The organism is Kitasatospora sp. NPDC059646 (genome assembly GCF_042734615.1).
Lineage (GTDB): Bacteria > Actinomycetota > Actinomycetes > Streptomycetales > Streptomycetaceae > Kitasatospora.
The window spans coordinates 110,910-168,580 of record NZ_JBHWDS010000005.1; the positions used below are offsets into that span (position 1 = coordinate 110,910).

Below are 57,671 nucleotides of genomic sequence, written 5' to 3' on the forward strand. Positions count from 1 at the left end.
AGGACGAGGAGGTGGACCTCGACCCCGAAGGTCTCGACGGCGTACGCCGCCTCCTCGGCGAGATCCGCGATGGTGCCGGGGCAGGCCCGCATGGTGGGCAGGGCGAGGCAGACTCGTTGCATGGTGGTGGGAATCTCCGTCTGATCGTCAGATGCGGTGCGGCGGCGGCCGATCGGGCGGGGAGCCGGAGCCCCGGCCGGCCCGTCGTGCCGTCCCGGACGGGCTCGCCGGCGGGTGCGGAAGGCCGCGGCGGCACCGTGGATGACCTGGCTCGCCCCACAGTGGCGTGGACCGGAGCGGGGTGTCAACGCTCTGCCGCCGGGCCGCCCGCGCCGCCCGCCGACACTGCCCGATGGGGCAGGCGGCCCTGCCCCCGGCCCGGCCGGGGCGGCCCCTCGGACGGGGCCCGGAACGGAATGGTTCGCGTGCGCTCCGGGGGCCGCCGGGTGAACGGAGAACGGTCCCGCGGAATCCGGCCGGGAATCGCCGACGGCTGCTGCCGGCCGACTTCCGTACCCGAAAGTCCGGGGAACCCCGCCCGCCCCGCCGACAGAACTCCGGAACGCCTATTCGCCGTCCGGCCGTCCGCGCCGATATTGATCCGTGATGATCGTTGCGCACCCTGCGGCGAATATCTCGGGAAGATCACGGAGATGCGGGGGAGATGTTCCGGAGACGGCGAAGGCCGTCGAATTCGGAGCCGCGCCGGGGGGTGCGGGGCAGGCGGCGGGGAGGGCCTAGGCCAGGCAGGCCCGGCCGCGGTCGTGCTCGCCGAGGTCCAGCAGCGCCCGCCCGATGGCGTCCAGCGCGTTCGCCCGCCGGTGCTCCAGGCCGACCTTCCGGGCGATCGCCAGCGCCTGCTCGGCCGCCTCCAGTGCCCGGTCCGGCAGCCCGGCGGCCCGGCAGGACTCGGCCAGGCCCACCAGCACCCCCGGCATCCGGTCCCAGGCGCCGAGCGCGCGCAGCGCCCCCAGGCACTCCCGGTAGTCCTCGCACGCCGCCTCCGGCCGGCCCAGCCCGTGCAGCGCCGTCGCCCGGGCGAACAGCATGTGCACCTGGCCGACGAAGTCACCGAGCTCCCGGAACGCCACCAGACTGCGCTCGGCCCGCAACCGCGCCGACTCCGGCCGGCCCACGGCGAGGTCGGCCAGCGCCGCCATCCCCTCGACGAAGGCGTGCGCCGACGGGCTGCCCAGCTCGGCGCTCAGCGCGATCGCCTCGTCGCACCAGGCCGCCACCTCCTCGTCCGTGCAGTGCGGGAGGCCGGTCAGCGCCAGCACGACCAGCGCGCCCGGCAGCAGCGCCGCCTGATCGGTCCGCCGGGCCAGCGTCACCACCCGGAGCGCCTCGGCCCGGGACTGCCGGGTGCGCTGGAACTCCCGCTGCGCCCACATCAGCGTGTACCGGGCCCGCGCCTCGCTCTCCGGCAGGCCCGCCGCCGCGGTGGCCTCCGCGACCCGTCCGGCCAGCTCGCACAGCTCGGGCACGGCCATGCCCAGGTCGATCAGCTGGATCAGCACCAGCGTTAGGTCCGCGACCACCGCCAGCGGGCCGTCCGGGTCACGGGTGGCCTGCTCGGCGACCGCCAGCACCGCGGCGATCTCCTGCCGGGCCCAGCTCAGCCCCTCGGCCGGCCCGTCGAACGCCGGCCCGGCGGGCTCCGCCGCCACCAGGTCCGGGAACGGGTAGCCGGGCCGGACCACCCGGTACAGGCCCGCCACCGTCACCAGGTAGTGCCGCAGCAGCCGCTCCACGGCGGCCCGCCCGGCGGCGTCCCCGTCCACCTCCCGGACCAGCTCGCGGGCGAACAGCCGCAGCAGGTCGTGGTACTGGTAGCGGCCGGGGTACGGGCAGGACAGCAGCCCCAGGTCGGTCAGCGACTCGGCCAGCCGCTCCGCCTCCGGCTCCGGCAGGCCCAGCAGCACGGCGGCCGCCGCCGAGGACACCCCCGGGCCGTCCGCCAGCGACAGCAGCCGGAACGCGCGGGCGGTCTCCGCGTCGAGCTGGTCGTAGCTGAGCCGGAACGACGCCGCGACCGCCAACTCCCCGGCCTCCAGCTCGGCCAGCCGCCGCCGCTCCGACGCCAGCCGGTCCGCCATGTGCGACAACTGCCAGGCGGGGCGGGCCGCCAGCCGGGACGCCGCCGTCCGCACCGCCAGCGGCAGGAACCCGCAGGCCGCCGCCAGCCGCCGGGCCGCCGCCGGCTCGGCCGTCACCCGCGGCTCCCCGGCGATCGCCGTGAGCAGCCGCACCGACTCCTCCGGCGTCAGCGGCTCCAGGCCGACCTGACGGGTCATCGGCACTCCCGACAGCCAGGCCCGGCTGGTCACCAGCACCGCGCAGGAGCGGCTGCCGGGCAGCAGCGGCCCGACCTGCTGGGTGTCGCGGGCGTCGTCCAGCACGAGCAGCACGCGCAGGCCCGCCACCCGGGACCGGAACATCGCGGCCCGCTCCGCCGTCCCCTGCGGGATCGCCGCGTCGGCCACGCCCAGCGCGCCCAGTAAACCGGCCAGCACCTCGCCCGGATCGGCCGGGAACGCCCCCGCCCCCTGCAGGTTCACGTACAGCTGGCCGTCCGGGTACTGCCCGCCCACGGCGTGCGCGACGTGCACCGCCAGCGTCGACTTGCCGACCCCGCCCAGGCCGGAGATCCCCACCACCGGCATCGTCGGACCGCCGGGCGCCAGGTCCGCGCAGAGCGCCGCGCACAGCTCGTCCCGGCCGGTCCAGTCGGAGACGTCGGCGGGCAGCTGGGCCGGCGCGGACGGTGCGGCCGGGGAACCGGCGGGCTCGGAGGCCGGCCCGCCGCCCGGTTCGAACACCGGTGCCGGCACCGCGGCGGGCGCCGCCAGCTTCGGATCGCCCGACAGGACGCCCAGGTGCAGCTCGCGCAGCCGGGGCCCCGGATCGACCCCCAGCTGCTCCAGCAGCGTGCGGCGGGCGTCCGCGTACACGCCCAGCGCCTCGGCCTGCCGCCCGCTGCGGTACAGCGCCAGCATCAGCAGCTCCCGCATCGGCTCCAGCAGCGGGTACTGGCTGACCCACACGGTCAGCTCGCCGATCACGTCCGCGTGCCGCCCGGCCGCCAACTCGGTCTCCAGCCAAGCCTGGACGGCGTTCAGCCGGCGCTCGGCCAGCCGGGCCCGGTGCGCCTGGGCGAACGGCCCGGGCAGCCCGGCCAGCGGCTCGCCGTGCCACAGCCCGCACGCCTCCCGCAGCAGCCCGAGCGCCCCGGCCGTGTCGCCCAGCGCGCGGGCCCGGCCCGCCGCCGCGACCCGGTTCTCGAACACCTCGGCGTCCGTGCAGTCGGCCGGCAGCCGCAGCACGTAGCCGCTGCCCGAGGACACCAGCACCGCCGGGTGCACCCGGTCCGGCTCCAGCACCCGCCGCAGCCGCGACACGTACGTGCGCACGACGGCGGCGGCGCGGGCCGGCGGCTCCTCCCACAGCGCGTCGAGCAGCTCGTCGACGGACACGATCCGGCGGGCCCGCAGTGCCAGCGCGGTCAGCAGCGCCCGCTGCTGCGGCGGGCCGAGCTCCAACTCGCGCTCCCCGCGCCAGGCCTGCACCGGCCCGAGCAGGCACAGGCGCAGCCGCTCCCCGCCGTCCGGCACCGGGGCCGAGGTGCCGTGGGGCTCTCCGATTTCCGTCATTGTCAGAAGGTAGCGGTTGGGCCCGGCGGACCGCGGGGCCGGGGCGGGTGCAATTCCGCCGCCGCGGGCGGGACTTGCCGGTCGCCCGGGCCCGCGCATTCGAATCCGCCGGGCCGGCGGCCGCGCGCGGAAACGGCCGCGCGGCGGACCGTCCTCCCGGCGGGGCCGAAATTGCCGAAACTTCTCCCGCGGAACGGGAACCGCCGGCGCAGATGCGCATCCGTCAATCTTTTATTGACCGGCGGCGGTTAGCGTGGCCCGAGTCCGCGGAACCGCCGGCGGACACGGGGACTCCCGCGGTGCCGGCCGGGCCGCGGGAGGAGGGACGGCGTCGCGTGCGGACGGCGCCGGCCGACCGGTTCTGACGGTGCGCCGCCGCCTGTGGGGGGCGGTGGGCGCACCGCCGAGCACAACGAAAGGAATCCAGCGCCGTGCTCCAGTACGCCGACGACGTCCGTACGACGACCCGCCCGATCCCGACGCAGACCACCCGGACGATCCCGGTGGCCGTCCACGCCCCGGACCCGCTCTCCCGGGCCGGGGTCGTCAGCTTCCTCCGGCAGTGCCCGGAGGTGTCGCTGGTGGACGACAACCACCCGGGCGGGACGGGCGTGGCCCTGCTGGTCTCCGACGTCTTCGACGAGGCGGCCCTGGCCGGCCTGTCCCGGCTCGTCCGGACCGAACGCACCCGCGTGGTGCTGGTCGTGGACCGGATCCAGGAACCGGAACTGCTCAACGTCGTCTCGCTCGGGGTGACCACCATCCTGTGGCGCCGCGAGGTGACCAGGGAACGCCTGCGCCAGGCCGTCCTCACCGCCGATCGGGGCCACGGCGACCTCCCGCCCGACCTGCTGGGCAAACTCATCGGCTGCATGGGCCGCCGGCGCGGCGGCGACGGCCAGGCGCACGACAACGGCCCCACCGGCTTCGGCCTGCTGCCGCGCGAGGTGGACGTGCTGCGCCTGGTCGCCGACGGCATGGACACCGGGGAGATCGCCGTCAAGCTGCTCTACTCGGAGCGGACGATCAAGAACATCATCCACACCGTCACCACCCGCTTCCAGCTCCGCAACCGCGCCCACGCGGTGGCCTACGCCCTGCGCGAGGGCTACATCTAGGCCGGAGCCGGGCGGCTCGGTTGCGGTGCGCGGGGGGCGTGTGGATCCGGCCCGGGTCGGGCAGACGTCCGGCCGGGAGTCCGCCGTGGCCGAGGACGCGACCGGGACGGCCGCCGTCCGACCGACCGAGGTCCCCGCGCCGCCACCCGATCCGCGCACTCCCTCGGGCCGCCCGCTGCCGTACTGAAGGGGAACCGGCCGATGGACCCGCGATGTCACCCGCCGGGCCCCGACGGACGGGCGCTGCCCGTGCGGCGGGTCCTGCTGACCGGCTGGTTCAGCTTCCTGCACGGCGAGGCCACGGCAGGCGACGTGCTGGCGGTGGAGGCGGTCGCCCGGGCCCTGGCGGAACGGGGCACACCGCACGACATCGCCTGGTCGCCCCGTTTCCGCCCCGGCGGGCCCACGCTCGACTCGGTCGCACCGGAGCGCTACAGCCACCTGGTGTTCGTCTGCGGTCCGCTGCACTCGCGCCCGCCCGCCCCCGGGACGCCCGCACCGGTCGCCGAGATCCACCGGCGGTTCGGCCACTGCCGCCGGATCGCCGTCGGGGTGTCGGTACCGGACGGCGAGGACCCGGCGGTCGCCGGCTTCCACCAGGTCCTCGCCCGGGACGGGGCCGGTCCGCCGGTCCCCGACCTGTCGTGGTTCGCCGGCCGTCAGCGGCCGGTGCCGGTGGTCGGCGTCCTGCTCAACGCGGGGCAGGGGGAGTACGGGCCGGCTCGGCGGCACGAGGAGCTGGCCGTCACCCTGGGCAGCTGGCTCCGCGAGCTGGACGCCGCCCGGATCGAGCTGGACACCCGGCTGTCGAGCGAGGACTGGCGCCTGCCGGCCACCCCGGCCCAACTGCACTCCCAGCTGAGCCGACTCGACGTCGTCCTGACGACCCGCCTGCACGGCCTGGTGCTCGGCCTGGCGGCGGGTGTCCCCGCGCTGGCGGTCGACCCCGTCCGCGGCGGCGCGAAGGTGACGGCCCAGGCCCGGGCGCTGGACTGGCCCGCCGTACTGCCCAGTTCGGCCACCCCGGCGCAACTCGACCGGTGGTGGCAGTGGTGCCTGGGAGCACAGGCCCTGCAGTCGGCGGACCGTGCGGCGGCGCGGGCCCGCGGCGGGAGCACACTGCTCAGCGGGCTGCTGGCCGAGCTGCTGCCGCCGCACTGACCGGGCGGGGACCGGCCGGCCGCGCGCGGCAGGAGCGCTGCGGGCCCGGCAGCCGCGGACCGCGCCCGACGCGGCCCGGCCACCCGGCGGGGCCCCGCGCAGCGGCGGCGCCGCACGGCTCGTGGCTCGCCGTCGCCGCCGCCCGTCCGGCGGAAGCGTGCGGGCAGGCGTCACATGTTCAGCGTGACCAGCATCGCGATCATCATCGTGGCGATCAGCAGGGCGATCAGCACGATCGGGACGACCGGCCAGGTGCTGGTGGCGCGCCCGAGTTCGGGCGGCTCCGGGTGGGAGATCCCCGACGTACCGCCCTCGGCCGGCGGGGTGTCACCGGGCAGTGGGTTGCCGCCCCGGTCCAGGCCTGGCGTGACTTCCGGATCCGGATCGGGTGTGGTCATGACGCACTCCTCAGATCGTGAGCACCGGACCCCGGAGCGGGGACCCGGCCGGGCCCGGTTCACGCGGCGACGACCGTCCGGTGGGCCTCGACCCGTGCCGCGCCTGCCCGACGCATCGGCCGGTGAAACGGGAACCCCGGGGTACCACGCCGTGGTCCGGGCCGGTGCGGTCCGAAGGGCCGGGCGCGGCCGGCCGGGCGCACCCGCGCCGCGGTCCTGGCGAACGGCGGCGCATGCGGGCCGGTCGGGCGTGGCCCGCGCCCCGCGAGGTATCCGCGAGGGAGCCGGACGAACCGGCGGACACGGGGACCGGAAGGAGACCGCCATGACCGACCCCGATCGGACGCCCAGGACACCCGACCTGCCGCCCCCGGACGGAGCCCGGGCACCCGACATCGCCGAGGTCGCCGCCGAGGAGGGCCGCGACCCGACCGAAGGCCCCGCCTCCGACCAGAACCGCTCGGCCGCACGGACCGCCAAGGCCGAGGGCGAGGGCGACGGCGAGGAGGAGCCGCCCGACTGACCACCTGAGCCCTGCGCCGAACAGGTCCGCGGAGCCGCCGCCCGGCCGCGGGTCCAGTCTCGCCGCCCGGCCAACTCAACCTCGGCGCAGAGTGGTTGACGGCGAGACCGGTCCTCCGGTCCGATGGCTTCGGACAGTGGCCGGCCTTGGAGGGCGGTCATCCGCTCGGGCAGTGGCGGGCCCACGGGCGATTCCGGTCAGCCGAGCGGTGCCGCAGGCTCCAGTCCGGTCCAGCGTCCTGATCCGCCGCGGGCGTTGAGGCGTTGGGCGATGCGGACGGTCTCCACCACCATCACCCGGTTCTCGCTCGCGGAGGCCGTCGCAAGCAGGAAGGCGGCAGGGTCGTCCATCCGTCGGCTGATGCTGGAGCGGATCAGGGCGCGCTGCAGACGGGCCGGGCCGAGCCGACTCGACCGGACGAGTTCCTCCCATTGCCGGCGGTCCGTCCGGGCGGCCAGGTCGGCGATGGGACGGTGCCAGCGCTGGATGACGCCGTCGGTCGAACCGCTCAGTGACGAGAGGCGTTCGGCGGCGGTGCCGAAGAGTGCGACCGCCTCGTCGGGGGCTTCGACGGCGAGGCGTTCCAGCAGTCGGCCGACCACCGTGACGTCGGAGGCCTTGGCCGCCGTCAGGACGTGGCGTTGGGCCGCGCGGCAGGCCTCGCGCGCGCCGGCCGGTGAAGCGACGGGGTGGTGCCGGCAGACGAGGACGATCCGGCACTGGCGGGCGACCGCCTGGCACCGCTCCTGCCACTTCAGGCTCGGGCCCCGGCGTTCCGGCTCGCCCTCGCCCTCGGCCGTGCGCCGGAACTCGACGTCCAGCTCCCGGCAGCGGGCCGGGGTCAGGGCGCCCGAGGGGGTGTGCTCCAGGACCGTCTGGGCGAGCAGCAGCGTCGCCTTCCTGGCGTGGAGGTCGCCGCGGCGGCGGAGCGCCTCGATCAGCAGGTCGTGTGAGGGCGGGTCGGTGATTCCCCGTTCGAGGAGCCGGCCCCACAGGGCCGGTGCGCTCTGCCGGGCTGCCTCGCCCTGCCGGCCGAACCAGCCGTCCAGGCACATCGTGGTGAGGGCCCCGCTGTGCCGCCGGAGGGCTGCCGTCAGGCGCGCGTCCTCGATGGTGATCTCGTTCTGGTCCTTGCCGTCGGCTTTCCGCAGCGACGTGCCGAGCCACTTCGGGTCGAGCCGATGGTCGAAGGTTCCCCCGGCGAAGAGGTGGTCGACGAGTCCCGGGTGCCGCGGCAGCAGCCTTTGCAGGCAGGTGGTGACCGGCCGGTCCACCGATCGCCCGGCCTTCCCCCGGCCGCCGGCGGCCCGCTGCTCGCGCCACAGCCGCAGCGCCGCGATCGCGTGCGCGTGCCCGGCGGCGGTGCCGGCCACGAGGAGCGACCCGGCGGCCTGGTCGGTCAGCCAGACGCGTTCGAGGACGTCGGCCGTGGGCGGGTCCGCTGACACGGACGAGCCGCGGGCCCCGTCCGGCCACGCCTCGGCGAGCAGCGCGGAGACGGTGTCCACCGGGAGGGCCCGGCCCCAGGTGTGCACGGCCAGGGGCGCGGGGCGGACCGCGGGCGACGGGTCGGCGAGCGTGCGGAGCTGGGTCGCCAGCCAGCCGCGGATCACCGCCGCGCCGCCGCCCCGGCCGTCCGCCCGGGACGGTGCGGGCGGGGCGCCGCCCACCAGGTCGGTCCGGACCTTCCCGTCCGTGAGCAGGGGCGCCAGCAGGCCGTCGGTGAGCAGCGCCTTGTTCTCGTCGGTGGAGCAGTCGATCGCGGCGGCGAGCAGCGCTTCGGCCTGCTCGGGCGTTGCCCGGAGCGCGCACTCGCCGACGGCCCGCATCTGGGCGTGCGAGAGCAGGGCGTTCGGCCGCCGGGCCGCGGCCCTGAGGACGCGTTCGAGCGGAGGCTGCCGATCAGCCGGACGGGCCCGCCAGGCCGCGGCGGTGATACGGCCGAGGGCGGCCTGGAGTCCGATCGCGTCGTCGTTCCTGGTGCTGTCGCCGGACCAACGGCGCCGCAGCATGCCACGGACCAGGGGGTACGGGGCTTCGGGCCAGGCGTAGGGCCGGGCGGCCAGGCGCAGGGAGCGGGCGAGGGGGCGCAGGTCCTGGCGGAAGTCGGTGAAGAAGCTGCGCAGTCGCGGCCAGACCCAGGCCGGGTCCTTCTCGGCGAGTGCCTCCAGCAGGTGGAGGGCCGGGCCGGGGTTCGTCCCGCGGCCGGCGATCTTGGCGATCAGCCATGCCCAGAGACACCGGTCCGGGTCGCAGGTGGTGGGGCCGCAGACTCCGGGCTTGCGCCGCGCCGTGCGCCGCGGGCAGGTCAGGTCGACGGCAGCGACGGCGGCCTCGGGGAAGCTCTCCGCGAACCGGCCCAGGACCTCCACCACCGCCCAGCGCACCGTGGCGTCCCGGTCGTGCCAGATCTGGTCGAGTTCCTCCGACAGGCGGGTCGGGTCGCGGTGGCAGACGCCCGGCAGCGCTTCCAGGTAGACGTGGGCGTGTTCGACGGAGAGTCCGGGCAGCACGCGGGCCATCGCGGCGCGCAGGGCGGGGCCGGGCTGGGGAAGCCGGGCGTACACCCGCAGGAGGAGAGCCAGGTGGTTGTGCTCCGGTGCGGTTGCGCCCGCCAGGTCTTCCAGGAGCGCCTCCGCCCGGGTGCCCGCGCTGCCGCCCGCCCGGCCCGCCTGGACCAGCGCCTGTTCGAGGACCGCCAGGCGGAACTGGTCGTTGGGGTTCTCGCGGAGCCAGTCGAGCAGTCTCCCGACGGGGCGGTCGTCACCGTGCTCCTCCAGGCTGCACAGGCCGTGGCCCGCCGCGTACTCGAAGAGTGTCTGGTGGACGAAGGAGTAGCGGAGCAGTGAGCCCTCGCCCTGTCGTTCCACCACCCCGCGGGACAGGAGTGCGTCCAGGCCCGGCGTTGCCTCGTTCCGCGCCCGGAGGACGGCCATCCGGACCGGCAGCCGGCTGGTCACCGTGGCAGCGGGCAGTTCGGGCCGACCTTCCGTGAGCATCAGCTCGGCCAGCGCCTCGGCGGTGCGGGAGACGTCGGCCGACTCCGTGGGCGCGGTGCGGGCGCCGGCCCGGAGGTCGCGGTGGACGCGGTGCTGCCAGTAGCGGTCGTACAAGTTGGTCGAGTCCACCTCCGCGACGTCCGGCAGTCCCGGAGCGGAGACCTCGAACAGGAGCCGCAGGGTCAGCGGGACCCGGCAGACCTCGCGCAGCGGGAGGCCCTTCACGGCGGCCGCGGTGACGGCGCGGTAGACCTCGTCCACGGAGACCTCGGTGTTGCCCGTGTAGAAGTACTCGGCGTGCCTGCGGACCGCGTCGTCCTGCTCTCGGTCGCTGTACGCGGAGAGGTGCTTCCAGTCGAGGCCTTCGTGCTGGACGAGGGCGCGCAGCTGCCGCGACTCGGCCTCCCGGCTCGTCAGCAGCAGCGGGATGGAGTGGTCCGCGGTGAAGGCGAGAAGGTCCTGCAGCAGTTCGGCCCCGTCGGGGCGGGAGAGCAGGACATCGGCCGTGTCGACCAGGAAGATCGCGCGTCCGTTCAACAGGGGCGCGGCTGCACGCAGTTGTTCGACGGAGACGGAGGACCCGTCCCGCCGGTCGGCCTCGCGGTCGCAGAGGTCCCCGGCGCGCAGCAGGTAGGGCTGCCGCGCGCCCCCGGCCTCGCTCAGCAGGGCGTGCAGCCGCCACAGCAGGGTGGTCTTGCCCGCGCCGGGCGCTCCCACCACGCAGGCCGACTCGCCCTCGCCGAGCAGGTGGAGCAGCGGCTGTTCGAGGTCGCGCTCCACGTACAGCGTGCTGAGGTCGAGCGGCGTGTCCCCGAGGGACACCCCCTCGTGGTGCTGGGCGGCCCGGAGCGCCGCCCGGCTGTGTCGCTCGAGGTTGCGCAGGGCGGCCTCGGACGCTTCGTCGGCCCGGCGCTGCGGCGGTACGGGACTCGGCGGCGCGGGCGGGTCCGGGGGCGTTCGCGCGGCAGGCGTCGTCGGCGGGGTCGGGGCGGGCAGTTCGAACACCTCCGTCGGCGCCCAGCCCGGGTCGTGGTCCTCCAGGACGGCGCCCGCGGCTTCGGCGGCGAGGCGCAGGTACCACCACTGCCGTTCCGGGTCCTTGGACCACCCGACGAAGAGGAGCGCGTTGGCGGCGATCGCCAGCCGGGTGGCCGTCTGCCACTCGTCCACCCAGTTGCCGGGTTCGGCCCAGGCGATCCCCGCCCGGTGGACCCGCTGGACGGTCTCCCGCAGGTCGGTGGGCAGGAGACTGCCGTCCGAGGCCTCGGCGTCGACGGCGAGGAGCAGGCGCACCAGTGCGTCGCGCTGTTGCGTGCCCGCGGGGAGATGGCCGTCGGCGACCGACAGCAGCAAGGTCATCGGATCGTGCGCGAGGGGCAGTTCGTTGCCGTAGGAGGCGAGGTCGATCAACTTGAACTCGACCTTCCGCCGGTCGAGTCCGGAGGTGTGGAGCAGGATGTTGCCGGGATGCAGGTCGCCGTGGGCCCGGCCGAGGTGGACGGCGAAGAGCTTGCGGTCGAAGGCCCGATGGCCCCTGGCCATGGCCAGGGGATTGGGGAGGATCCTGCCGTCCGGAAAGCGCAGTCCCGGACTCTCGCTCTCCCACAGGCCCGGGACGGACCTGGCCCAGCGGGCCAGCTTGCTCCCCTCGGCCAGGCGCGGAGCCAGTTGGAACGCCAGCACCTCCCCGACCTTCAGCCTGCTCAGCTTCGGTTCGGTGTTCCACTTGCCGAGCACGGCCGTCACGACGGTCTCGCAGATCTTCGGGACCAGCGGCGAGTTGACGTGGCGTTCGAACAGGGTCGTGCGGCGCAAGCCGCCGAAGGCGACGTCCTGGAACACCAGGCAGCCGTCGTCCGGCAGCGGGACGGGCCCGCACGGCTGGTCCAGCAGGTGCGCCTGCCGGAAGCCCTTCGGGGCGTGCGCGTGGGCACTGATGTGCGCCTCCGACTCCCGCTGCGGCCGCCGTCCGGGAGGGCAGCGCTTGAGCAGCGCCTTGTACGCGGCGCGATTGACCTGCTGGACGCCGACGCTGAGAACTGCGGCATCGGTACCGCCGCCGTCGATCCGCCCCGGATCCTCCAGCCACACGGCGCAGTTGGTCCGCTTCATCCAGTCCCGAAGCGCCGCCCACGCCTGCTCGTCGAGGAACTCCGACAGCTCGGGGCTCTCCACATCGCCCGGCACGCATACCCCCTGATGACCGATCAGGAATACTCTACGGCGGGTCGGAGGGGGTGCACATGGCAACAGTGCGGGGTGGGAACGGTGCGGCTGCCGGATGGCCGGGACGCCGCTGGCTCGCCGTCGGGATCGGGGCGCTGGCAGGGTGCGGACTGCTCAGCCTCGTGCTGTACGCGACCCAGTGCGGGGAGCCGCTGGCCGTCCTCGGCTCGGGCCTGGCGATCGTGGCCGCCGCCGCTCTCTCGGGCGGTTCCCTGGGGTTCCTCTTCGGCATCCCCCGGGCCGTGGCGGCCGACAGTCGGGATGCCGCCCCCGGCGCCGGCGGGACCGGGCGCGTCCCGTACGCCGCCAACACCAACCTCGAGCAGGTGTCCGACTGGCTGACCAAGCTCCTCATCGGAGCGGGCCTCACCCAGCTCGGCACCATCGACCGGACCGTCCGCAGCCTGCTCGACGCCCTGAGCCCGTCCCTCGGCGGACGTCCGGACAGCAAGGCGTTCGCCGCGGCGATGATCCTGGCGTTCCTCGTGCTCGGCTTCCTCGTCGGCTGGCTGCTGACCCGGCTGCTGCTGGCCTCCGCCCTCTCGAACGCCGACCACCAGGCCCTGCAGGCCTTCGTGAACGCCGAGGGCCTGTCGGGTGTCGGTGATGTCGAGGCGGCCGACCAGCTCCGGGCGCGAGCCATGGAGACCCTGGGGCTGCCGACGGCCGAAGCCGCGCGTTACGACAGCATCCGGCAGTCGCAGCCCAGGAGCATCGCACGGACGGCCAGGATGCAGGCGATGGTCGACGCCGCACGCGAATCCGCTCCGAGCACCGGGCTGACGGCACATCAGATCGCGGAATTCTTCGGCGGGGGCGGCGAAGGGCAGCGGACCTACGCGCTGGCGCTCATGCAGGGCGACCCCGCCCTGGTGACCTGGCACTGCGTGCTCGACGCCATCGAGCATTCGCGGTCGGCGTTCGAACAGTTCCAGGCCCTGGAGGCGGCCCGGTCGGCGTTGAACCGGCTCCCCGTCGAGCACCGCACCGGACTGCGCCGGGTGCTGGAGGCCCAGCTGCGCGACGGACGGATATCCCGGTCCACCCAGCGCCGACAGGTGGCCGAGGAGATCCTGGCCGCACTCGACCGCCCGACCGCGCGAGCCGGTACGGAGCCGCGCTGAACGACCTGGGAGTGCCGACTACGAGCAATGCGGCAGCAGTTGGCGGCACAACGAACGTAGCGGTCTTCGTCGGGAAGCTCTGACCGGCGAGGAGTGGCCGGGGGAGCGGCGGGACAGGGATCGGGTCGACCCGATCGTTCCGGTGATCCGTGGAGGACCGCGTGCGCAAGAGGTTGACCGTCGCTGCCGCCTTCGGGCTGAGCCTGCTGCTGGCCGCTCCCGTCTCGGCCTCCGGCTCCCATCCGGGCGCGGACGGGCTGGGCGACCCGTACTACCCGACCCTCGGCAACGGCGGGTACCGGGTCTCGCACTACGACGTCCGGCTGAAGTACCAGCCCGCGACGGACGAGTTGGAGGGCACGACGACCATCCTGGCCACGGCCACCGAGGACCTCTCCCGGTTCAACCTGGACTTCGCGCTGAAGGTCACCGAGGTCCGGGTCGACGGGCGGCTCGCGGCCTTCGCCACCAGCGGGGACCAGGAGTTGGAGGTCACCCCGGCCCGGCCGCTGGCCAAGGGCTCCTCGGCGACCGTGGTGGTGCGCTACCGGGACGTGCCGTCGACCGTGCAGAAGTACGGCGGCTACACGGCCTGGCGGCGCACCCCGGACGGCGCGGTGGTGGCGGGGGAGCCGGTGTCGGCCGGCTGGTGGTTCCCGAGCAACGACCACCCGAGCGACAAGGCGACCTTCGACGTCTCGGTGCTGGTGCCGGACGGCACCCAGGTGATCAGCAACGGGGTGCTCGCCGGCACCGGTTCGCGGGCGGGCTGGACCCGGTACGACTGGCGGGAGAACAAGCCGCAGGCCACCTACCTGGCGACGCTGGCGATCGGGAAGTTCGACGTCACCCGGGGCACCACGGCCTCCGGCGTGCCGGTGTACAACGCCTACAGCAAGGACCTCGGGGAGAACGCGGCCGCGGCCCGGGCCAGTGTGGAGCGCACCGGCGAGCTGGTGGACTGGCTGAGCGGCTACTTCGGCGCGTACCCGTTCAGCTCGGTGGGCGGTTACGTGCCCAACGTCCGCACCGGCGGCGGCCTGGAGACCCAGACCCGGGTCTGCTACGGCCCCGGACTGTTCGCCCGGGGCTCCAACACCTCGGTCGTCGTGCACGAGCTGGCCCACCAGTGGTACGGCGACAGCGTCTCGCTCTCGCGGTGGAGCGACATCTGGCTGAACGAGGGCTTCGCCCAGTACGCGCAGTTCCTCTGGTCCGAGCACGAGAACGAGGGCACCGCGCAGGAACTGGCCGACTACGTCTACGCCTCCTACCCGGCCGACGACCCGTTCTGGTCCGTCAGGCCGGGCGACCCCGGGGAGGAGAACCAGCTCGCCGACGCCGTCTACGAGCGCGGCGCGCTCGCCGTCCAGGCGCTGCGCAACGCCGTCGGGGACGAGACCTTCTTCCGGATCCTGAAGGGCTGGCCCACCGAGCGGCGCTACGGCAACGCCACCATCCCGGAGTTCCGGGCCTACGCGGAGCGGGTCTCCGGCCGGGACCTCGGCGAGCTGCTGAACACCTGGCTGTTCACCCCGGGCAAGCCCGCCGTCGGGCCGGTGCCGAACGCGGCCGGGGCCGCCGCCGTCCCGCCGGCGGAACCGAAGTCGTGGAAGGAGATCCGGGCGGCCGACGCCGTTCACGCGGACCGGAGGTGACGGTGCGCCAGGTCGACGCCGGCGGTGGGCGTGGGCGCGGCACCGGTCGCGCCGCCCCCGGCCGTGGCACGGCGCCCCCCGGCCGTGGCACGGCGACCGCGGAGCGCGGCGGAGGGCGGCCGCCGGTGGAGACCGGTCCGATCCGCCCGTCCCGGGGCGGGGCGTCAGCCCCGGCCGCGCGGGTATGCGCGGCCTAGGATGCCCGTCAGACACCAGAGCCGGAGGGCGGTGAACACGGGTGGACCTCACCCACGTCGTGCGGGTCATGAGCGCCGCGGCCCGGGACGACTGCCCGGATCTGCCCGGCCGGCTGTGTGCCGCGTTCAACCGGGCGGCCGACGGCCGCGGCGCGGCCCTGGCGCTGATGGCCGACCTCACCCACCACCACACCCTCCTCCGGGCGTCCCACCCGGACGCCGCCGCGCTGTGCGAGCTGGAGTTCGACCTCGGCGTCGGACCGGGGCTGGAGGCGTTCCGGCGCGGCCGGCCGGTCCTGGTCGGCGATCTGCGCGGCGCCGAGGGCCAGCAGTGGCCGGTCTGGTCCGACACCGTGCAGGCCAGGAACCTGCCCGCCCGGGCCGTGTTCGGCTTCCCGCTCCAGATCGCCGGCTCACCGTTCGGGCTGATCCAGCTGCACCGCGACCGCCCCGGGATCCCGAACCAGACCGACATCGCCGCCGCGGCCCTCGCGGCCGACCTGGTCGCCCTCGCCCTCGCCCGCTCCTTCGACCGTCCCGCCCTGGGCGGCGCCCCCGCCTGGCTCCCGGAACCCGGCGTGGACAGCGTCGAGGTCGACCAGGCCATCGGCATGGTGATGGCGCAGCTGCGGGCTCCCGCGGAGACCGCGCTGGCCACGCTCCGCGCCCGCGCCTTCACCGAGGACCGGCCGCTGGACGAGGTGGCCCACGACGTACTCGCCCGGAAGATCGTCTTCGGGCCCGGCAGCGACGAGAAGGCGTAGCGTTGACAACGACAAGGGAGGCAGGCGTGAACCGACCCGAGCCGGTCATGGAGGCCTTCGCCGAACTGGCGAGGACCCTGGTCGGCGACTTCGACCTCGCCGAGACCCTGGACCGGGTCATCGACCACTGCGTCGCCGCCTGCGGAGCCGCAAGCGTCGGGCTGGTGGTCCAGGACGCCAGCGGCACCCTGCGCGACATCGCCTACTCCGACGACCGGGTGCGGCGTCTGGAGCGCCGGCAGATCGCCGCCGGGGAGGGCCCCTGCTTCGACTGCGTGCAGACCGGCCGGCCGGTCCTCGTCGACGACCTGGGCGCCACCCGGGACCGCTGGCCCGACTTCACCCCCGCCGCGCTGGAGGCCGGATACACCGGGGTCCGCGCACTGCCGCTGCGCCACCGGCGGCAGACCCTCGGCGCACTCAACCTCTTCGACCAGGAACCCGGCCGGTGCACCGACACCGACCTCCTGGCCGCGCAGGCCTTCGCCGACCTGGCGCTGCTCGCCGTCCTCCAGCACGCCCAGCCGGAGAGCCCGGCCGCGCACATCACCCGCGCGCTCGCCGCCCGCTCCGCCATCGAACGCGCCAAAGGCATGATCGCCAACGACGCCGGCAGCACCGTCGAGCACGCCCTCGTCCTGCTGCGCGGCCACGCCGAGCGCACCGGCCGCGGCACCACGGCCGTGGCCCGCGCCCTGCTCTCGGGGGAGGTCACCACCGCGGAGGTGCTGGCCGCGCCGGCGCCGCCGGGGGACTGACCGGCCGCCCGCCCGGACCGCGACGGCGTGTCGCGGCCCGGGCGGCCCGCCCCGTCGCTCCGGCCGGTCGGACGGTTAGGGTCGGGGCATGAGTGCGCGCTATCTGCTTCCGTACGCCCCCGAGGCGATCGGCGGGCTGCCCGCCGGGCTCGACGCCCTGGTGTGGGACGGCGAGGGGCCGGTGCCCGGCGACGAGGAGCTCCGCGGAGTGGAGTTCTTCTGCCTGCCGTACCTGCGGCACGCGGTCGCGCTGCCGGTGATCCGTCGCCTGCCGTCGCTGCGGGCGGTGCAGACCCTGACGGCCGGGATGGACGACGTGCTGCCGTACGTGCCGGACGGCGTGGTGGCGTGCAACGCGCGCGGGCTGCACGACGCCAGCACCGCCGAACTGGCGGTGACGCTGATCCTCGCCTCGCTGCGCGGGGTGCCGCGCTTCGTGCGGCTCCAGGACGAGGGGCGGTGGAGCCAGGAGTTCCACGACTCGCTCGCGGACCGGACGGTGCTGATCCTCGGGTACGGCTCGATCGGGCGGGCGCTGGCCGCCCGGCTGGAGGCCTTCGAGTGCGAGGTCGTCAAGGTCGCGCGGCGCGCCCGCCCGGAGGAACGGGTGCACGGGGCGGAGGAGTTGGCGGGTCTGCTGCCGGCGGCGGACGTCGTGGTGCTGCTCACGCCGCTGACCCCGGAGAGCCGCGGCCTGGTGGACGCCGGGTTCCTGGCGCGGATGAAGGACGGTGCGCTGCTGGTCAACGTCGCGCGGGGGCCCGTCGTCGACACCGGAGCGCTGCTGGCGGAGCTGTCCGCGGGGCGGCTGCGGGCGGCGCTGGACGTGACGGATCCGGAGCCGCTGCCCGCCGACCACCCGCTCTGGCACGCCCCCGGGGTGCTGATCACCCCTCATGTCGGCGGCCCGAGCAGCGCGTTCCTGCCGCGGGCCAGGCGGGTGCTGCGGGAGCGGATCCTGCGGTTCGAGAAGGGGGAGCCGCTCACGTCCGGGCACTGACCCGGGCGGTCGGGGCGCGCTCCGGAGGCGGTGGCCCGGCGGTCGAAATCGTCGTGCCGGTACGGAAGTTATGTTGACGAACCGGTGCGGCTGGGCAACACTGACAGGCGGTCGTGTCATGTGCGCGCCCACGGCAGTCTCTGTCCACCGCACGGCGCCCGGTCACCGGAGGTCGCGGTGACCTGCCCGGCATTCCGGTCAGGAGGACCCTCCATGGAAGCTCCTACCCTGCAAGCGGAACAGCGCGACCCCCTCGTCCTCGACGAGGCGTTCGACCTGGTGATCGGTGACCTGGAGCAGCCCGCTCCGGCGCACACGCCGACTGCCACGACCTGCGGCTGGCACCTCTACTGCGTGCTGCAGTAGGCGTCCCGGACCGTTCACGCTCGACAGCAGCTCCGCCCGTTCAAGGCCGGGTGCAGCACCCGAGGGCGCCCGGCCGTCGCTGTGCCACTTCTACCGTCAGGGGAAAACGATGGAGACGTTGACCGTGCAGGCCCCGCAGACCCTCGTCGCGGACGAGGCGTTCGACCTGGTGATCGGCGACCTGGAGCAGGACGTTCCGGGCCACCGCCAGGACGCCCTCCCGCAGGCGACCACCTGTGTGCGCGTCTACTGCGTACCGAACCTGTAGTCCCGGCGCCCGACCCGAACCGCGACGCCGCGCGGCGCCGGCCCGGCCGGTCGCGCGGCGTCGTGCCGCGACCAGCCGACCAGGAGCCGCATGGAACTGCGCGACCCCGGCGCCGCCGCCCGGAGGCCCGAACTCCCGCCCGGCACAAGCCGGTTGCTGACGGCGCTGGCCGAGGGCCGGGCGGGCCGGGCGTTTCCGCCGGTGGCCGTCCCCGGCCCGGACGGCACGCTCGCCGTCGCCCGCACGCTGGGCGGCCCGGCCGACGCGCGGGCCCTGGCGGACGCGCTGGCCGACGACCGGTTCGCGCCGCTGCACGAGGCGGTGCGGCGGATCGACGAGGCGGCCGCCGGGGAGCGGCGGATCGATCCGCGGCTGCTGCGGCCGGAGAACGCGGACCTGTTCGGCCCGCTGCTCACCGAGATCCTGGAGAGCTGCGTCGACGGACCGCCCGGGCGCGCCGCCGCCTTCGCCGACCTGCGGACCGGGCAGTACCTGGACTTCCTGGCGCTCTTCCTGGACCGGCTGGCCCGCGACCGGCCCTCCGGCCACCCCGTCACCGGCCTGTGGGCGAACGGCGACGAGACGCACAACGGTGGCCAGCGGGTGCTGCGGGCCGAGTTCGCCGACGGCGCCCGGCTCGCGTACAAGCCGCGCCCGGCGAGCGGCGAACTGCTGTTCCTGGCCACCGAGGGCTCGGTGTTCGCCCTGCTCAACTCGCTTCCCCCGGCGGCCGGTCCGGTCCGGCTGCCGACGCTGCGGTGCCGGCCCGGCAGCGGCCCGGACCGGTCCTGCTACTCCTGGCAGGAGTGGATCGAACCGCCGGACGCCCGGGGCGCCCTGCGCACCGACGGCGGGTGGACCATGCGCGGCGCCGTCCTCGACGCCGACGCGGCGCCCCGCTACTGGCACCGCGCCGGATCGCTCGCCGCCGCCGCGTTCGCGTTCGGGATCACCGACCTGATCGGCGGCAACCTGCTGATCGGGCAGCGCCCGGAGGACGGCGAGCCGCTGCCGTTCCCGGTCGACCTGGAGGCCTACTTCGCCGACCTCAAGCGCCTGTTCGAGACCGGCCTGCTGTTCGACCCCGCGGTCTCCGCGCACCACCACGCCGGCCTGGAGAACCTCGCCCGCTGGTGCGAGCCGGACGGCCCCGCGACCTGCTGGCGCCCGCAACCCGACGGCACACTGCGCCTGGAGCGGCGCACCCGGTCGCTGACCCGCACCGAGACCCGCACCGTGGTCGGCGACACCGAAGGCCGCACCGGGTACGGCCCCCACCTGACGGCGATGCTGCGCGGCATGTTCGACGCCTGGACGCTGATGTGCCGTCACCGCGCCCGGATCGCCGAGTTCCTCGGCGAGCGGGCCGCCGGGCACCTGGTCCGGGTGATCGCCCGCCCGACCGCCGAGTACCCGCACGGCGGCGAAGTCCCTTTCACGGAAGACGAATTGGAGCAGCTGGCGCGCGGCGACGCACCGTACTTCTTCCGCACCGCCGACGGCGGCCCGCTGCTCGCCCTGCGGACGCCGCCCGGCCGCGAACTCCGCACCCGCCCGGCCGACGCCCCCGGGCCGGCGGAGCGCCCGCCGTCCGCCGCCGTCCGCGAAGGCCGGAAGCTGGACCTCGCCGGGCTCGGCATCGCCCTGCGCGACGCGGTCGAACACGTCCACGCCGACCTGGACGCGGCCGAACTGCACGACCCCGGGCACGGAGTGCGGATCCGGCTGCGCGGCCCGCGCGAGGGCGAAGCCACCTTCGACTGGCCCGAACAGAATCGCCGCATCACCTACAGCTGGGACGAGACCACCCTGCGCCTGCGCATCGACCCGCCGGACGAGCCCCGCCCGGCCGCCGGGATCCGCGAACGGCTGCTGCGCCTGGCCCGGACCGACGCCGCGCTGCGCACCCCCTGGGCCGCCGGCGGCTTCACCGACACCGAACTGGAGGAGAAGCTCGAACGGCTGACCTCCGCCGGCATCGCCTGGCTGCGCGGCGTGGTCGCCGAGCACGGCTGGCCCGGCCACGCCCTGGTCGGCGCGGAGGCCGCCGCGGCCGCGAGCGCCCTGCTCCAGCACCACACCGGCGACCTCGCCTTCCGCCGCGAGTGCCTGACCCTGATCGAGGCCGCGGCCGCGCGCGGCGACATGCGCCCGCAGGACGCCGCCTACCTCGCCGACTCGCTGCGCCGGGCCGAGGGCCGCCCGCAGCTGTACGGCACGAAGTTCGAACGGGCGGCGGACGGCCGGCTGCGGCCCTGCCCGATCGAGGACGCGGACCGGGTGGACGAGCGCCGCGCGGCCGTCGGCCTCGGCCCGCTCGCCGACTACGCGGCCCTGCTGGCAGAGACCTTCCCCGCGCCCGCGAACGCGAATGCGCCCTCGCCCGCGAACACGAACGCGTCCGCGCCCGCGCCCGCGAACGCTCCCGGGGCCACGCCCGTGCGCACGCCCCCGAACGCACCCGAGAACGAAGGGGCACCGGCGTGACCGCGACCGACTGGACCGAACTCCTCGCCCGCGTCTGGGACAAGGAGCCCGCCCTGCTGCCGGCCGCCGCCCCGGCGGACCGGGCCCACCTGCACCGCACGATCGTCGCCGCCTGCGAGCCGTTCCGCGCCGGCACCGTGTTCCGGACCCTGCCGCAGGTCCGCCTGCACACCCCGCTCGGCTGGCTCGGCGCACCGGGCCGGCTGCTGCCCGACCACGCCGACCCCGACCCCGCCGCCTACCGGGCCCGGCTGCGCGCCGAACCGCCCGGCACCGGGACGGACGCCGGGTTCCTGCTGAGCGTGCGTCAACCCCTGCACACCGACTGGGAGCTGTGGTCGGCCGTCCGCGACGCCCTGGCCGGGCTGTGGCACCGGGTCGGCCCGCCGTGCCTGCCGGTCGAGGCCGAGCTGACCGAGGGCGACGCCTTCACCCGCCTCGCGGGCCTGGCCGCCCCCGCCGAGCACGCCGTCCTGACCTGGGTGCTCGACGGCGCGCTGGAGGCAGAACTGCACGAGACGGACGGCGGGACGCGCCTCCTGCGGGCGGGCGCCGGCGAGCTGCTGTACTGGCCGGAGGGCTCCCGCTGGCGCGAACACCACCTCGGGTGCACGACGCTGCGGATCTCCGTCCCCCGCGCCCGGCGACTGGCGACCGGAGCGGTCAAGGACCTGCTGGCCGAGACCGTCGGCGCCCGGCTGGAGTACGACGGCACGGTGCCCTGCCTGCCCCACCCGCCGCCCGCCGACCGGCCGCTCGGCCTGGCCGGGCCGCCGGCCGCCGTCGGCGAGGCGGTCCGCCGGGCCGCCGGGGGAGCGGACCTGCCCGCCGCGCTGCGCACCCGGTGGGCGGCCTGGCGGTCCTCGGCCGGACTGGATCCGGTGCCCGAGCCGCGCGCCGCCGTGCCCGTCCACCCCGGGCAGCGGCTGCGGGTGCTGCGCGAGGTCGTCCGGGTGCCGGACGGGCCCGGCCGGTGGATCTGGGCCGTCAACGGGCACGCCTTCCCGATCGGCGGCGCCGCGGGCGAGCGGATCGCGGAACAGCTGCGGCCCGGCCGCGGGTCGACGGTCGCCGAGCTGTGCCGGGCGGTCGGCGCGGACGAGCGCAACGCCGCCGTGCTCGCGCTGCTGCGCAAGCTCCACACCCTGCGCGGGATCGACCTGACCGACGGCGGGAGGACGGACGGATGACGACCGCGGAAGCCGACAGCGACCTGGCGGTCGTTCAGGGGCCCCTGGACTGGGACGAGTTCACCGCGCGCTACTGGGACCGGCGGCCGGTGCTGGTCAAGGCCGCCCTCCCGGCGCCCTTCGAACTGCGCGAGGTCTTCGCCGCCGCCACCCTCGCCACCAGGCCGGCCGGCCCGTACCGGACGGCGCCGAACGCCCAGTTCGCCGTCGGCCGCTTCCAGCAGTCCGAGCCCGCCGACTGGTTCCCGCGCCCCGAGGACGGCACCTTCGACGGCTACCGGCGGCGGCTGGACGCCGAACTGGCGGCCTTCTCGCCGGAGACGCGGTACGCGCTCACCGTGCACGCCTTCCACGCCTTCCACCCCGCCCAGTGGGAGCGCCAGCGGGCGTTCTACGAACCGCTGTGGGAGCGCACCGGGCTGCCGCTGTCCGGGGCGATCACCACGCTCTTCCACGGCAACTACGAGCACACCCCGGTCGGCGTCCACCGGGACCGCTTCGCCACCTTCATGTTCGCCCTCGAAGGCCGCAAGCGGATGCGGTTCTGGCGGGAGCGCCCGTGGACCGAACCGGTCACCACCAAACTGGACTACCGGCCCCACCTGGCCGCCTCGTTCACCGCCGAACCCGAGCCCGGCGACCTGCTGTACTGGCCCGCGAGCCACTACCACGTCGGCGAGAGCGTCGACGGCGCCGCCGCGACCAGCGTCAACGTCGGCGTGCCGCGCGAGGGGCACCGCGCCGGCTACGACGTGGACGACCTGCTGCTGGGCAAGGCCCCGGACACGATGGTCGACCCGGACGCCGCGCTGGTGCGGCTGCCCGCCGCCACCGCCCCGCTGTCCGCCCCCGAACCGCCGCCGGACGGCGCGCTGCCCGAAGCGCTGGAGCAGACCCTGCGGATCTTCCGCGAGTACCACGACCCCGACCGGATGCGGGAGCTGGTCGCCACGCTGGCACTCGGCAACCGGAGCGCCTCCGGCCTGTGCCCGGTCCCCCCGCCCGCGGCCCCGCGCCCCCTGGCCGACACCGCCGCGGTCCGCGCCCGCGCCCGGGTGCTGTACGAACCGCTCGGCGAAACGCTGCTGTACGCCGCCAACGGCCACGTCGCCCGCACCGCGCTGACGCTCCGTCAGGCCGAGCCGCTGCTGCACCGCCTCGCCGACCGCCGGCCGGCCCCGGTCGGCGACCTGCTCGCCCCGCTGCCCCCCGCCGCCCGCGAACCCGCCCGCCGCCTGCTGGAGACCCTGGAGGGCTTCCGCGCCCTGACCCGCGAGCGGTAGCGCCCGCGGCTACCGGCAGGCTGCGGCGAGCGCGTCCACCTCCCGGGCGAACGCCGCGCACAGGGCGGGCAGCCGGGGCCGCAGGAGGTGATGGGCCGTCACGGTCAGGGTGTGCGACTCGCCGTAGGTGGTGAACATGGTGAGCATGGCGATTCTCGGCAGCAGGCAGGAGAAGACGGTGAACTCCGCCACCGGGCGGCCGCAGAGGGTCAGCGGGGCGTCGCAGAGCAGGACGTTGGAGCAGGAGGTGCCGCCCGCCACCCGCGCACGGGCCACCGTCAGCGCGACGTAGGCGTGGACCCCGGCGGGGCCGCGCCCGCACGCGAACCGGGTGATCCGGGCGGCTCCGGCCGCCGTGCCGCGGCGCTTGTGCCCGGACATCGCACGATGGGTCAGCCGCAACCGCTCCACCGGGTCCTCGGCCTCGACCGGCAGCCGAAGCCGTACCGCGGACACCAGGTTGCCCAGGCAGTGCTCGGCGGCGAGCGCCGGCCGGGAGCTGACGGGCACCAGGCAGCGGACCCCGGACGGACCGGGCCGGCCGCCGAGCGCCCCCGGGACGGCCCGCAGCGCCCCCGCGAACGCGGCCAGCGCCACATCGTTGACGGTGACCGGCCGCTCCGGCAGGGCGCGCCGCGCCGCGGTCACCGTCGAGCGGGCGACCGTGACCCGCGCGGTCACCCGCCGCGGCGCGGGCAGCGGGACCCGGTCGCGCAGGCAGGCGGACGGCGCCCAGCAGCGCAGGGCGGCGGCCAACCCGCGCCAACTGCCGGGCGGCCGCCGGTGGGTGACGTCCGGCCCGCCGTCGAACGCGGTCAGCGCGCCCGGTCCCTCGCCGAGCAACCGGACCAGGACGGCGAGGGACTGGGCGTCGAGCAGGGCGTGGTGGGCGCCGAGGACGACGGCCTGCCGCGCGCCGTCGTGCACCAGCACCACCTCCCACGGCGGGCCCCCGGGCTCCGCCGGCAGGCAGCGGTCCAACTGCTCGGCCACCGCGTCGTCGAGCTCCTCGCCGGGGCGCAGCCACCGCTCCGACACCGGGACGGGGAAGCGGTCCGGGCCGACGGCCCGCCAGCGGTACCGCCCGTGACCGCCGTCGGTGGCCGCCCGCAGTCGGAGCCGGGCGACCCCCGCCCAGGCTTCGGACACCCGGGCCGTCAACTCGCCCGGGGAGAGCGGTGCTCCGGTGAGCCGCAGCAGCGCCGCGACGGTCGTCGGAGTGCCCTGGCGCTCCTGGGTCGCGGCCAGCAGCGCGTCCTCGGCCGGCATCCGCAGCGTGCCGGTGCCGGGCGGGCTGGTCCGACGAGGTGTCACGACGTATCCCTGGGGCGGGCCGGCGGGGGCGAGGGGTGGGGTTCCCAGGTTCGCCGGTCCGTCCGGTGCGGCGGGAGGGCGCGCGCGGCGGAGCGCGAAGCGCACCGCGGCCGCCCGGCGGCGGCACGCGCGGGGCGGCCTTGCGCGCGGCGGCATCGCGCGGGTGGCGCGCCGTCCCGGGGCGGCGCGGACGCGGGAGGCAAAGGTTCGGCAATGGGCCGGGTGCGGCGGGTGGGACGGAGTACCGTCTGGTGCTGCTCCGGTGGCGCGTGCGTGTTCCCCGGGCGTACGCGTGTCCGACTGCGGTCGGCGGACCGGGCCGCGGGGCGGCGTCCGGTGGTGGCGCGGCCCGACCCGGGGCGTTCGAGTCCGAGCTTGCAGGGGGCAGGTTCCGCATGAGCAACCAGATCGTGAAGGCGCTGGAGCATGCCGCCGAGAAGCTCGGCACCACGCTGGCCAGGGACGCCGGAAAGGCCGTCGGGGACCTGTACCGGTCGGCGGGGCAGAACCTGAAGAAGGTGGCCGCGAACGTCCGCAGCGTGGAGGAGAAGCACGCGAAGGACCTGGCGGAGATCTTCGAGGGCGGCCGCAAGGACCTCGCGCACCCCCGGTCCGGCGTCGGCGGAGGCGGGCGGGGCGGCCGCCGGTTCGAGGGCCGGGGCCGCGAGCAGGTCCGTTCGCCGCGGCAGGCCGGCCGCCGGGAGGACTCGATCTGCCCCGGCGGCGAGCCGGTCGACATGGCGACCGGCCGGATGTTCATCAAGCAGGTCGACGCGGAACTGCCGGGCTCGCTCCCGCTGCTGTTCGTCCGCAATCACGAGTCCGGGTACCTGGCCGGGCGGTGGATGGGGCCGCGCTGGACCTGCACCTTCGACGAGCGGCTGGAGATCGACGCCGAGGGCGTCGTCTACCTCTCCCCGGACCTGTTCGCGCAGGCCTACCCGCACCCCGAGCCGGGCGCCCCGGTGCACGCGGGCGCCGGGGTGCGCTGGGAACTGGCCCTGACCGACCGGGGCGACTACACCCTCACCGATCCCGCCACCGACACCGTCCGCGAGTTCACCCGTCGACCGGGCGGCGAGGAAGCCCTGCTGACGGCGGTCCGGGACCGCCACGGCCGCCACTACACCCTCGCGTACGACGAGGACGGCACCCCGCTGTCGATCACCCACTCCGGCGGCTACACGCTCCTCGTCACCACCGACGGCGACCGGATCACCGCCCTCCGGCTGGCCGGCGCCGGCGAGGACGGCCGCGACGCGCTGCTGATGCGGTACGGGTACACCGGCGGCCACCTGTCGTCGGTCTACAACTCCTCCGGCCGGCCGATGCGGTTCGCCAACGACTCCGGCGGCCGCATCCTGTCCTGGACCGACCGCAACGACAGCCGGTACCTGTACACCTACGACCGGCTCGACCGGGTCGTCGACGAGGGCGGCGCCGACGGCGCGCTGCGGTTCCACTTCACCTACGGCGACCCGGACCCCGACACCGGGATCCGGGTCCACTCCGAGACCAACGCCCTCGGCCGCACCACCCGCTACCACGTCAACGAGCACGCGCAGATCGTCGCCCAGGTCGACCCGCTCGGGAACGCGCTGCGCTTCGAACGCGACGAGTTCGACCGCCTGATCGCCGAGACCGACCCGCTCGGCCACACCACCCGGTACACCTACGACGGGGCCGGCGACCTGGTGGAGGTCGTCCGCCCCGACGGCGAACGGGCCGTGGTGGAGTACGGCCCGGCCGTCGGCCTGCCCGTCCGCGTGGTCGAACCGGGCGGCGCGACCTGGCGGGTCGGCTACGACGAGGACGGGCACCGGACCTCGCTCACCGACCCGAACGGCGCGGTCACCGCGTACGGGTACGACGAACGCGGCCACCTCGCCACCGTCACCGACGCGCTCGGGCACACCACCCGCATCCGGTGCGACGCCGCCGGGCTCCCGGTGGAGGTCGTCGACGCCGGCGGCGCCGCCACCCGCTGCGAGCGGGACGCCTTCGGCCGGGTCGCCACCGTGGTGGACGCGCTCGGCGGCACCACCCGGTTCCGCTGGACCCCCGAAGGCCTGCCCGCCTCCCGGACCGCCCCCGACGGCAGCACCGAGAGCTGGACGTACGACGGCGAGGGCAACCTGCTCACGGCGACCGACCAGGCCGGCCGCACCACGTCCTTCGAGTACACCCACTTCGAGACGCTGGCCGCCCGCACCGGCCCCGACGGCGCCCGGACCACCTTCACCCACGACGCCCACATGCAGCTGGTGGCCGTCACCGACGCGCTCGGCAGGCGCTGGGAGTACCGCTACGACGAGGCGGGCCGGCTGATCGGCGAGAGCGACTTCCAGGGCCGCCGGACCTCGTACGAACTCGACCCGGCCGGCCGCCCGGTCGCCGCAACGAACCCGCTCGGCGAGCAGATCCGCTACACCTACGACGCGCTCGGCCGCACCGTCGCCAAGGACGCCGCCGGACTGGTCACCCGGTACGACTTCGACCCGGCGGGCCGCCTGATCCGCGCCGTCGGCCCGGACGCCGAGCTCACCCGCACCGTGGACGCGCTCGGCAACCTGCTGACCGAGACGGTCAACGGCCGCACCACCAGCCACACCCGGGACGCCCTCGGCCGCCGGACCCGCCGCGTCACCCCCGCCGGCCACACCAGCACCTGGACCTACGACACGGCGGGCCGCCCCCGCTCGCTGACCGTGCCGGGAGGCGGCCTCGCCTTCCACCACGACGCCCTCGGCCGCGAGTCGGAGCGCACCCTGGGCCCGGGCCTGGCCCTCACCCGCAGCTGGGACCCCCGGCACCGCCTCACCTCGCAGACCCTGCGCAGCACCGGGCCCGGCCGCGCCGCCGTCCTCCAGCGGCACGACTACCGCTACGGTGCGGACGGCAACCTCACCGGCGTCGACGACCTGCTGGCCGGCCCGCGCACCTTCGACCTCGACCCGGCCGGACGCGTCACCGGCGTCCACGCCGCCACCGGCGCCGAGCGGTACGCCTACGACCCGGCCGGCAACCTCACCGCCGCGGAGTGGCCGGCGACCCCCGCGACCGGCGCGGCCGTCGGCGAGCGCAGCTACCGGGGAACGGAACTCACCGCCGCCGGCCGGATCCGCTACGAGTACGACGCCGCCGGGCGGACCGTCCTCCGGCAGAAGACCCGGCTGTCGAAGAAGCCCGACACCTGGCACTACAGCTGGGACGCCGAGGGCCGGCTCACCGGCGTCGTCACCCCCGACGGCACCCGGTGGCGCTACCGGTACGACCCCCTCGGCCGCCGCATCGCCAAGCAGCGCCTCGCCGCCGACGGGACGGGCGTGGCGGAGCAGATCGACTTCAGCTGGGACGGCCCGCTCCTCGCCGAGCAGACCACCACGGCCCCCTACCTGCCCGGCCCGCACACCCTCAGCTGGGACCACCAGGGCCTGCACCCGCTCGCCCAGACCGAGACCGTCACCACGCTCGGCCCGGGCGCACCGCAGGAACAGGTCGACCGCCGCTTCTTCGCGGTCGTCACCGACCTGATCGGCACACCCACCGAACTCGTCGACCCCGCCACCGACACCGTCGCCTGGCGCGCCGTCCCCACGCTGTGGGGCAACACCACCTGGCCGGCCGGTAACACCACCTACACGCCGCTGCGCTTCCCGGGCCAGTACTTCGACCCCGAGACGCGCCTGCACTACAACCTCCACCGCTACTACGACCCCGAGACCGCCCGCTACACCAGCCCCGACCCGCTCGGCCTGGTCCCCGCCCCGAACCCCGACGCCTACGTCGGCAACCCGCACACCTGGTGCGACCCGTTCGGACTGTCGCCGCACTCCCGCCGCGCCCTGCCCCCGGCGCTCCGGGAACCGCCCAACGCGCCCGGCTCGCCCATCACTTCACGGCTCGGCCGGCCGGGCGAGACCTTCAACATGGTGATCTCGCGCGGCCAGCCGGTGTCCCGCCCCGGCGGCTTCGGCACCTTCGACGACGTGCCCAACCAGGAGTTCGTCCGCCGCCAGTTGGCGATCCGCACGGACTGGAAGTCGGACGTGTCGCTGGTCCAGCGGTACGCCTTCCCCGCGCACGGCGAGCCGATCCGGATCCAGGAGAGCGTCATCGGCCCGCAGGAGGACCCGCTGCTCGGCCATCTCCCGGGCGGAGCTACCCAGTTGGAGATCCTGAAGTTCGAGGACCGGGCCCGGCTGATCCCGATCGGCGATCCGGTGGAGATCCCCTGACCCCGGGCGGCGGACAATACCGGGGACCGGCGGAACCGAGAGAGAGGCAGGCCGTGGACATCGACTGGCAGGACGGATCGCGCACCGTGCGGTGGGGCGCGGACTTCGGCACCGAGCGGACCTTCGACCGTCCGCCGGTCTCCGTGGTGGGCGTCGACGATCCGCCGGGCATCCTGGTCGTCGAGGACCCGGAGGGCAGCACCGCCCGGCCCAGCAACGCCCTGGTGCTGAACGCCGACGGGACCGAACGGCTGCGCCTGGAGGCCCCGCAGGTCCCCGAACCGTCCTGGCGGATCGGCTACTACACGGCGTACCCGGACGTGGACGGCGGCATCGTCGCCGTCTACGCGACCCGGGCCGGGGACCTGCAGGGCCGGCCGGACCTGGTCACCGGCGAACTGCGCGACGTGCGCGAGTGGCGGTGACCGGAAGGGCCTACTGGGCGCGCGGCGGGATCACCGCGTCGGCGAGCTGCAGGACGTACCGCATGTCGGCGCCCTGGACGCCCGTCGGGTTGAACGAGTAGACCATCCGGCGCTGCAGGTCGCGGGTGGCGAACACGCCGCTGGTCCAGCCGGGGCGGGAGCCCGTCTTGCCCCAGAGGGTGACGCCGTTGAGCTCGGTGCTGACCAGGCCCATGCTCATGCACGCGTGCTGCTGGCCGGGCCGGCACTGCGGGTTGTCGACGTTCTGCACGTCGGGGACGGTGAACAGCAGCTCCTGCTGGGCGGCCGGCAGCAGCCGGCCCCGGAACAGCGCGGTGACGAAGCGGTCCAGGTCGGGGGCGCTGGAGATCAGCCCGCCCTCCGCCCACGGCCACGGGCTCTGCTCGGTGACGTCGACCGGCCGGCCGGTGCCGTCCGCGTCGGGGACGGTCAGGTAGGCGTGCGCCGCCGGGTTCGCCAGCCGCGGGTCGTCGCGGTCCGGGACGGCGGTGTCGCGCAGCTGCAGCGGCTGGATGATCCGGTGCTTCACCTCGTGCGCGTAGGAGTGGCCGGTGACCTTCTCGATCAGCAGGCCGGCGATGAAGGTGTTGAAGCCGTTGTACTGCTGGCCGGTGCCCGGCGCGAAGACCATCTGCTCGCCCGCGAGGGTGGCGACGATCTGCTCGGGCGTCCAGCTGTCGAAGCGGTGGGCGGCGAACCAGGTGGCGGTGCCGTCGCCCCAGGCGCCGCTGCTGCCGTGCGGCAGGCCGGAGGTGTGGTTCAGGAGCTGGCCGACCTCGATCGGCGGGAAGTCGGCGGGCAGCAGGCCCGGCAGGTACTGCTGGACGGTGCCGTGCACGTCCAGCCGGTGCTCGGCGGCGAGTTGGAGCACCACCGTGGCGGTGAACACCTTGGAGATCGAGCCGATCCGGAACCGGCCCTCCGGGTCCGGCGCCGCGCCCGTCGTCCGGTCGCCGACGCCGCCCGAGGCCTCGAACAGCCCGCCGCTGCCCGCGACGCGCACCAGCACGCCGTTGATGTCGGCGTTCGGGAAGCCGGCCACCACCTGCCGGACCGCCTCCCGGTCGACCGGCGGCAGCGCGGCGCCGGACGCCGTCGCCGTCACCGCCGCCGTCGGGGCGGTGGCGGCCACGGCCGATCCGCCGGTCCCCGCCACCACCGCCGCCAGCATCGCCCCCGCCACCGCGAGGGTGGCCCAACGCCGGTTGCGCACAGTGCTGTTCACGTCTCGACACTCCTGACTCGTGGTCATCCGCCTTGCTCCACGAGTCTGTCCGAGTACGGACCGCCCGCCATCCGGGACGGACCCTGACCGCACCCGGGCCCCGGGCCCTGACGTGCTGTCAGGGTCGGGGCGGCCGGGGGCGGTCAGACGGTGCCCTGCCAGCAGTGCGGGCCGAGGAAGGTCTTGATGTCGGAGGCGAGGCCGTTGTCGGGGTTCACCGTGTAGCCGAGCTCGTAGAGGGTGTTCTTGTCCCAGCCGGTGGTGAGCAGGCGGATCGGCACGTCGCCGGGGTGGGCCTGGAGGGTGGTCCTGAGTTCGGCGACCACGTCGGGGGTGAGCCGTCCGACGGGGGCGGTGATCTGGACGGGGGGCTTGGTGCCGAGTTCGGCGGAGGAGATGTCGAGGGTGGTGATCTCCTGGCCGAAGACGCTGAGCGAGCCGTCGCGCTCGTTGAGGCGGCCGCGGACGGCGATGACGTTGTCCTCGACCATCTGGGCCGACATCAGCTGGTAGGCGGCGGGGAAGAACAGCACCTCGATCGAGCCGTCGCGGTCGGCGAGGGTGATGATCGCCCAGGCGTTGCCGGCCTTGTTGATGCGGCGGTCGACGCCGGTGATCAGGCCGGAGAGCCGGACCTCGCCCTCGGTGCGGCCGGAGCCGAGGAGTTCGACGATCGAGATGTCGCGGTTCTTGGCGAGGATGTGCTCGGCGCCGTCCAGCGGGTGGCTGGAGACGTACAGGCCGAGCATCTCCCGTTCCAGGCCGAGGAGTTGCTTGCGCGGCCACTCGCGGTCGGTGAGCTGGAAGTCCAGGCCGATGGCGGGGGTGTCGTCGCCGCCGAGCATCGCGAACAGGTCGTCCTGGCCGATGGCCTGCTGCTTCTTGACGCCGGTGACGGCGTCGATGGCGGTCTCGTGGACGGTGCTGAGCGAGAGCCTGGTGTGGCCGAGCGAGTCGAAGGCGCCGGCCTTGATCAGCGAGTCGACGGTGCGCTTGTTGCAGACCACCAGCTCGACCTTGTCGAGGAAGTCCGCGAAGGAGGTGTACTTGCCCTTCTCCTGCCGGGTGGCGACCAGCGACTCGATCACCGGGACGCCGACGTTGCGCACCGCCTTGAGGCCGAACCGGACGTCGCTGCCGACGGCGGTGAAGTCGACGACGGACTCGTTGACGTCCGGGGAGAGGATCCGGATGCCCATCGCCCGGCACTCCGCCAGGTAGACGGCCATCTTGTCCTTGTCGTCCGCGACCGAGGTGAGCAGCGCCGCCATGTACTCGGCGGGGTAGTTCGCCTTCAGGTAGGCGGTCTGGTAGGAGACCAGGCCGTACGCGGCGGAGTGCGACTTGTTGAAGGCGTAGCCGGCGAACGGGACCAGCACGTCCCACACCGCCTGGATGGCCTCGTCGGAGTAGCCGCGCTCCTTGCAGCCCGCGTGGAACGGGACGAACTCCTTCTCCAGCACCTCCTTCTTCTTCTTGCCCATCGCGCGGCGCAGCAGGTCGGCCTGGCCGAGCGAGTAGCCGGCCAGCACCTGGGCGGCGCGCTGCACCTGCTCCTGGTAGACGATCAGGCCGTAGGTGGGGCCGAGGACCTCCTTGAGGGGCTCCTCCAGCTCCGGGTGGATCGGGATGATCTCCTGCTGGGCGTTCTTGCGCAGCGCGTAGTTGGTGTGCGAGTTCATGCCCATCGGGCCGGGCCGGTACAGCGCGGAGACGGCGGAGATGTCGGCGAACTCGGTGGGCTTCATCAGGCGCAGCAGGGCGCGCATCGGGCCGCCGTCGAGCTGGAACACGCCGAGGGTGTCGCCGCGGGCGAGCAGCTGGTAGGTGGTGGGGTCGTCGATCGGGATGCTGTCGATGTCGATGTCGACGCCCCGGTTGGCCTTCACGATCTTGATGCAGTGGTCGATGATGCCCAGGTTCCGCAGACCCAGGAAGTCCATCTTGATCAGGCCCATGGCTTCGCACGACGGGTAGTCGAAGCCGGTGATGATGGTGCCGTCCTTGTCCCGCATGTGCAGCGGGATCAGGTCGAGCAGCGGAGTCGAGGAGAGGATCACCGCGGCCGCGTGCACGCCGGTGCCGCGGATCAGGCCCTCGATGCCGAGGCCGGTGTCGATGATCTTCTTGACGTCCGGCTCGTTCTCGTACAGCGAGCGGATCTCGGTGCCCTCGTTGTACCGGGGGTGCTTCTCGTTGAAGAGGTCGGCCAGCGGGACGCCCTTGCCCATCACGTCCGGCGGCATCGCCTTGGTGATCCGGTCGCCCATCGCGAAGGGGTAGCCGAGGATCCGGTTGGCGTCCTTGACGGCGGCCTTGGCCTTGATGGTGCCGAAGGTGTTGACCTGCGCGGTGTACGCGGAGCCGTACTTCTCGGTGACGTAGCGCACCATCTGGTCGCGCTGGCGGTCGTCGAAGTCGATGTCGACGTCCGGGGGGTTGATCCGCTCGGGGTTGAGGAAGCGCTCGAACAGCAGGTCGTGTTCGAGCGGGTCGAGCTGGGTGATGCCGGTGAGGTAGGCGACCATCGAGCCGGCCGCCGAGCCGCGGCCGGGCCCGACCGGGATGCCGTTGTCGCGGCCGTACTGGCAGATGTCGGCGACCACGAGGAAGTAGGCGTCGAACCCCATCGGGGTGATCACGCCCATCTCCAGCTCGACCCGGTCCAGCACCTCCTGGCTGGGGTTGTCGCCGTAGCGGTGCTTCAGGCCGGCGGCGATCTTCTTGCGCAGGAAGGACGCCTGGGTCTCGCCCTCGGGCACGTCGAACTGCGGCATCCGGTCGACGTAGGTGAAGACCTCCTCGTACGACTCGATCCGCTCGGCGATGGCGAGGGTGTTGTCGCAGGCCTCGGGGAGGTCGCGGAACAGCTCGCGCATCTCCTCGGCGGTCTTCACGTAGTAGCCCGAGCCGTTGAACTTGAAGCGGTTCGGGTCGTCCTTGTTCTTGCCCACGCCGACGCAGAGCAGGCTGTCGTGCGCGTCGGCCTGGTCGGCGGTGACGTAGTGCGAGTCGTTGGTGGCCAGCAGCGGGATGTTCAGGTGCTTGGCCAGCCGCAGCAGGTCGGCGCGGACGTCCTGCTCGATGGACAGGCCGTGGTCCATCAGTTCGAGGAAGTAGTTCTCCTTGCCGAAGATGTCCTGGTACGCGGCGGCGGCCTTGACCGCCTCCTCGTACTGGCCGAGCCGCAGCCGGGTCTGCACCTCGCCGGACGGGCAGCCGGTGGTGGCGATGATCCCGGTCGCGTTGGCGGCGATCAGCTCCCGGTCCATCCGGGGCTTCATGTAGTAGCCCTCCATCGAGGCGAGGGAGGAGAGCTTGAACAGGTTGCGCAGGCCGGCGGCGTTCTGCGCCCACATGGTCATGTGGGTGTAGCGGCCGCCGCCGGAGACGTCCTTGCCGCCCTCGCCGTCCGCGCCGGTGGGGCGCTGCCCGCCCGGGGACCAGAACACCTGCTTCTTCTCGAAGCGCGAGCCCGGGGCGACGTACGCCTCGATGCCGATGATCGGCTTCACCGCGGTCTTGGCGGCGGCGTGGAAGAACTCGTACGCGCCGAACATGTTGCCGTGGTCGCTCATCGCGATGGCGGGCATGCCCTGTCTCTCCGCCTCCGCGAACAGCTTCCCGTTCTTCGCGGCGCCGTCCAGCATCGAGTACTCGGTGTGGACATGCAGGTGGGCGAAGCTGTCGGACACGGCGCTCTGGCTCCTTGCGGAAGGCGGAAGAAGCACCCACCCTAATGCGAGCGCGCCGCCTCGCGGGCACTTCGGCGACGGTCGGCGGCGCGCGGCCGGATCCGCGGACGCGGCGGCGGGCGCCGGGTCAGCCGGCTCCGCGCAGGGGCCGGCTGTCCTCCACGAAGACCTTCAGCGAGCCCCGGTGCTGCTCCGCCCGGGCCGTGGCCCGTCCGCCCGTCTCCCGCACCCGCAGCGCCGTGCGGTCGAAGAAGTCCCGGGAGCCGGAGCCGAGGTCGGACAGCGGCAGGTCGCCGTAGTAGGCGGTGAGCGCGTCTCCCTCGGTGCGCAGGGTGACGTCGAAGGACTGCTCCCGGGTCGCGCCCGCCAGTGCCTCACGGGCCCCGGGCCGCCAGGGCGTCCAGTGGCCGATGAACGGGAGGACCAGGTCGGGGCGGATCCCGCGGCAGTGGTCGACCGCCATCCGCTGGAGCCGGTCCCAGCGCGGCATCAGCAGCCGCAGCCCGCCGGCCCAGTACCGGCTCTGCCGCCGGTCCGTGACGACGAGGGCGTCCCCGTCCCCGTCGTGCGGGTCGTACTCGTCGTCCTCGACCGCGTCGAGCTCGACGAAGGCGTGGCAGCCGAGCGGGAGCGGGGACACCTCGGCCAGGCTGCGCAGGCTCCCGCCGAGCGGGACGAGGTGCCGGTCGTACAGGTACGCCATGTGCCGCTCGTGGTCGGTGCCGCCGTGTTCCGGCGGGGCGGCGACGCCGACGGCGTCCGGGTTGTGGGCGTGGTCGGGGCGGGGGACGAGCTGGACGACCACCGGGAGGAGTTCGCCGCCGTCCCGCCGGCCCCGACCGGGCTGGCGCAGCGCCAGCCGGTCCTGGACGAACGAGCGGAACGCGGCGCGCGGCTTCTCCTCCCGCCACAGCCCCACGCCGATGGCGGACCCGGGATCCCCTGCCGGAATCATCGTGATCCGGGATCGGGGGTCGACGATCGAACCGGCCGTGACATTCATTTCCTGACGCCCCACTCACTGCGCTGAATCCGGGTGACCGCGGTCGCCCGACGGTACGCCACGACCGGTCCGGCGCCGGCCGGCGCCCGGCTTCCGTTCAGCCCTTGACCGCTCCGCCGGTGAGGCCGGAGGCGATCCTGCGGTGGACGGCGAGGAAGAACACCACGACCGGCAGGGCGGTGAGGGTGGCGCCCGCCATCAGGCCGCCGTAGTCGGTGCCGAAGCCGGTCTGGAAGGAAACCAGCCAGATGCTGACGGTCTGTTTCTGCGGGCTGGACAGCAGGACGTAGACGAGCACGTACTCGTTCCAGGCCTGGACGAGGGCGAACACCGAGGTGGCGACGATGCCGGGGGCGAGCAGCGGCAGCACCACCCGGCGGAACGCGCCGAAGCGGCTGCAGCCGTCGATCATGGCCGCCTCCTCCAGCTCGACCGGGACGCCGGCGACGAAGCCGCGGAGCATCCACACCGTGAACGGCAGCGTGAACACCAGGTAGGTGAGGATCACGCCGATCAGGCTGTCGGTCATCCCGACGTCGTTCAGCAGCAGGTACAGCGGGATGACCAGCGCCGTCAGCGGGACGGTCTGGACGATCAGGATCACCACCACGAAGGCCTTGCGGCCGGCGAAGCGGAACCGGGCGACGGCGAACGCGGCGAGCGCGCCGACCAGCAGGGAGAGCACCACGGTGCCGAGCCCGATGAGCGTGCTGGAGCGGACGCCGGCCCAGAACGTCTCGGTGCGCAGGGCCCGGGCGAAGTTGTCGAGGGTGGGCCGGCCGGGCCAGAACTCCGGCGGCACCCGCAGGATCTCGGTGGCCGGCCGGAACGCGGTGAGCACCATCCAGTAGACCGGGAAGCCGATCACCGCGGCGACCAGCAGCCCCAGCAGGTCGTGGCCCGGCGACCGCCGCCGTCTCATTCGACCTCTCCCGTCCGCAACGTCCGGCGCAGGTGGACCACCGAGCCGGCGAGCAGCAGCACGACGGTGACCAGGGCGATCGCCGCCCCGGCGCTGTACCGGTTGACGGCGAAGGACTCGATGAAGGAGTAGACGCCCAGCAGGTAGTACTCCCGTTCGGGCTGGCCGCCGCGCATCAGCCAGACCTGGTTGAAGACCCCGAAGTCCCAGATCGCCGACAGTGTGGTGACCATGACCAGGACCGGCCGGACCGTCGGCAGGACGACGTGCCGCAGGACCTGGAACGGCCGCGCCCCGTCGAGCGCCGCGGCCTCCTCCAGTTCGGGCGGGACCTGGGCGAGCGCGGCCCGCAGGGTGATCGCGGCGAACGGCAGCGAGCCCCACACCACGACGGCGACGATGACGGCGAACCCCTGCCAGGGGTCGGTGAACCAGTTGTGGCGGGCCAGGTCGACGCCGGGCAGCCGGGAGAGCAGCCAGTTCACCACCCCGTAGTCCGCGTCGAACAGCCAGCGGAAGATCGACGCGGCGACCATCACCGGCATCGCCCAGACGGTCACCAGCATGCCGGCGAGGACGGCGCGCACCCACGGCGAGGCGCGGTGCATCAGCCGGGCGGTGAACAGCCCGCAGAGCACGGTGAGGGCGACGCACACGGCGGTGAAGAGCACGGTGCGCGCCACCACCGTCCAGAAGAACCCGTCGCCGAGCACCCGGCGGAACTGCTCCAGGCCGGCCCAGGGCGGGGCGGAGCCGTTGAACAGCTGTTCCCGGGTCAGGTCCTGGAAGGCCAGCACGACCATGTCGACCAGCGGGTAGCCGAGCACCAGGACGAGCGCCAGGGCGGTGGGGGCGATCAGCAGGTAGGGCAGCAGTCGCGGGCGGCGGCGGGCGGCCCGCCGGCCGCCCCGGTCAGCGCTCATTGATGACTTCGTCGATCCGCCGGTCGGCGTCCCGGGCGGCGTCCTGCACCGACGCCTTGCCGTTGGCGATCCGTTCGAGCATCTCGGGCAGCACGTTGGACTTCTCCACCGACGTCCAGCCCGGTGCGAACGGGGTCATCCAGCCCCCGGTGGCGGCGGCCCGGGCGGACGGTCCGTTGAGGCCGCCGGCGGCGACCTCGGCGAGCTGGGCGGTGTTGTTGGGCAGGGTGTTGGCGGCGATCAGGGTCTGCTGCGACTGCCGGTCGGTGAACAGCCTGATCCAGTCGGCGGCCAGGTCCCGGTGCGAGGACTTGGCGGGCACGGCCAGCGTGGAGCCGCCGAGGAACGGCGGCAGCAGCTTCCCGGACGGGCCGGGGAACGGGAAGGTGGCGAACTTCCCCTTCAGCTTCGGGTCCCCGCCGGAGCGTTCGTCGGCGGCCGCGTCCGCCTCCCAGGTGTTGCCGTAGAAGACGCCCACCCGGCCCTGGCCGACGACGCCCGGCTGGTCGCCGTTGTCCTTGGCGCGGTCGCCGACGTAGTAGGCGTCGATCAGCCGCTTCCACTCGGTGAGCCCGGCGACCGAGTTCGGCGAGGACAGCGACGCCTTCCAGCGGTCGCCGTCCTTCACCGCGATCTCGCCGCCCGCGTCCTTCACGAACGCCATGGCCGCGTACCAGTAGCGGCCGGGCAGGTACAGGGCGGAGAAGTTCGGGTCCGCCGCGCCGTTGGCGGCCTTCAACCGGTCGAGCGCGGCCAGCAGTTCGGGGTAGGTCGTCGGTGCGCCCGGCAGGCCGGCCTGCGCGAAGTAGTCGGTGCGGTAGATGCCGACCCGGGCACCGACGTAGTACGGCACGCAGTACGTCTTCCCGTGGTCGCGGCAGGCGTCGGCGAGCGCCGGCAGCCAGGCGCCCGACTGGTCGTAGCCGGCCGGGTCGAGGGCGGCGAACGCGCCGTTGACGATGTAGTTGGTGGTCTCGCTGTTGCCCATCTCCACCACGTCGGGCACGTTCTTCCCGGCGAGGACGGCGTCCAGCTTCTGGTTCTTGGTCGTCCACTGCTGGTACTGGACCTCGACCCGGACGCCGGGGTGGGCCCGGGCGAAACGGTCGTTGGTGGTCCGGACCAGTTCCGGCCAGCTCTCCTGGGCGTCGACGGCCAGCCAGACGGTCAGTCTGCCGCCGGCCCCGGATCCGCCTCCGGGGCCGGAACTGCACCCGGCGGCGGCCAGGGCCAGCAGGAGGACGAGAGCGGCGGGCCGGCGGCGTGCGCGCACGGTCATGGGTGGTCTCCAACGTCGCTGTGGGGGTGGGGATCTGACTACCCATCAGGAAGCCGGGCTCGCACAAAGGTCTAGACATTTGGCCGGAAGATGACCTTCGGTGGCCCGTGGAGCGCGGGTCGTGCGTGGGGAGTGGATCGGGCGGCGGGAGTCCGGCTCCGCGGTGAACGTTTCACGGCGCGGCGCGGCGGGTCCGGCGGTGTGCGGCGGCGGTGCGACCGGGGCGGGCGGCCCGGCTCCGGCGGGTTTCGGCAGCCAGCGGGGCCGGGCCGCAGTTCGGCATCAACTCCGGTGCGGCCCGGGCGAGTTGTCCGGCTTCGAGGCCCGGATGCCGTCCGTTTACACGTCCTTGACGGGGCGTTACGTTGAGCGATGGGAGCGCTCCCAACTGCGGGTCGCTACCGGTACGAGCATGGCTTCTCCCCAGTCAGGCAGCCTGCCCGGGCGGGACGGCGCGGGCGGGTCCCATCCACCAAGGCGGTGAAAGTTCCATGTCACGAGGCAAGATCCTCCCGATCGGCGCGGCGCTCGCCACGGCGCTCGCAGCGATCTGCACCCTGCTGCTGGGCCAGGCCCCGGCGAGCGCGCACGGGGTCGCGATGGTCCCCGGTTCGCGGACGTACCTGTGCTACCAGGACGCGCGCACCGCGAACGGCGCGCTGACGCCGACCAACCCGGCCTGCCAGGCCGCGGTGGCGCAGAGCGGCACCACTCCGCTCTACAACTGGTTCGCGGTGCTGGACTCGGCCGCGAACGGCCGCGGCCAGGGCTACGTCCCGGACGGCACCCTGTGCAGCGCCGGCAACAAGTCCCCGTACGACTTCTCCGCCTTCAACGCGGCCCGCGACGACTGGCCCAGGACGCACCTCACCTCCGGCGCCACGATCGAGGTCGACTACTCCAACTGGGCCGCGCACCCGGGCGAGTTCAGGGTCTACCTGACCAAGCAGGGCTGGTCGCCGACGACCCCGCTGGCCTGGGCCGACCTGAGCCTGCTCACCACCGTCGCCAACCCGGCGCAGGTGGGCACCCCCGGGACGGACGGCGGCCACTACTACTGGAACCTGACCCTCCCGACGGGCCGCAGCGGCGCCGCCGAGATGCTCGTCCAATGGGTGCGCTCGGACAGCCCGGAGAACTTCTTCTCCTGCTCCGACCTGGTCTTCGACGGCGGCAAGGGCGAGGTGACGGGCATTCACCTGCCGACCTCCTCCGCGTCGCCGACCGCGTCCCCGACGTCCTCGCCCAGCTCCTCCCCGAGCGCCTCGCCGAGCAGCTCCCCGACGTCCTCGCCGTCGCCCTCGCCCTCCGGATCGATGCCGAGCAGCGGCTGCATGGCGACGTACAGCGTCGTCGGCTCCTGGAGCGGCGGCTTCCAGGCCTCGATCGAGGTGATGAACCACAACGCGACGCCGATCAACTCCTGGACGCTGAAGTGGCAGACCGGAGCCGGCACCACGATCACCAGCCTGTGGAACGGCACGCTGACCGCCTCCGGCAGCAACGTGACGGTGCAGAACGCGGCCTACAACGGCACCGTCGCCGCGAACTCCAGCACCACGCTCGGCTTCACCGCCAACTCCACCGGCAACGACTTCCCGACCGGCTCCCTCTCCTGCACCGCCTCGTGACCACCGCGCCCCGGACCGGGCCCGCCGCCCACGGCGGTCCCGGCCCGCGGCGATCCCGGACAACACACCGACGACGCAAGGAGGTTCGGCATGGTGCGACGTGACGCGAGGGGCCGAGGGGCGGTGGGCGCCGGGCTCGCCGCGCTCGCGGTGGTGCTCGGACTGCTGTCCGGCTTCGGTCCGCGCCCGGCCTGGGGCGCGGGCGCCGCCGCCTGCCAGGTCGGGTGGACGAGGAGCGAGTGGGCCGGCGGCTTCACCGCCCAGGTGACCGTCACCAACTCGGGTGCGGCGGTGACCAGTTGGAAGCTGACCTGGACGTTCGCCGCCGGGCAGCAGGTGACCTCGGCCTGGAATGCGCAGATCGGCCGGAACGGCGCCGTCGTCACCGCGGCCAACCTGGCCTACAACGGCACCGTCCCCAGCGGCGGTTCGGTCGCCTTCGGACTGCAGGGCACCTGGTCCGGCAGCGACCCCGTCCCCACCGACTTCGCCTTCAACGGGGCGCCCTGCTAGAGCGGTTCGGGCAGCGCGTCGCCGACTCCCGGCGGCAGCCCCGGTCCGTCGCCCGGCCCCACGTCGGGCGGCGGCGCCGGCTGCTCCGGGGCCGTGGTCTGCTCGGGCTTCGAGGACCAGAGCGGCAGCACCCCGACCGGCGACTGGACCGTCGCCGCGCCCGACTGCTCCGGCTCCGGCACGGTGGCCGTCGACACCGCGGTCGCCCACAGCGGCAGCCGCTCGCTGCGGGTCGACGGCCGGGCCGGCTACTGCAACCACGTGTTCGCGGCCACCACCAGGAACATCTCGGCCGTCGGCCCGGTGGTCCACGTCCGGTACTGGGTGCGTCACACCACCGCGCTGCCCGCCGACCACATCGCCATGGTCACCATGGAGGACGCCGACAACGGCGGCAAGCACCTGCGGCTGGGCGGCCAGAACGGCGCCCTGCAGTGGAACCGCGAGTCCGACGACGCCACCCTGCCCGTGCAGAGCCCGGCCGGGGTCGCGCAGAGCGTGCCGCTGCCGGTGAACCAGTGGGTGTGCGTGCGCTACGCCGTCGACACCACCGAGCAGTCCATGGACACCTGGCTGAACGACCAGCAGGTGCCCGGCCTGCACGACGACGGCGTCCCCACCCCGGACATCGACCAGCAGTGGCTGAGCCGCACCACCCCGCCGCGGCCCACCACCCTGCACCTCGGCTGGGAGGCCTACGGGAACGGCGCCGACACTCTCTGGTACGACGACGTGGCCCTCGGCTCCGCGCCGATCGCCTGCTGAACCCGAGCGCAACCACCGCGCCCGGGCCGGCCGCCGGGCGCCCCGGTCACCGCGAGCGGCGCTGCCGGGTCAGACCCACGGGCCGCAGCCGCCCCAGCTCGCCCCGTCGTCGGCGCAGGCCTCCGCCGCGCCGGGGGAGTAGAGCATGTCGGTGTAGATCGCGCCCCAGTAGCCGGAGCTGTCCAGCCAGTGGTGGTAGGCCCGGTGGGCGCCGTCGGCCTGGCGCCAGACGAACACCGTGGCGTCGCCGGAGTAGCCCGTGGAGACGATGCGTCCCCAGTTGCTCCGGCACTTCGGCGACCACCACAGCTCGACCTTCACGGCCGCGGGGCCGCCGCCGTAGTTGCTGTCGTAGTGCGGGACGACCGGGTAACTCGCCACCACGAACGCGTCGTTGAGGCAGGCGCCGCCGTCGGCCGCGGCGTCCGCGCCGTCGCAGTTGGCCGAGCTCGGGCTCGCGGCGCAGGCCGCGGCCGAGGCGGCGTGGGCGGCCGGCGCGCCGGCGGTGAACTGGGCGGCGAGGGCGAGCAGGGCGCCGCTGCCCGCCAGCAGTGCGCGGCGCGCCCGGCCGCGTGCGGCCGACGGCTGCTGCGGGTCGGTCGCGGCCCGCCTGTCACGGATGCGCATGGATCCTCCCTGGGCTGGTGTCGTCCGGGCGGGGGCGTCCCGTCCGGGCCGGTCCGGGGAGCCGGCCCCGGCGACGGCCATTGCAGCCGGGCGGCCGAGCGGCGGACAAGGGCCGCCGGAGCAGCGGTGAACGCGGCCTGACAACCGGCCCGGAAACCGTCGGACCGACGGGCGTGCGGCGTCCACCCGGCCGAACAACGCCGAACAACCGGACGAACGTGCGCCCCGGCGGCGGGAGGTGACGGATGCTCAGGCCGCCGGGCGAACGCACGTTCGTCAGCGGGCGGCCGGGCGGGTGCCCCTCCCGGGGCGCGGCCCGCGCACGCCTTTGACCTGCGGCGGCGCGCGGGCGGCGGCTTCGCCCGGGTTGCGGGGCGGCGGGGCTTGCCTAGCGTGGATCGGACGTGCCCGCTGTCGCGGCGGCCGCGAGGTCCGCGGGCCGGAGAGGCTCGGTCCGCCCCAGGGGAAGGTGAGATCCGATGGAGAGTCTGCTGACCGGCCGGACGGCGGTCGTGTACGGGGCGGGGTCGATCGGCGGCGCCGTGGCCAGGGCGTTCGCCCGGGAGGGCGCCCGGGTGTTCGTGGCCGGCCGCGGGGAGGCCGCGCTGAAGCAGCTGGCCCACGACGTGGAGTCCGAGGGCGGCTCGCTGGTGACCGCGCAGGTCGACGCGCTGGACCGCGACGCGGTCGAGGCGTTCCTGGACTCGGTGGTGGAGCGGACCGGCGGCCTGGACGTCTCGTTCTGCGCGACGTCCACCCGGCGGCCGGGCGGCGAGCAGGGCGCGGCGCTCGGCGAGCTGTCGTTCGAGGACTTCTCGCTGCCGATCATCGACTTCACCAAGGCGCAGTTCGTGACCGCCAACGCGGCGGCCGCCCGGATGGTGCCGCGCGGCCGGGGCGTGGTGATGATGATGACCGCGCTGCCCTCGCAGGTGCCCTTCCCGTACACGGCCGGGTTCGGGCCGGCGTGGGCGGCGGTGGAGGCGTTCTCCCGGACGCTCGCGGCGGAGCTCGGGCCGGACGGGGTGCGGGTGGTCTGCCTGCACTCCGCCGGCTCGCCGGGGGCGGCGCAGACCACGCTGGCGACGGACCTGCCCGAGCTGCCGGCCCGGGCGGCGGGCTGGCAGGAGCGCGCGGAGGCCCGGAACCTGCTGGGCCGCTGGCCCTCGCTGGAGGACGTCGGGAACATGGCGGCGTTCATGGCCTCGGACCTGGCCGCCGTGACGACGGGGACGACCGTCGACCTGAGCGGCGGCATGGTGAACCACTGACGGACGGCGGCCACGGGCCCGGCGCTCCCGGCGGGGAGCGGCGGGCCCGGGTCGCGTCCGGCCGTGCGACGGGTCAGATGTACAGGGTGTTGGGCTCCAGGCCGCACAGGACCCGGCCGTAGAGCTCGGCGTTGGTGTCCGGGTTGATGAGGGCGTGCAGGGCGACCGCCTGGATGTCGCGGGCGATCTTCTGCAGCGGCACGTCGAGGTAGATCGAGCTGCCGCCGCTGATGCCGACCAGCGTGTCGACGGCGTGCTTGGCGAGCCGGGTCGCCTCGCCCTGGTCGTTGCGGACCTGGGCGCGCTCCTCCAGCTTCCAGGCCTCGCCACTGGCGGCCTTGGCGTCCACGGTGGCGGCGGCGCGGCGGGCGTGGAACTCCGCCTGGTCGATGCTGTTGACGGCCTCGGCGACCCGCAGGTGGGTGATCGGGGCCTCGTTCTGCGCGGTGTAGTCGGTGTAGGTGATCTTCCGGCCGGGCAGCCGCTCGAAGAACACCTCGCGGGCGGCCTTGGCCAGGCCGACCGCGACGCCGACGCCGGAGGCGGCCGCGACCAGGGAGGCCGGGGTGCGCCACACCGGGGAGTCGGCGTTGGCCTGCGACAGGCCCTGCGGGCGCATGGCGGCGCCCATCGGGATGATGCGGTGCTCGGGGATGAACAGGTCCTCGGCGACGGTGGTGACGCTGCCGGTGCCGCGCAGCGCGACGGTGTGCCAGTCGTCGACGATCGACAGGTCGCTCATCGGGACCAGCGCCATGATCGGCTCGGGTTCGGCGTCCGGGCGGATCAGGATCGCGGCGATCTCCTGCCAGCCCGCGTGCCAGGCCCCGCTGACGAACTTCCAGGAGCCGTTGAGCAGGATGCCGCCCTCGGTGGGCACGGCCGTGCCGGTGGGGCTGTTGGTGCCGCAGACCCGGGGGGCCGCGGAGGTGAAGACCTCGTCCTGGGCGCTGTCCGGGAAGAGGCCGGCGATCCAGGTCGGGATCCAGAAGACGGAGGAGGTCCAGGCGATGGCGCCGTCGGCGCGGCCGAGCTCCATCGCGACCTCCACCAGCGTGCTGGTGTCGCACTCGTAGCCGCCGTGGCGCACCGGCGTCCGGAGCCGGAAGACGCCGGCCTCGGCCAGCGCCGCGACGGTCTCCTCGCTCAGCCGGCGGTTCTCCTCGGACCAGGCGGCCTGCTCGCGGAGGACCGGCACCAGCGCGGAGACCCGCTCGACGATTTCTTCCCGGGTCGGTATTCCGGTGGACGACATGATTTCCTCCTGGGCGTTTCGGTGGCGGGGGGTGACCGGACCGGAGTTTCCATTCACGCGGTCACCGGGAAACGATTTCACCGAACGGGAAGGAGGAGCCTCTTCTGAATTGCCCGACCCCGGCGGGAGGTGTTCCGGGTTGCGCAAGAAGGAAGAAGGAAACGGTGTTCGGGCGTGTCACGGTGGTCCCAGCAACGACCCCGGCCGCCGATTTCCGGCGGCGGCACCGCAGCGAGGAGGCCCGCGTGGAACTGTCGCCCATCGTGACGAAGGAAGAGTGGCTCACCGCCCGCAAGGAACTGCTGGAGCAGGAGAAGGAGCTCACCCGGCTGCGCGACGCGGTCTCGGCGTCCCGGCGCGCGCTGCCGCGGGTGCGGATCGAGAAGGAGTACGTGTTCGAAGCGCCCGGGGCGTCGCTCACGCTGCTCGACCTCTTCCAGGGCCGGCGGCAGCTGATCGTCCGTCACTTCATGTTCGACCCGGCGTGGGAGGAGGGCTGCCCCGGCTGCTCGATGCAGGCCGACTCGGTGGGGCACCTGGCCCACATGCACAACCGCGACACCTCGTTCGTCATGGTGGCCCGGGCGCCGATCGCGAAGATCGAGGCGTTCCGCGAGCGGATGGGCTGGGACCTTCCGTTCGTCTCGTCCCACGGCACCGACTTCAACCGGGACTTCAACGTGACCACCGACAAGGGCGAACTCCCCGGCGTGAGCTCGTTCCTGCGCGAGGGCGACACGGTCTACCACACCAACTCGGTGTACGACCGCGGCAGCGAGGTCACCCTGAACACCTACAACTACCTGGAGATGACGCTGCTGGGGCGTCAGGAGGAGGGTCTGGAGCGCCCCTGGGACTGGTGGCGCCACCACGACCGCTACGACGACGCCGACGCCAAGGGGCCCGGCGAGAACTGGTGGAACGGCCAGGACAAGTTCAGCTCCTGAGCGTTCACCGGACGGCCCGGGTGGCCGGCCCCAGGGGCCGGCCACCCGGGCCGTTCCGTCGCGCCGTCGCTCAGAGCTCGCCGGCCAGGAAGCCCAGGATCAGGCGGTTGACCTCGGCGGGCTTCTCGACCAGGCCGACGTGGCCGGCGCCCTGGACCACCTCGGCGTGCGAGCCCTCCGGAAGGCCGTCGAGGATGGCCGCCAGCGTGGCGTCGGTGATGGCGAAGCTGGGGTCCTCGGAGCCGAACAGGTTGAGGGTGGGCCGGCTCGGCGGGGCGCCCCAGACGGCGGCGTGCTCCTGCACCCACTGCGGGGTGCCGAAGCGGTCCGGCGGGAAGGCGGTCCGGTACAGGGCGAGGGCCGCGGCCAGGTTCTCGGGGGCGCGGAGGGCGTCCTTGGCGTGCTTCAGGTCCTCGGTGGCGTCGAAGCCGTCCGCCGTGAACTTCCGGTAGATCCAGTCGAGGTAGGCGAGGTCGTCGGCGGCGACGACCTGCTCGGCCACGGCGGTCTGGAAGAACCAGAAGTGGCTGAGCGCGTCGGTGCCCTGCGGGGTGAGGACCATCGGCCCGAAGACCGGGAGCGGCGGGACGTCGCACACGACGACCTTCGACCAGCGGTCCCCGTCCTGGGCGGCGCCCCACACCGCGGGGGCGCTGAAGTCGTGGCCGACCAGGACGGCGTCGCCGTCGCCGCCGAGCGCCTCGTGCAGGCCGTTGACGTCGGCGACCAGGTCGGCGACGCCGAAGGAGCCGTTCGGCGGCAGCGTCGTGGGGGCGAAGCCGCGCAGGTAGGGGGCGACGGCGCGGTAGCCCGCCGCGGCGAGCGCCGGCATCAGGTACCGGTAGGTCGCCGGTGACATCGGGAAGCCGTGCATCAGCAGGGCCAGCGGGCCGTCGCCCTGTTCCAGGTAGGCGAAGTCGATTTCGTTGACGGTGATTCTTTCGACTGTCACGGTCGGGTCCGTTCCTCGGGGCGGAAGGGGAATGCGGGCGGCGGCCGGGCGGAATTCGTCCGCGCGGTGCCGGCGGGCGACGGAGCGGGCCCCGCGGAATGTCCGCGGGGCCGCTCCGCCGATCGCTCTCCGATAATCCCGGGGATGAATCCGGACCTCTTCTCCGTGGGTGCTATGTTCGGCGGCCGGGCCGCCGGGGGGTCAGCGGGTGGCCGCCTGCTCGCCGACCTCGACCTTCGGGGCGGCGGCGGGCGCGGCCTTCGCCTCGGCGCGGGCGCGCAGGCCGAACCAGATCAGCGCCACCGCGAGCAGCGTGACGACCACGTCGACGGCGAGCGCCAGCCGGATGCCGTCCAGCTGGACGGCGCGGGAGGCGGCGACGGCGCTGAGGATCGGGATGCCGATGGTGACCGCCACCTGCTGGCTGAGCGCGGCGAGGCCGGTGGCCAGGCCCTGCTCGGAGTCCGGCAGGCCGGAGGTCGCGGTCACGGTGTAGGCGACGATCGAGGTGACGTGGCCGAAGAAGCTGATGAACAGGGCGGGGAGCAGCACCGCCAGCATCACCCGGTCGGTGCCGAGCAGGATCAGCGGTGCGGTGGCGAGGCCCTGCACGGACAGGCCGACGGTCAGGACGGTGCGGGTGCCGAAGCGGCCGATCGCCTTGCCCGCGATGACGCCGGCGGCGACGGCCGCGAGGCCGGGGACGCCGAAGATCAGGCCGGTGGTCAGCGGCGCGTAGTGCAGCACGTCCTGCAGGTACAGCGTCATGAGGAAGATCAGCGCGCTCTCCATCGAGAACACGACGAGTCCGGCGAAGTTGCCCCACTTGACGGTGGGCCGCTTGAGGATGCGCACCGAGGCGAGCGGAGCGGCGGCGCGCAGCTCGATCACCCAGAACACGCCGAGCAGTGCCACGCCGGCGGCGGCGATCAGGACGTTCTTGTCGATGATGCCGTAGATGAAGGCCAGCAGGCCGGCCGTCACCGAGACGGCGCCGGGCACGTCGAGCCGGACCTTCTCGGGGGCGCGGCTGTCGGCGATCAGCCGGGGGGTGGCGATCAGGATGGCGATCGCCACCGGGACGTTGATCAGGAACGCCCAGCGCCAGCTCAGCAGGCCGACCAGGGTGCCGCCGACCAGGGCGCCGACGGTGAAGCCGCCGGACAGCAGGGCGCCGTTCAGGCCGAGCACCCGCTCGCGCATCGCGCCCTCGGAGAACGAGGTGGTCAGCAGCGACAGGGCCGCGGGGGCGGCCATCGCGGTCGACAGGCCCTGCAGGACGCGCGCGGTCAGCAGCGGGCCGCCGCTGTCCGCGATCCCGCCGAGCACCGACGCCACGGTGAGCAGCGTGATGCCCGCGAGGAACAGCCGGCGGCGGCCGAACAGGTCGGCGATCCTGCCGAACAGGAGGGTGAAGCCGGCGGCCGGCAGCGCGTACGCCGATGCCACCCACGGCAGGTCGTCGGAGGATATCCCGACCCCGGAACCGATCTGGGGGAGTGCGACGTTGAGGATCGAGAAGTCGACGGACAGCATGAACTGCGCGCCCAGCAGGACGAACAGGGTCAGTCTGAGCCGGGTGCTCATGCGGTTCCGGGAGTCGGGAAGCGTGGTCATGCGAGCAAGGGTGGGAGATCGCCCGCCGGGTAGCCAGACACCTGCTGTTCGTCTCACTGCGAAGGCTACGCTTGGCAGTGGGACTTTCAGCATAATGAGCCTCATGGATGAGCTCGGGAAATTTCTCAAGTCCCGTCGGGCCAGGCTCAATCCGGCGGAGGCCGGACTCGGATTCTACGGAGAGCGGCGGAGGGTGCCCGGCCTGCGCAGGGAGGAGCTCGCCCAGCTGGCCGGCGTCAGCGTGTCCTACTACGCCCGGCTGGAACAGGGGTTGGGCCAGAACGTCTCCGACGCCGTCCTCGACTCGCTGGCCCGGGCGCTGCGGCTGGACGACACCGAGCACGCCCACCTGGTCGCCCTGGCCCGTCCGAACCGGTCCGCGCCGGGCGGCCGCGCCCGCCGGGTGACACGTCAACTCCCGCACGGGTTACAGCGGTTGATGGCGATGATGGGCGACGTGCCGGTGATGGCGATGTCGCCGACCTCCGACGTGCTGGCCTGGAACCCGCTGGCGCACGCGGTGTTCGGGCAGGACCGGGACAGCCTGCCGAACATGACCCGGATGATCTTCCTCGATCCGCCGACCCGGGCGCTGTTCGTCAACTGGGAGGTCAAGGCCCGCTCCGTGGTCTCGCACCTGAGGATGGTCGCGGCGCGCTTCCCCTCGGACGGCCGGGTGCGCGCACTGGTCGGTGAACTCCTCACCGTCAGCGCCGAGTTCGCGGAGCTGTGGGACGACCACTCGGTGTCCACCTGCGATTCGTTCACCAATGTGCTGGACCACCCGCGGGTCGGCGCGCTGACGCTGTACCAGGAGGTGCTGCGGACCGAGGAGCCGGAGCTCATGCTGGTGACCTTCACCGTCGAACCGGGCTCCGCGTCGGAGACGGCGCTGCGGCTGCTCGGGGCGCTCGCCGAGGAGCGCGCGGACCGCCGGGTGGCGGTCTCCTGAACCGCGGGTGACGGCCCGTCAGGCCGGGCGCGCCACCGCGTCGACGGCCGCGGCGGCGGTGGCCCGCAGCCGGGCGGCGTCCGCGCCGGCCCGGGAGCGCAGGTTCACGCCGTGCGCCAGCAGGGCCAGCACGTCGGCGGCGAGGTCCGGGTCGGCGCCGTCGGCCAGTTGGCCCCGGCGCTGCGCGCAGACCAGGGCGGCGCGCAGGGCGGCGCGCAGCCGCCGGTGCTGCCGGTCGAGGACGGCCCGCACCCGGGGGTCGCCGTTCTCGCCGCCCGCGTGGGCGTTGGAGACCATGCAGCCCCAGCGGGCGAACTCGCCGGTGCAGCGGGTCTCGACCAGCCGCTCGAAGAAGGCGTGGACGGCCGGCAGGCCGCGGTCGTCCTCCTCCAGCGGGCCGAGCAGGGTCCGCGACCGGGTGTAGCGGTCCAGGGCCGCGCGGTAGAGGTCCTGCTTGCCGCCGAAGGTCGCGTACAGGCTGGAGCGGCTGAGGCCGGTGGCGTCGACGATGTCCTGGATGCCGGTGGAGGCGGCGCCCTGCCGCCAGAACACCCGCATCGCCCGGTCGAGCGCCGCGTCCGGATCGAAGTGCTTGACGTCCGCCATGGTCCACCGTCCCGTCCTGAACCGACGGTTCCAAGATATCCGGCCCGCCCTTGACCGGGGGAGCGGAGTCGGCACTATCGTGGAACGACCGTTCCAGGATCGCCGCGAGAGGGGAACAGCACCGTGAGCGTCAACGCCGAACTGCGTGCCTTCTTCGAGAGCCGTCAAAAGCAACTCCCCACCGAGGTAAGGGAGGTGATGCAGCGGGCGACCCGGGAGCTGGCCGCCTCCGGTCGGGCGGAGCGGGCCCTGGCGGTCGGCGCGAAAGCGCCGTCCTTCACCCTCCCCTCGGCCACCGGCCGGAGCGTCGCCCTGGCCGACCTGCTCGCCGACGGCCCGGTGGTGCTGACCTTCTACCGGGGCGCCTGGTGCCCGTACTGCAACATCGCGCTGCGCTCGCTGCAGCAGCACCACGACGCCGTCGCGGCCCGCGGCGCCCGGCTGGTCGCTGTCACCCCGCAGGTCCCGGACGAGTCGCTGACGCAGGCCGAGAAGAACGGGCTGGCCTTCGAGGTGCTGAGCGACCTCGGCTGCGACACCGCCGCGCGGTACGGCCTCGCCTTCGACCTGCCGGAGGACCTCGCCGCCGCCTACGCCCGGGCCGGCATCGACCTGGAGCGCTCCAACGCGGGCCACCCGCGCACCCTGCCGATCCCGGCGACCTACGTGATCGACCGCACCGGCACCGTCCGCTGGGCCTTCGTGGACGCCGACTACACCGCCCGCGCCGAGCCGGCCGACATCCTCGCCGCACTCGACGCGCTGAACTGACGGTCCGTCGGATCGAGCACGTTCTACCCGCGTTGATCGGAGGGTGCGGTCAGTCCGCTCCCGGTCGGCGGGCCCCCGGTCGGGAAGTCCGGCCGGGGGCCCGCGGCGGCGGCCGGCGACGGGCCCGCGGAGCGTCGCGACGGGGCCATTCCGGGGTGCCGAAAACCGGTGCAGGAGATTCCGGTCGTGCGCGGACGGTGTCCGGCCCGACACGGAAAACCGGCCCGCATTGTGCGCGTGTTCGAGCGGATTCGAGCAGGGGCTACCGGGCCCCGGCCCGCGTCAGGCGTCTGCGTCTCGCCCCGTCCAGTTCCGGGAGCGCCAGCAGGATCGGCAGGTCCAGCTGGGTCACCTCGCGCAGCTGGACGTCGGTGCTGTACGCCCGGCCGCCCCGGGTCCGCACCGCCCAGCCCGAGCCGACCAGCCGGGGCGGGCGGATCTGGTGCCGCAGCGAGGCGTCGTCCACGGCCACCGCCGCGGCCCGGATGAACCACAGCCCGTCGGGGACGTGGAGGTGGAACGGGCGGGCCTCGTCCAGGATGTCGCAGGCCTGCGGATAGCCCTCCATGATCGGCGTGTTGAACGCCCCCACGTACACCCGGACCGGGCCGACCTCGGACGGGAAGTAGAGCTGCCCGGTCACCGAGGACAGGCCGTGCCCGGCCCGGGCGGCCGGCGGGACCAGCGGCGGCAGGTCGTCGTCCTGGGCCAGCGAGCGGTACCGGGTCGGCGAGACCCCGACGCTGCGGGTGAAGCGGCTGGTGAAGGTGCCCAGGCTGTTGTAGCCCACCCGGTAGGTGATGTCGGTGACGCTGTCCGGGGTTTCCAGCAAATGCCGTTTGGCCATGAAGATCCGGATCGCGGTGAGGAATCGTCCGGGCGACGTGCCGGTCAGCTGATTGAACATCCGGGAGTAATGGAATTTGCTGTAGGAGGCATCTTCCGCCAGTTGTTCCAGCGAAATCGGATCCGCGTGGTACCGCCACATCGTGTCAATACTCTGCTCTATTGCCGCCGCAATCGACATTCGGATATCCCTCACCTGGGCTCGTTGGTGTCCGGTCGCCTTGCCTTGGATCGGTGGTCCCGTTCGGATCTTCGCGGAGTCGCTGTCCGGCCCGCCCCGGCACGGGGGCGGGCGGCCCGGCGGCCCCCCAACTGGCGTGATGCTCCCGTGCCCGCCGGAACCCGGCCGGGCGGCACGCCCCGGCCGGGTCCGGCGCAGACACATCGTTTTGCCAATGGAAGACTCTCGCACCTTCTGGATTGCGGTTTGGGCCGAGTATCGGAAATCAGCCACCGGCGGTGGCGGTCGTACGTCCCTGAACGGACGCCGCCGGGTGCGGGCGGCACGCATGGAGAAGCCCGCCCCCCGGCCGCCCCGGAAAATGAACGCGGGATCGGATTGAACGCGCTTCATCGGGGAAGGGAATGCCAACATGGCCGCAATGCAGGACGTCTGTGTCGACCTGGCGACGGAAGGATCCGCACTCGCCCGGCTGGTGGCCGGCCTGTCGCCCGGCGAGTGGGACGCGCCGACCCCGGCCCCGGGCTGGACGGTCCGGCACCAGGTCGCGCACCTGGCACAGGTGAGCCGCCTGATCGACCTCGGGGTGCGCGACCCGGCCGGCTTCGAGGCCGCCGCCGCGCCCGTCCGGGAGGACTTCGAGGCCGGCATGGCGGCCGGCCTCGCCGAACGCCTCGCCGAGCCCGTCCCCCGCCTGCTGCGGCACTGGGAGGAGTGGCGCGCCGCCGCCGAGAAGGGCCTCGCCGCCACCCCCCGGCGCGACCCGGTGCCCTGGCTGGCCGGCCCGCTGCCGGCCGGCGTGCTCGCCGCGGTCGGGCTGATGGAGCTCTTCGCGCACGGCCAGGACGTCCACGACGCGCTGGGCGTCCCGTACGCGTTCACCGACCGGATCGGGCACGTCGCCTTCCTCGGCACCAGGACCAGGGACCTCGCCTACCTGGCCCGCGGCCTGCAGCCCCCCGCCGAGCCGTTCCGGTTCGAGCTGACCGCCCCGTCCGGCGTCGCCTGGGCGTTCGGCCCGGACGACGCCGAGCAGCGCATCTGCGGCCCCGCCGCCGACTTCTGCCTGCTCGTCACCCGCCGCCGGCACCGCGACGACCTCGCGCTGACCGCCGCCGGCGCCGCCGCCGACCACTGGCTGGGCATCGCCCAGACCTACCTCGGCGCGCCCGGCGCCGGCCCCGGCCGGATTGGGCAATCTCGCGTATAGAGCGGCCGGTCGGCGGCCTGGTTTCCTCGCAGTCGGGCCGGTCCGGCCCACCCGCCACGAGGGACCTGGAGGTACCGTGCCGGAACGACGGACGCATGGCTGGCTGCTGCTCGGACGGGCCTGCGCCACCGCGTCGATCATCGCCGGGCACCTGATCGCCGCCCTGCCGCAACTGCTCACCCGCGGCGGCCGGGCCCGGCTGGCCGACCGGGCGCCGCGGCTGCTGACCGCGCTCGGCCCGTTCTTCGTCAAGGCCGGGCAACTGGTCAGCACCCGCCGCGACCTGCTCCCCGAGCGCTGGTGCGACGCGCTCGCCGAACTCGCCGACGAGGTGCGCCCGCCGCGCCGCGCCGCCGTGGCCCGCACCCTCGCCGCGGCCGGACTCGCCGACGCCTTCGCCGAGTTCGAGTGGGAGCCGGTGGCGTGCGGCAGCATCGCCAGCGTCCACCGCGCCCGGCTCGCCGACGGCACCGAGGTCGCCGTCAAGGTGCAGCGGGACGGCATCCGCCCGGTGCTGGAGGCCGACCTGCGCCTCGCGCTGCTCGGCGCCCGGGCCGGCCGCGTCCTGCCCGGCATGCGCGACCTGCCCGCCGAGGAGATGATCGGCCAGCTCGGCGCCGCCGTCCTGCACCAGCTCGACTTCGCCGCCGAGCGCGACTCGCTGCTGCTGCTGCGCGCCAACCTCGGCGCCCACACCGACCTGCGGATCCCGGCCCCGGTCGAGGAGCTGTGCGGACCCGGCGTGCTCACCATGGAGTTCGTTCCCGGCCTCGGCCGCTTCCGCCCGCTCGGCATGACCCTGGAGCGCCGCCAGGAGGTGGTCCGCGACGTGCTGCGGGCCGTCTACCGGATGCTGTTCGTCGACGGCCTGGTCCACTGCGACCTGCACCCCGGCAACCTGTGCCTGGACGCCGACGGCCGGGTGGTCGTGCTGGACGCCGGGTTCGTGGTGCGGCTGCCCGACCCGGTCCGGCGCTCCTTCGCCGGGTTCTTCCTCAACATGGCGCAGGGCAACGGCCCCAAGTGCGCCGACATCGTGCTGGAGAGCGCGGCCCGGCTGCCCGAGGGCCTGGACCGCGAGGGCTTCCGGGCCGCCGTGACGGAACTGGTCGACGAGGCCTTCGGCGCCCTCTCCAAGGACTTCGAGCTCGGCGCGTTCGCCCCCCGACTGTTCAAGCTCCAGCGGGACTTCGGGGTCTTCGCCGCCGCCGAGTTCGCGTTCCCGCTGCTGTCGCTGCTGGTGCTGGAAGGGATGATCAAGGAGTTCGACTCCGAGGTCGACTTCCAGGCCGAGGCCGTCCCCGTGCTGATGGCCTCGTTCGCCAAGGACGTCCAGGTCGACGCCGAGGCCGCCGCCCGGGGCCGGGCGTGAACGCCGGCCCGCTGGTCGCGGTGACCGGCGGCACCGGCTTCCTCGGCTCGCACACCGTCGCCGCGCTCGCCGCCGCCGGCGCCCGGGTGCGGCTGCTGGTCCGCGACCCGGCCCGGGTGGCCCCCGCGCTCGGCCCGCTCGGCACCGACCCGGACACCGTGCGCACCGTCGTCGGCGACGTCACCGACCCGGCCGCGGCCCGCCGGCTCTGCGCGGGCGCGGACGCGGTCGTCCACCTCGCGTCCGTGTACTCCTTCGACCGGCGGCGCCGCGCCGACATCGCCCGCACCAACGTGCACGGCACCGAGGCGCTGCTGCGGGCCGCCGTCGACGCCGGCACCGGCACCGTGCTGCACGTGTCCACCGTCGGAGCGCTGATCCCCAGCGCCGAACCGCGGCTGCACCCCGGCAGCGCCGTCGGCCGCCCGGCCGAGCCGTACCTGGCCAGCAAGGCCGAGTGCGAGCGGATCGCCCGCCGGCTCCGTGCGGACGGCGCGCCGGTCCGGATCGCCTACCCGCCGGCCCTGCTCGGCCCGCACGACCCCGGGCTCGGCGACCAGACCGGCCGGCTGCGCGACACCCTGCGCGGCCTGATGCCGCTCTGGCCCACCGGCGGCTTCCCGCTGGGCGACGTGCGCGACACCGCCGCCGTACTGGCCCGCCTCGCCACCGCGCCGGACCCCGGCGCCCCGGACCGGGTCTTCACCCCCGGCCGCTACCTCGGCACCGGCGACTACCTGGCGGCCCTGCGCGCCGCCACCGGCCGCGCCCTGCCCGCGGCCCGCCTCCCCGGCCGGGCGATGCTCCCGGCGGCCCGCCTGGCCGACCTGCTGCAGCGCTGGTGGCCCTGGCACATCCCGGCCGAGTACGGCGCGGCCTACACCTGCGTCCACGCCGTGCCCGTCGCCCCGGACGCCGACGGCGGCGCGGGCCCCGCGCCCCGGCCGGCCGAGGAGACGATGGCCGAAACCGTCCACTGGCTGTACCGGGCCGGTCTCCTGACGTACCGTCAGGCCGGCCGCGCGGCCGAACGGCCCGGACCATGACGGCGGCACCGCGCCGCACCCCGCAACCCGAGGAGACCCCCGTGACAGCGGCACCGACCCCGCACGACCCGACCGAGCAGCTCGCGGCCTACCGGCGCAGCCGGGAGGCGATAGCCGGCCTGGCCGCCGCCCTGCCGGACCCGGCCGCCGTCGAGGTGCCCGCCTGTCCGGGCTGGAGCGTGCGGGACCTGGCCGGGCACCTGGTGCACATCTGCGAGTCGTTCGTCGCCCTGGAGGACAGCCAGATCGACCTGGCCCCCGCCGCCGGCCTCGGCACCGACGAACTGCTGGCCCGCTGGGCCGAGTTGGACGCCGAGCTGCCCGCGGCCCTGGAGCGCAGCCCGGAGCTGCGCCGGCGGATCCTGCTGCTCGACGTGTTCTCCCACGAGCTCGACCTGCGGCTGCGGCTGGACGCGCCCGTCGAGCCGACCGCCCACCCGGCGTTCGACGGCTCGCTGGACCTGTCGACGATGGGCTTCGGCCTGGCGGTGCACGGCGGCGGGCTGCCGGCGCTGCGGATCGAGACCCCCGGGCGGTCCTGGGTGGTCGGCGAGGGCGAGCCCGCGGCGACCGTGCGCGGCCCGGCGGTGGACGTGTTCCGGTCGCTGACCGGCCGCCGCACCCGGACCCAGATCGAGGGCCTGGAGTGGACCGGGGAACCGGCCGGGAAGTGGGCGGAGGCGTTCGCCTGGGGCCCGTTCACGCCGCCCGCGGCCGAGGTGGAGCCCGCCGGACGCTGACCGGGCGCGGGGACGACGAAGGGGCGGGACCGGCTCGACGGTCCCGCCCCTTCGCCGCGCGGCGGCCCGTCACGTCCCGGTCAGCGAGGGCACCCGCACCGGGACGGCGTCCGGGGCGAACCGCTGCGGCGAGTCGAGCCCCGGCAGAGCCAGCAGGATCGGCAGGTCCAGCGCGGTGAGCTGACGGGCCGCCAGCCGCACCGGCGGGTTCTCGTGGCCGTGGCGCACCGTCAACTCCGGCCCGGAGGCGACCAGCAGCGGGCGCCGCTCCCACGGCGGCGCCGGGAAGTCGCTCGCGGCGACCACGGCCGCCCGGACGAACCACACGCCCTCGGGGACGCACAGCGTGAACGGGCCCGGCCCGTCCAGGATCTCGCAGGCGACCGGCCGGCCCTGCACGATCGGCTCGCGGAACGCGCCGACGTAGATCCGCACCGGGCGGCCGAGCTCGGGCGAGCGGATGCTGCCGTGCACCGCGCAGGTGCGGCGGCCCTCCGCGTGCGCGGTGCCGGTGCGCTCGGTCAGGCCGGCCCGGGCCAGCGCCCGGTAGCGGGCGGGGGAGAGGCTGACGCTGCGGGTGAAGCGGCTGGTGAACGTGCCGAGGCTGTTGTAGCCCACCCGGTAGGAGATCTCGGTGACGCTGAGGTCGGTTTCCAGCAGCATGGTCTTCGCCTGGTGCAGGCGGACGGCGGAAAGGAACCGCCCGGGCGACGTTCCGGTGAGATTCCGGAAGACCCGCGAGAAGTAGAACTTGCTGAGGATCGCGGTGTTCGCGATCTCGTCGAGCGAGAGCGGCTCCTCGTATCTGTCCCACATGGTGGATATCGCGCGTTCGACAGCGGTCTGCACAGCGTCTCTCCAATGTCGTCGATGAATCGGAGGCGGTCCCCGGGTGAATTCCGGGAGGCTCCGTCATTTCTCCTCGAAGCGGGGCCGAGCCGTTTTGCGGAGGCGAATCGGGATGGGCCGAAATCGAATGTGCGGAAACCGGGTGCGCGGAAACCGGGCGGTCCGGAAAACGGTGCGCGGAGGCCGGCGGGAGCGCGTCGTCCGGCGCACGGCGGAGAAACGGGGGCGGCGGGGCGCGCCGGAATACCGGCGGGCGGCCCCGGAGACGAATTCCGGGGCCGGGGCGGCGGGCCGGGGGATCAGTCGTCGGACAGCAGGTGGCGGACCCGCCGCAGGGCCGCCCGCTGGCTCGCCCAGGAGCAGGCCGCGAGGATCTCCCGGTCGCCCGCGCCGGCCTGCCGGACGGCGCCGACCACCCGCTCGTCGACCCGGTACGAGGCCAGCGCGGTGAGCAGCGCGAGTTCGCCCAACGGGCGCTCGCCCGGCGGCAGTTCGTTCAGCGGCGCGTCCAGCCAGGCCCGGCCGAGGCCGGGGTCGGCGCCGTCCCAGCGGGACAGCGCGCCGGCCACCGCCTCCCGGACGCCGGCGGGCAGCAGCCCCTCGCCGACCCGCTCGACGGCCGCCGTGCTGCGGGCCAGCGCGTCGGCGATCCGCGGGTCGGCCGCGGCCCAGTCCAGGTCCGCCGGCAGCGGGGCCGGCGGCAGCAGCGACAGCGAGGTGCCGGGCGCGGTCCCGGCCCGGGCGGAGGAGCGCATCAGGCCGATCAGTACCCGCAGCACCGGCCCGATCGCCTTGGCCGGGGCGTTCGGCGGCAGCGGGCGCGGGCCCAGGAAGACGTTCACCACCCGGTTCAGGTAGTGCAGGCACAGCGCCGTCCCGGCGAGCTCGGGGAGCAGCTCGGGCGGGAACGGCGGCTTGCCGGTGCCGGCGACCCACGCCGACAGCTCCTCGGCGGCCGGCCCCGGCGCCCCGGCGCGGCGGCGCGGCAGCGGCCGCAGCGACAGCGAGTCGAGCATGGTGCCGTGCATGGTGGTGCAGAACGGGCACTCGTTGCCCGCCGACACGGCGGCCGCCACCGCCTCCTTGGCGGTCCGCGGGGCGCGGCCCTCGGCGAGCATCGTCTCGCGCAGCGTCGTCCAGGACGCGGCCAGCAGCTCGGGGACCGGGGCGTGCAGCGCCACCGGCGGGGCCAGCACCCCGAAGTCGCGTTCCAGCTCCCGGTAGATCCGGGCGGTGTCGCCGGCCGCGTCGCCGAACGACACGGTCGACACGTGCCGGACCTGGATCAGGGAGAGCCCCCGC

General features: G+C 74.4%; 43 protein-coding genes and 1 pseudogene (2 of these 44 cut by a window edge). 25 read left to right on the forward strand and 19 right to left on the reverse strand.

Features of this window, described 5'->3' with window-relative positions; all coding sequences use genetic code 11:
* Together ACFV1L_RS05095 and ACFV1L_RS05100 are read right to left on the reverse strand one after the other, a co-directional pair.
* Window positions 1-122: the start of a DUF6271 family protein gene (locus tag ACFV1L_RS05095; RefSeq protein WP_380362993.1), read on the reverse strand. It extends 1,183 nt beyond the left edge of the window; only the first 122 of its 1,305 coding nucleotides appear in the window; its start codon is at window positions 120-122; its stop codon lies off the left edge, out of view.
* A gap of 615 nt (window positions 123-737) precedes the next feature.
* Window positions 738-3,653, reverse strand: coding sequence for a BTAD domain-containing putative transcriptional regulator (locus tag ACFV1L_RS05100; RefSeq protein ID WP_380362995.1), 2,916 nt, complete (start codon window positions 3,651-3,653; stop codon window positions 738-740).
* Window positions 3,654-4,084: 431 nt separating this feature from the next.
* On the opposite strand from ACFV1L_RS05100, the gene ACFV1L_RS05105 reads away from it, so the two are divergent.
* Window positions 4,085-4,771, forward strand: coding sequence for a LuxR C-terminal-related transcriptional regulator (locus ACFV1L_RS05105; RefSeq protein ID WP_380362996.1), 687 nt, complete (start codon window positions 4,085-4,087; stop codon window positions 4,769-4,771).
* Window positions 4,772-4,972: 201 nt separating this feature from the next.
* The gene (locus ACFV1L_RS05110; protein ID WP_380362997.1) at window positions 4,973-5,932 is read left to right on the forward strand and encodes a polysaccharide pyruvyl transferase family protein; all 960 of its coding nucleotides are present in this window, start codon (window positions 4,973-4,975) and stop codon (window positions 5,930-5,932) included.
* Window positions 5,933-6,102: 170 nt separating this feature from the next.
* On the opposite strand, the gene ACFV1L_RS05115 is transcribed toward ACFV1L_RS05110, so the two are convergent.
* Window positions 6,103-6,330 (reverse strand): DUF6480 family protein, encoded by a 228-nt coding sequence (locus ACFV1L_RS05115; RefSeq protein ID WP_380362999.1) that lies wholly within the window; start codon window positions 6,328-6,330, stop codon window positions 6,103-6,105.
* A 325-nt stretch (window positions 6,331-6,655) separates the two neighbouring features.
* Here ACFV1L_RS05115 and ACFV1L_RS05120 point away from each other — a divergent pair, with 325 nt between their 5' ends.
* A complete protein-coding gene (locus ACFV1L_RS05120) occupies window positions 6,656-6,853 on the forward strand; it encodes a hypothetical protein (RefSeq protein ID WP_380363000.1) in 198 nt (65 codons plus the stop codon).
* 197 nt (window positions 6,854-7,050) lie between these two features.
* On the opposite strand, the gene ACFV1L_RS05125 is transcribed toward ACFV1L_RS05120, so the two are convergent.
* Window positions 7,051-12,039, reverse strand: a complete 4,989-nt coding sequence (locus tag ACFV1L_RS05125; protein ID WP_380363001.1) for a hypothetical protein — start codon at window positions 12,037-12,039, stop codon at window positions 7,051-7,053.
* 56 nt (window positions 12,040-12,095) lie between these two features.
* Here ACFV1L_RS05125 and ACFV1L_RS05130 point away from each other — a divergent pair, with 56 nt between their 5' ends.
* From ACFV1L_RS05130 to ACFV1L_RS05175, 10 genes are all read left to right on the forward strand, one after another.
* Window positions 12,096-13,202, forward strand: coding sequence for a hypothetical protein (locus ACFV1L_RS05130; RefSeq protein WP_380363003.1), 1,107 nt, complete (start codon window positions 12,096-12,098; stop codon window positions 13,200-13,202).
* 161 nt (window positions 13,203-13,363) lie between these two features.
* Window positions 13,364-14,860, forward strand: coding sequence for a M1 family metallopeptidase (locus ACFV1L_RS05135; RefSeq protein WP_380363005.1), 1,497 nt, complete (start codon window positions 13,364-13,366; stop codon window positions 14,858-14,860).
* A gap of 238 nt (window positions 14,861-15,098) precedes the next feature.
* Window positions 15,099-15,821 (forward strand): GAF and ANTAR domain-containing protein, encoded by a 723-nt coding sequence (locus ACFV1L_RS05140; protein WP_380363006.1) that lies wholly within the window; start codon window positions 15,099-15,101, stop codon window positions 15,819-15,821.
* Window positions 15,822-15,847: 26 nt separating this feature from the next.
* Entirely contained in the window at window positions 15,848-16,579 is a 732-nt protein-coding gene (locus ACFV1L_RS05145) for a GAF and ANTAR domain-containing protein (protein WP_380363008.1), read from the forward strand.
* 88 nt (window positions 16,580-16,667) lie between these two features.
* Complete coding sequence (locus tag ACFV1L_RS05150) at window positions 16,668-17,579, forward strand: 2-hydroxyacid dehydrogenase (RefSeq protein ID WP_380363010.1); 912 nt, start codon at window positions 16,668-16,670, stop codon at window positions 17,577-17,579.
* Between the two features lie 213 nt (window positions 17,580-17,792).
* On the forward strand, window positions 17,793-17,945 hold the full coding sequence (locus ACFV1L_RS05155; protein ID WP_380363011.1) for a hypothetical protein: 153 nt from the start codon (window positions 17,793-17,795) through the stop codon (window positions 17,943-17,945).
* 109 nt (window positions 17,946-18,054) lie between these two features.
* The gene (locus ACFV1L_RS05160; RefSeq protein ID WP_167574125.1) at window positions 18,055-18,213 is read left to right on the forward strand and encodes a hypothetical protein; all 159 of its coding nucleotides are present in this window, start codon (window positions 18,055-18,057) and stop codon (window positions 18,211-18,213) included.
* A gap of 90 nt (window positions 18,214-18,303) precedes the next feature.
* Window positions 18,304-20,700, forward strand: coding sequence for a DUF4135 domain-containing protein (locus ACFV1L_RS05165; RefSeq protein WP_380363013.1), 2,397 nt, complete (start codon window positions 18,304-18,306; stop codon window positions 20,698-20,700).
* Window positions 20,697-21,890 carry a hypothetical protein gene (locus ACFV1L_RS05170; protein WP_380363015.1) on the forward strand — a complete coding sequence of 398 codons (1,194 nt, stop codon included), beginning with the start codon at window positions 20,697-20,699 and terminating at the stop codon, window positions 21,888-21,890. The genes ACFV1L_RS05165 and ACFV1L_RS05170 overlap by 4 nt, the downstream gene beginning before the upstream one ends.
* The gene (locus ACFV1L_RS05175) at window positions 21,887-23,173 is read left to right on the forward strand and encodes a JmjC domain-containing protein (protein ID WP_380363017.1); all 1,287 of its coding nucleotides are present in this window, start codon (window positions 21,887-21,889) and stop codon (window positions 23,171-23,173) included. Before ACFV1L_RS05170 ends, ACFV1L_RS05175 begins: the two co-directional genes overlap by 4 nt.
* Before the next feature lie 9 nt (window positions 23,174-23,182).
* Here ACFV1L_RS05175 and ACFV1L_RS05180 read toward each other — a convergent pair whose 3' ends face one another.
* Complete coding sequence (locus ACFV1L_RS05180; protein ID WP_380363018.1) at window positions 23,183-24,487, reverse strand: WS/DGAT domain-containing protein; 1,305 nt, start codon at window positions 24,485-24,487, stop codon at window positions 23,183-23,185.
* Window positions 24,488-24,882: 395 nt separating this feature from the next.
* On the opposite strand from ACFV1L_RS05180, the gene ACFV1L_RS05185 reads away from it, so the two are divergent.
* Window positions 24,883-28,725: an RHS repeat-associated core domain-containing protein gene (locus ACFV1L_RS05185; protein WP_380363019.1), complete on the forward strand. Its 3,843-nt coding sequence runs from the start codon at window positions 24,883-24,885 to the stop codon at window positions 28,723-28,725.
* Window positions 28,726-28,778: 53 nt separating this feature from the next.
* A complete protein-coding gene (locus ACFV1L_RS05190) occupies window positions 28,779-29,150 on the forward strand; it encodes a hypothetical protein (RefSeq protein WP_380363021.1) in 372 nt (123 codons plus the stop codon).
* Window positions 29,151-29,160: 10 nt separating this feature from the next.
* Here ACFV1L_RS05190 and ACFV1L_RS05195 read toward each other — a convergent pair whose 3' ends face one another.
* From ACFV1L_RS05195 to ACFV1L_RS05220, 6 genes are all read right to left on the reverse strand, one after another.
* Window positions 29,161-30,396, reverse strand: a complete 1,236-nt coding sequence (locus tag ACFV1L_RS05195) for a serine hydrolase domain-containing protein (protein WP_380363022.1) — start codon at window positions 30,394-30,396, stop codon at window positions 29,161-29,163.
* A gap of 143 nt (window positions 30,397-30,539) precedes the next feature.
* The gene (gene dnaE, locus ACFV1L_RS05200) at window positions 30,540-34,091 is read right to left on the reverse strand and encodes a DNA polymerase III subunit alpha (protein WP_380363024.1); all 3,552 of its coding nucleotides are present in this window, start codon (window positions 34,089-34,091) and stop codon (window positions 30,540-30,542) included.
* Between the two features lie 127 nt (window positions 34,092-34,218).
* The gene (locus ACFV1L_RS05205; protein ID WP_380363025.1) at window positions 34,219-35,010 is read right to left on the reverse strand and encodes a hypothetical protein; all 792 of its coding nucleotides are present in this window, start codon (window positions 35,008-35,010) and stop codon (window positions 34,219-34,221) included.
* A 181-nt stretch (window positions 35,011-35,191) separates the two neighbouring features.
* Window positions 35,192-36,016 carry a carbohydrate ABC transporter permease gene (locus tag ACFV1L_RS05210; RefSeq protein WP_380363026.1) on the reverse strand — a complete coding sequence of 275 codons (825 nt, stop codon included), beginning with the start codon at window positions 36,014-36,016 and terminating at the stop codon, window positions 35,192-35,194.
* The gene (locus ACFV1L_RS05215) at window positions 36,013-36,939 is read right to left on the reverse strand and encodes a carbohydrate ABC transporter permease (protein ID WP_380363028.1); all 927 of its coding nucleotides are present in this window, start codon (window positions 36,937-36,939) and stop codon (window positions 36,013-36,015) included. The genes ACFV1L_RS05210 and ACFV1L_RS05215 overlap by 4 nt, the downstream gene beginning before the upstream one ends.
* Window positions 36,929-38,218: an extracellular solute-binding protein gene (locus ACFV1L_RS05220; RefSeq protein ID WP_380363030.1), complete on the reverse strand. Its 1,290-nt coding sequence runs from the start codon at window positions 38,216-38,218 to the stop codon at window positions 36,929-36,931. Before ACFV1L_RS05220 ends, ACFV1L_RS05215 begins: the two co-directional genes overlap by 11 nt.
* Window positions 38,219-38,709: 491 nt before the next feature.
* On the opposite strand from ACFV1L_RS05220, the gene ACFV1L_RS05225 reads away from it, so the two are divergent.
* Window positions 38,710-39,849, forward strand: coding sequence for a lytic polysaccharide monooxygenase (locus tag ACFV1L_RS05225; RefSeq protein ID WP_380363032.1), 1,140 nt, complete (start codon window positions 38,710-38,712; stop codon window positions 39,847-39,849).
* Window positions 39,850-39,939: 90 nt separating this feature from the next.
* Window positions 39,940-41,127, forward strand: a pseudogene (locus tag ACFV1L_RS05230) (cellulose-binding domain-containing protein).
* Between the two features lie 69 nt (window positions 41,128-41,196).
* Here the strand turns inward: ACFV1L_RS05230 and ACFV1L_RS05235 are convergent.
* A complete protein-coding gene (locus ACFV1L_RS05235; protein ID WP_380363034.1) occupies window positions 41,197-41,754 on the reverse strand; it encodes a DUF2690 domain-containing protein in 558 nt (185 codons plus the stop codon).
* 479 nt (window positions 41,755-42,233) lie between these two features.
* Between ACFV1L_RS05235 and ACFV1L_RS05240 the strand changes: the two genes are divergently transcribed.
* Entirely contained in the window at window positions 42,234-43,025 is a 792-nt protein-coding gene (locus ACFV1L_RS05240) for an SDR family NAD(P)-dependent oxidoreductase (RefSeq protein WP_380363036.1), read from the forward strand.
* 73 nt (window positions 43,026-43,098) lie between these two features.
* Here ACFV1L_RS05240 and ACFV1L_RS05245 read toward each other — a convergent pair whose 3' ends face one another.
* Complete coding sequence (locus tag ACFV1L_RS05245; protein ID WP_380363039.1) at window positions 43,099-44,280, reverse strand: acyl-CoA dehydrogenase family protein; 1,182 nt, start codon at window positions 44,278-44,280, stop codon at window positions 43,099-43,101.
* A gap of 245 nt (window positions 44,281-44,525) precedes the next feature.
* Here ACFV1L_RS05245 and ACFV1L_RS05250 point away from each other — a divergent pair, with 245 nt between their 5' ends.
* Window positions 44,526-45,227, forward strand: a complete 702-nt coding sequence (locus ACFV1L_RS05250) for a DUF899 domain-containing protein (protein ID WP_380363040.1) — start codon at window positions 44,526-44,528, stop codon at window positions 45,225-45,227.
* Window positions 45,228-45,297: 70 nt separating this feature from the next.
* Here the strand turns inward: ACFV1L_RS05250 and ACFV1L_RS05255 are convergent, their stop codons facing one another.
* Together ACFV1L_RS05255 and ACFV1L_RS05260 are read right to left on the reverse strand one after the other, a co-directional pair.
* Window positions 45,298-46,179: an alpha/beta fold hydrolase gene (locus ACFV1L_RS05255; RefSeq protein ID WP_380363041.1), complete on the reverse strand. Its 882-nt coding sequence runs from the start codon at window positions 46,177-46,179 to the stop codon at window positions 45,298-45,300.
* Window positions 46,180-46,380: 201 nt separating this feature from the next.
* The gene (locus ACFV1L_RS05260) at window positions 46,381-47,796 is read right to left on the reverse strand and encodes an MFS transporter (protein ID WP_380363043.1); all 1,416 of its coding nucleotides are present in this window, start codon (window positions 47,794-47,796) and stop codon (window positions 46,381-46,383) included.
* A gap of 103 nt (window positions 47,797-47,899) precedes the next feature.
* Between ACFV1L_RS05260 and ACFV1L_RS05265 the strand changes: the two genes are divergently transcribed.
* On the forward strand, window positions 47,900-48,748 hold the full coding sequence (locus ACFV1L_RS05265; RefSeq protein ID WP_380363045.1) for a helix-turn-helix transcriptional regulator: 849 nt from the start codon (window positions 47,900-47,902) through the stop codon (window positions 48,746-48,748).
* A gap of 18 nt (window positions 48,749-48,766) precedes the next feature.
* Here ACFV1L_RS05265 and ACFV1L_RS05270 read toward each other — a convergent pair whose 3' ends face one another.
* Window positions 48,767-49,354: a TetR/AcrR family transcriptional regulator gene (locus ACFV1L_RS05270; protein ID WP_380363046.1), complete on the reverse strand. Its 588-nt coding sequence runs from the start codon at window positions 49,352-49,354 to the stop codon at window positions 48,767-48,769.
* A gap of 123 nt (window positions 49,355-49,477) precedes the next feature.
* Here ACFV1L_RS05270 and ACFV1L_RS05275 point away from each other — a divergent pair, with 123 nt between their 5' ends.
* Window positions 49,478-50,125, forward strand: a complete 648-nt coding sequence (locus ACFV1L_RS05275) for a peroxiredoxin-like family protein (protein ID WP_380363047.1) — start codon at window positions 49,478-49,480, stop codon at window positions 50,123-50,125.
* 262 nt (window positions 50,126-50,387) lie between these two features.
* Here the strand turns inward: ACFV1L_RS05275 and ACFV1L_RS05280 are convergent, their stop codons facing one another.
* The gene (locus ACFV1L_RS05280; protein WP_380363049.1) at window positions 50,388-51,566 is read right to left on the reverse strand and encodes a helix-turn-helix transcriptional regulator; all 1,179 of its coding nucleotides are present in this window, start codon (window positions 51,564-51,566) and stop codon (window positions 50,388-50,390) included.
* On the opposite strand from ACFV1L_RS05280, the gene ACFV1L_RS05285 reads away from it, so the two are divergent.
* The 4 genes from ACFV1L_RS05285 to ACFV1L_RS05300 all read left to right on the forward strand — a co-directional run bounded on the left by ACFV1L_RS05285 (window position 51,565) and on the right by ACFV1L_RS05300 (window position 55,520).
* The gene (locus ACFV1L_RS05285) at window positions 51,565-52,362 is read left to right on the forward strand and encodes a TIGR03084 family metal-binding protein (protein ID WP_380363051.1); all 798 of its coding nucleotides are present in this window, start codon (window positions 51,565-51,567) and stop codon (window positions 52,360-52,362) included. The two genes, ACFV1L_RS05280 and ACFV1L_RS05285, sit on opposite strands and share 2 nt — an antisense overlap.
* A 76-nt stretch (window positions 52,363-52,438) precedes the next feature.
* Window positions 52,439-53,734: an ABC1 kinase family protein gene (locus tag ACFV1L_RS05290; RefSeq protein WP_380363052.1), complete on the forward strand. Its 1,296-nt coding sequence runs from the start codon at window positions 52,439-52,441 to the stop codon at window positions 53,732-53,734.
* Complete coding sequence (locus ACFV1L_RS05295; protein ID WP_380363053.1) at window positions 53,731-54,780, forward strand: SDR family NAD(P)-dependent oxidoreductase; 1,050 nt, start codon at window positions 53,731-53,733, stop codon at window positions 54,778-54,780. Before ACFV1L_RS05290 ends, ACFV1L_RS05295 begins: the two co-directional genes overlap by 4 nt.
* Before the next feature lie 41 nt (window positions 54,781-54,821).
* Window positions 54,822-55,520, forward strand: a complete 699-nt coding sequence (locus ACFV1L_RS05300; RefSeq protein ID WP_380363055.1) for a maleylpyruvate isomerase family mycothiol-dependent enzyme — start codon at window positions 54,822-54,824, stop codon at window positions 55,518-55,520.
* Window positions 55,521-55,589: 69 nt separating this feature from the next.
* On the opposite strand, the gene ACFV1L_RS05305 is transcribed toward ACFV1L_RS05300, so the two are convergent.
* Together ACFV1L_RS05305 and ACFV1L_RS05310 are read right to left on the reverse strand one after the other, a co-directional pair.
* Entirely contained in the window at window positions 55,590-56,369 is a 780-nt protein-coding gene (locus ACFV1L_RS05305) for a helix-turn-helix transcriptional regulator (RefSeq protein WP_380363057.1), read from the reverse strand.
* 299 nt (window positions 56,370-56,668) lie between these two features.
* On the reverse strand, window positions 56,669-57,671 hold the 3' portion of the coding sequence (locus tag ACFV1L_RS05310; RefSeq protein WP_380363059.1) for a carboxymuconolactone decarboxylase. The gene runs 35 nt beyond the window's last position; 1,003 of the gene's 1,038 nt are visible here — the last part of the coding sequence; its start codon lies beyond the right edge, outside the window — the gene reads right to left on this strand; its stop codon occupies window positions 56,669-56,671.

Excerpts from the sequence above, each read along its gene's own strand:
- ACFV1L_RS05100 (WP_380362995.1), bottom strand. The coding sequence starts at position 3,653 with ATGACGGAAATCGGAGAGCCCCACGGCACCTCGGCCCCGGTGCCGGAC.
- ACFV1L_RS05110 (WP_380362997.1), top strand. The coding sequence starts at position 4,973 with ATGGACCCGCGATGTCACCCGCCGGGCCCCGACGGACGGGCGCTGCCC.
- ACFV1L_RS05115 (WP_380362999.1), bottom strand. The coding sequence starts at position 6,330 with ATGACCACACCCGATCCGGATCCGGAAGTCACGCCAGGCCTGGACCGG.
- ACFV1L_RS05120 (WP_380363000.1), top strand. The coding sequence starts at position 6,656 with ATGACCGACCCCGATCGGACGCCCAGGACACCCGACCTGCCGCCCCCG.
- ACFV1L_RS05130 (WP_380363003.1), top strand. The coding sequence starts at position 12,096 with ATGGCAACAGTGCGGGGTGGGAACGGTGCGGCTGCCGGATGGCCGGGA.
- ACFV1L_RS05150 (WP_380363010.1), top strand. The coding sequence starts at position 16,668 with ATGAGTGCGCGCTATCTGCTTCCGTACGCCCCCGAGGCGATCGGCGGG.
- ACFV1L_RS05155 (WP_380363011.1), top strand. The coding sequence starts at position 17,793 with ATGGAAGCTCCTACCCTGCAAGCGGAACAGCGCGACCCCCTCGTCCTC.
- ACFV1L_RS05160 (WP_167574125.1), top strand. The coding sequence starts at position 18,055 with ATGGAGACGTTGACCGTGCAGGCCCCGCAGACCCTCGTCGCGGACGAG.
- ACFV1L_RS05165 (WP_380363013.1), top strand. The coding sequence starts at position 18,304 with ATGGAACTGCGCGACCCCGGCGCCGCCGCCCGGAGGCCCGAACTCCCG.
- ACFV1L_RS05175 (WP_380363017.1), top strand. The coding sequence starts at position 21,887 with ATGACGACCGCGGAAGCCGACAGCGACCTGGCGGTCGTTCAGGGGCCC.
- ACFV1L_RS05185 (WP_380363019.1), top strand. The coding sequence starts at position 24,883 with ATGAGCAACCAGATCGTGAAGGCGCTGGAGCATGCCGCCGAGAAGCTC.
- ACFV1L_RS05210 (WP_380363026.1), bottom strand. The coding sequence starts at position 36,016 with ATGAGACGGCGGCGGTCGCCGGGCCACGACCTGCTGGGGCTGCTGGTC.
- ACFV1L_RS05215 (WP_380363028.1), bottom strand. The coding sequence starts at position 36,939 with ATGAGCGCTGACCGGGGCGGCCGGCGGGCCGCCCGCCGCCGCCCGCGA.
- ACFV1L_RS05220 (WP_380363030.1), bottom strand. The coding sequence starts at position 38,218 with ATGACCGTGCGCGCACGCCGCCGGCCCGCCGCTCTCGTCCTCCTGCTG.
- ACFV1L_RS05225 (WP_380363032.1), top strand. The coding sequence starts at position 38,710 with ATGTCACGAGGCAAGATCCTCCCGATCGGCGCGGCGCTCGCCACGGCG.
- ACFV1L_RS05235 (WP_380363034.1), bottom strand. The coding sequence starts at position 41,754 with ATGCGCATCCGTGACAGGCGGGCCGCGACCGACCCGCAGCAGCCGTCG.
- ACFV1L_RS05240 (WP_380363036.1), top strand. The coding sequence starts at position 42,234 with ATGGAGAGTCTGCTGACCGGCCGGACGGCGGTCGTGTACGGGGCGGGG.
- ACFV1L_RS05245 (WP_380363039.1), bottom strand. The coding sequence starts at position 44,280 with ATGTCGTCCACCGGAATACCGACCCGGGAAGAAATCGTCGAGCGGGTC.
- ACFV1L_RS05260 (WP_380363043.1), bottom strand. The coding sequence starts at position 47,796 with ATGACCACGCTTCCCGACTCCCGGAACCGCATGAGCACCCGGCTCAGA.
- ACFV1L_RS05265 (WP_380363045.1), top strand. The coding sequence starts at position 47,900 with ATGGATGAGCTCGGGAAATTTCTCAAGTCCCGTCGGGCCAGGCTCAAT.
- ACFV1L_RS05270 (WP_380363046.1), bottom strand. The coding sequence starts at position 49,354 with ATGGCGGACGTCAAGCACTTCGATCCGGACGCGGCGCTCGACCGGGCG.
- ACFV1L_RS05285 (WP_380363051.1), top strand. The coding sequence starts at position 51,565 with ATGGCCGCAATGCAGGACGTCTGTGTCGACCTGGCGACGGAAGGATCC.
- ACFV1L_RS05280 (WP_380363049.1), bottom strand. The coding sequence starts at position 51,566 with ATGTTGGCATTCCCTTCCCCGATGAAGCGCGTTCAATCCGATCCCGCG.